At 51.8% G+C, this 57,671-nt stretch carries 53 protein-coding genes and 4 tRNA genes (1 of these 57 running past the window's edge); 15 read left to right on the top strand and 42 right to left on the bottom strand.

Annotated elements, in window-relative coordinates; genetic code table 11:
* Positions 1 to 372 precede the first annotated feature (372 nt).
* Positions 373 to 3,912, top strand: a complete 3,540-nt coding sequence (locus tag INT33_RS11595; protein WP_193091959.1) for a PAS domain S-box protein — start codon at positions 373 to 375, stop codon at positions 3,910 to 3,912.
* Positions 3,913 to 3,922: 10 nt separating this feature from the next.
* Positions 3,923 to 4,849: a diguanylate cyclase gene (locus INT33_RS11600; RefSeq protein ID WP_319643927.1), complete on the top strand. Its 927-nt coding sequence runs from the start codon at positions 3,923 to 3,925 to the stop codon at positions 4,847 to 4,849.
* 436 nt (positions 4,850 to 5,285) lie between these two features.
* On the opposite strand, the gene INT33_RS11605 is transcribed toward INT33_RS11600, so the two are convergent.
* The 4 genes from INT33_RS11605 to gorA all read right to left on the bottom strand — a co-directional run bounded on the left by INT33_RS11605 (position 5,286) and on the right by gorA (position 9,325).
* Positions 5,286 to 5,681, bottom strand: coding sequence for an ectoine synthase (locus INT33_RS11605; RefSeq protein WP_192539014.1), 396 nt, complete (start codon positions 5,679 to 5,681; stop codon positions 5,286 to 5,288).
* A gap of 78 nt (positions 5,682 to 5,759) precedes the next feature.
* The gene (ectB, locus tag INT33_RS11610) at positions 5,760 to 7,028 is read right to left on the bottom strand and encodes a diaminobutyrate--2-oxoglutarate transaminase (protein ID WP_193091960.1); all 1,269 of its coding nucleotides are present in this window, start codon (positions 7,026 to 7,028) and stop codon (positions 5,760 to 5,762) included.
* Positions 7,029 to 7,093: 65 nt separating this feature from the next.
* The gene (gene ectA / locus INT33_RS11615) at positions 7,094 to 7,672 is read right to left on the bottom strand and encodes a diaminobutyrate acetyltransferase (protein ID WP_192539012.1); all 579 of its coding nucleotides are present in this window, start codon (positions 7,670 to 7,672) and stop codon (positions 7,094 to 7,096) included.
* A gap of 270 nt (positions 7,673 to 7,942) precedes the next feature.
* The gene (gene gorA / locus INT33_RS11620) at positions 7,943 to 9,325 is read right to left on the bottom strand and encodes a glutathione-disulfide reductase (protein WP_192539011.1); all 1,383 of its coding nucleotides are present in this window, start codon (positions 9,323 to 9,325) and stop codon (positions 7,943 to 7,945) included.
* Positions 9,326 to 9,465: 140 nt separating this feature from the next.
* Between gorA and can the strand changes: the two genes are divergently transcribed.
* Positions 9,466 to 10,113, top strand: coding sequence for a carbonate dehydratase (gene can / locus INT33_RS11625; RefSeq protein WP_192539010.1), 648 nt, complete (start codon positions 9,466 to 9,468; stop codon positions 10,111 to 10,113).
* Between the two features lie 108 nt (positions 10,114 to 10,221).
* Here can and msrA read toward each other — a convergent pair whose 3' ends face one another.
* Genes msrA through INT33_RS11650 form a run of 5 tightly spaced genes read right to left on the bottom strand, consistent with a single transcriptional unit; the run spans position 10,222 to position 18,918 of the window.
* Complete coding sequence (msrA, locus tag INT33_RS11630; protein ID WP_193091961.1) at positions 10,222 to 10,845, bottom strand: peptide-methionine (S)-S-oxide reductase MsrA; 624 nt, start codon at positions 10,843 to 10,845, stop codon at positions 10,222 to 10,224.
* A gap of 10 nt (positions 10,846 to 10,855) precedes the next feature.
* On the bottom strand, positions 10,856 to 14,872 hold the full coding sequence (gene tamB, locus INT33_RS11635; protein WP_193091962.1) for an autotransporter assembly complex protein TamB: 4,017 nt from the start codon (positions 14,870 to 14,872) through the stop codon (positions 10,856 to 10,858).
* Positions 14,873 to 14,881: 9 nt separating this feature from the next.
* Positions 14,882 to 16,732 carry an autotransporter assembly complex protein TamA gene (tamA, locus tag INT33_RS11640; protein ID WP_193091963.1) on the bottom strand — a complete coding sequence of 617 codons (1,851 nt, stop codon included), beginning with the start codon at positions 16,730 to 16,732 and terminating at the stop codon, positions 14,882 to 14,884.
* A gap of 53 nt (positions 16,733 to 16,785) precedes the next feature.
* Positions 16,786 to 17,616 carry a coiled-coil domain-containing protein gene (locus INT33_RS11645; RefSeq protein WP_193091964.1) on the bottom strand — a complete coding sequence of 277 codons (831 nt, stop codon included), beginning with the start codon at positions 17,614 to 17,616 and terminating at the stop codon, positions 16,786 to 16,788.
* Positions 17,617 to 17,625: 9 nt separating this feature from the next.
* Positions 17,626 to 18,918: a nucleotide sugar dehydrogenase gene (locus INT33_RS11650; RefSeq protein WP_193091965.1), complete on the bottom strand. Its 1,293-nt coding sequence runs from the start codon at positions 18,916 to 18,918 to the stop codon at positions 17,626 to 17,628.
* Between the two features lie 208 nt (positions 18,919 to 19,126).
* Between INT33_RS11650 and ubiG the strand changes: the two genes are divergently transcribed.
* Positions 19,127 to 19,870 (top strand): bifunctional 2-polyprenyl-6-hydroxyphenol methylase/3-demethylubiquinol 3-O-methyltransferase UbiG, encoded by a 744-nt coding sequence (gene ubiG, locus INT33_RS11655; RefSeq protein ID WP_192539005.1) that lies wholly within the window; start codon positions 19,127 to 19,129, stop codon positions 19,868 to 19,870.
* A complete protein-coding gene (locus INT33_RS11660; RefSeq protein WP_192539004.1) occupies positions 19,871 to 20,545 on the top strand; it encodes an HAD family hydrolase in 675 nt (224 codons plus the stop codon).
* A gap of 52 nt (positions 20,546 to 20,597) precedes the next feature.
* Here the strand turns inward: INT33_RS11660 and INT33_RS11665 are convergent, their stop codons facing one another.
* From INT33_RS11665 to INT33_RS11725, 13 genes are all read right to left on the bottom strand, one after another.
* Complete coding sequence (locus tag INT33_RS11665) at positions 20,598 to 21,359, bottom strand: YciK family oxidoreductase (RefSeq protein ID WP_192539003.1); 762 nt, start codon at positions 21,357 to 21,359, stop codon at positions 20,598 to 20,600.
* A 30-nt stretch (positions 21,360 to 21,389) separates the two neighbouring features.
* Positions 21,390 to 22,184, bottom strand: coding sequence for a tol-pal system protein YbgF (ybgF, locus tag INT33_RS11670; protein ID WP_192539002.1), 795 nt, complete (start codon positions 22,182 to 22,184; stop codon positions 21,390 to 21,392).
* Positions 22,185 to 22,232: 48 nt separating this feature from the next.
* The gene (pal, locus tag INT33_RS11675; RefSeq protein ID WP_018916118.1) at positions 22,233 to 22,778 is read right to left on the bottom strand and encodes a peptidoglycan-associated lipoprotein Pal; all 546 of its coding nucleotides are present in this window, start codon (positions 22,776 to 22,778) and stop codon (positions 22,233 to 22,235) included.
* Between the two features lie 41 nt (positions 22,779 to 22,819).
* A complete protein-coding gene (gene tolB / locus INT33_RS11680) occupies positions 22,820 to 24,112 on the bottom strand; it encodes a Tol-Pal system beta propeller repeat protein TolB (protein ID WP_193091966.1) in 1,293 nt (430 codons plus the stop codon).
* Positions 24,112 to 25,338: a cell envelope integrity protein TolA gene (gene tolA / locus INT33_RS11685; protein ID WP_193091967.1), complete on the bottom strand. Its 1,227-nt coding sequence runs from the start codon at positions 25,336 to 25,338 to the stop codon at positions 24,112 to 24,114. The genes tolB and tolA overlap by 1 nt, the downstream gene beginning before the upstream one ends.
* Complete coding sequence (tolR, locus tag INT33_RS11690) at positions 25,331 to 25,765, bottom strand: protein TolR (protein ID WP_018916115.1); 435 nt, start codon at positions 25,763 to 25,765, stop codon at positions 25,331 to 25,333. The genes tolA and tolR overlap by 8 nt, the downstream gene beginning before the upstream one ends.
* 11 nt (positions 25,766 to 25,776) lie before the next feature.
* The gene (gene tolQ, locus INT33_RS11695) at positions 25,777 to 26,472 is read right to left on the bottom strand and encodes a protein TolQ (RefSeq protein ID WP_026285595.1); all 696 of its coding nucleotides are present in this window, start codon (positions 26,470 to 26,472) and stop codon (positions 25,777 to 25,779) included.
* Positions 26,473 to 26,529: 57 nt separating this feature from the next.
* Positions 26,530 to 26,943: a tol-pal system-associated acyl-CoA thioesterase gene (gene ybgC / locus INT33_RS11700; protein WP_192538665.1), complete on the bottom strand. Its 414-nt coding sequence runs from the start codon at positions 26,941 to 26,943 to the stop codon at positions 26,530 to 26,532.
* Positions 26,940 to 27,977, bottom strand: a complete 1,038-nt coding sequence (gene ruvB, locus INT33_RS11705) for a Holliday junction branch migration DNA helicase RuvB (protein ID WP_018916112.1) — start codon at positions 27,975 to 27,977, stop codon at positions 26,940 to 26,942. Before ruvB ends, ybgC begins: the two co-directional genes overlap by 4 nt.
* A gap of 76 nt (positions 27,978 to 28,053) precedes the next feature.
* Positions 28,054 to 28,659, bottom strand: coding sequence for a Holliday junction branch migration protein RuvA (gene ruvA / locus INT33_RS11710; RefSeq protein ID WP_018916111.1), 606 nt, complete (start codon positions 28,657 to 28,659; stop codon positions 28,054 to 28,056).
* 68 nt (positions 28,660 to 28,727) lie between these two features.
* Positions 28,728 to 29,279, bottom strand: coding sequence for a crossover junction endodeoxyribonuclease RuvC (gene ruvC / locus INT33_RS11715; protein WP_193091968.1), 552 nt, complete (start codon positions 29,277 to 29,279; stop codon positions 28,728 to 28,730).
* Positions 29,280 to 29,433: 154 nt separating this feature from the next.
* A complete protein-coding gene (gene aspS, locus INT33_RS11720) occupies positions 29,434 to 31,215 on the bottom strand; it encodes an aspartate--tRNA ligase (RefSeq protein WP_193091969.1) in 1,782 nt (593 codons plus the stop codon).
* Positions 31,216 to 31,281: 66 nt separating this feature from the next.
* A complete protein-coding gene (locus INT33_RS11725; RefSeq protein WP_192538710.1) occupies positions 31,282 to 31,560 on the bottom strand; it encodes an FmdB family zinc ribbon protein in 279 nt (92 codons plus the stop codon).
* 186 nt (positions 31,561 to 31,746) lie between these two features.
* On the opposite strand from INT33_RS11725, the gene INT33_RS11730 reads away from it, so the two are divergent.
* Complete coding sequence (locus INT33_RS11730; protein WP_193091970.1) at positions 31,747 to 32,688, top strand: D-2-hydroxyacid dehydrogenase; 942 nt, start codon at positions 31,747 to 31,749, stop codon at positions 32,686 to 32,688.
* A gap of 15 nt (positions 32,689 to 32,703) precedes the next feature.
* Here the strand turns inward: INT33_RS11730 and yccX are convergent, their stop codons facing one another.
* Entirely contained in the window at positions 32,704 to 32,979 is a 276-nt protein-coding gene (gene yccX, locus INT33_RS11735; RefSeq protein ID WP_192538670.1) for an acylphosphatase, read from the bottom strand.
* Entirely contained in the window at positions 32,979 to 33,989 is a 1,011-nt protein-coding gene (locus INT33_RS11740; RefSeq protein WP_193091971.1) for a YihY/virulence factor BrkB family protein, read from the bottom strand. The genes yccX and INT33_RS11740 overlap by 1 nt, the downstream gene beginning before the upstream one ends.
* A gap of 154 nt (positions 33,990 to 34,143) precedes the next feature.
* Between INT33_RS11740 and INT33_RS11745 the strand changes: the two genes are divergently transcribed.
* Positions 34,144 to 35,241 carry a bifunctional nicotinamide-nucleotide adenylyltransferase/Nudix hydroxylase gene (locus INT33_RS11745; RefSeq protein WP_193091972.1) on the top strand — a complete coding sequence of 366 codons (1,098 nt, stop codon included), beginning with the start codon at positions 34,144 to 34,146 and terminating at the stop codon, positions 35,239 to 35,241.
* Positions 35,242 to 35,256: 15 nt separating this feature from the next.
* Here the strand turns inward: INT33_RS11745 and INT33_RS11750 are convergent, their stop codons facing one another.
* From INT33_RS11750 to INT33_RS11780, 7 genes are all read right to left on the bottom strand, one after another.
* On the bottom strand, positions 35,257 to 36,174 hold the full coding sequence (locus INT33_RS11750) for a LysR substrate-binding domain-containing protein (protein WP_192538673.1): 918 nt from the start codon (positions 36,172 to 36,174) through the stop codon (positions 35,257 to 35,259).
* 54 nt (positions 36,175 to 36,228) lie between these two features.
* Entirely contained in the window at positions 36,229 to 37,647 is a 1,419-nt protein-coding gene (cls, locus tag INT33_RS11755) for a cardiolipin synthase (protein ID WP_193091973.1), read from the bottom strand.
* A 126-nt stretch (positions 37,648 to 37,773) separates the two neighbouring features.
* Positions 37,774 to 39,279, bottom strand: coding sequence for a fumarate hydratase (locus INT33_RS11760; protein WP_193091974.1), 1,506 nt, complete (start codon positions 39,277 to 39,279; stop codon positions 37,774 to 37,776).
* A gap of 187 nt (positions 39,280 to 39,466) precedes the next feature.
* Entirely contained in the window at positions 39,467 to 40,294 is an 828-nt protein-coding gene (gene nei / locus INT33_RS11765; RefSeq protein WP_193091975.1) for an endonuclease VIII, read from the bottom strand.
* 3 nt (positions 40,295 to 40,297) lie between these two features.
* The gene (gene uvrB, locus INT33_RS11770) at positions 40,298 to 42,322 is read right to left on the bottom strand and encodes an excinuclease ABC subunit UvrB (protein ID WP_192538676.1); all 2,025 of its coding nucleotides are present in this window, start codon (positions 42,320 to 42,322) and stop codon (positions 40,298 to 40,300) included.
* A 20-nt stretch (positions 42,323 to 42,342) separates the two neighbouring features.
* Positions 42,343 to 42,750 carry an OsmC family protein gene (locus INT33_RS11775; RefSeq protein ID WP_018916098.1) on the bottom strand — a complete coding sequence of 136 codons (408 nt, stop codon included), beginning with the start codon at positions 42,748 to 42,750 and terminating at the stop codon, positions 42,343 to 42,345.
* A complete protein-coding gene (locus INT33_RS11780; protein ID WP_018916097.1) occupies positions 42,750 to 42,947 on the bottom strand; it encodes a hypothetical protein in 198 nt (65 codons plus the stop codon). The genes INT33_RS11775 and INT33_RS11780 overlap by 1 nt, the downstream gene beginning before the upstream one ends.
* A gap of 161 nt (positions 42,948 to 43,108) precedes the next feature.
* Between INT33_RS11780 and ygfZ the strand changes: the two genes are divergently transcribed.
* Positions 43,109 to 44,071 (top strand): CAF17-like 4Fe-4S cluster assembly/insertion protein YgfZ, encoded by a 963-nt coding sequence (ygfZ, locus tag INT33_RS11785; protein ID WP_193091976.1) that lies wholly within the window; start codon positions 43,109 to 43,111, stop codon positions 44,069 to 44,071.
* A 7-nt stretch (positions 44,072 to 44,078) separates the two neighbouring features.
* On the opposite strand, the gene INT33_RS11790 is transcribed toward ygfZ, so the two are convergent.
* The 9 genes from INT33_RS11790 to INT33_RS11830 all read right to left on the bottom strand — a co-directional run bounded on the left by INT33_RS11790 (position 44,079) and on the right by INT33_RS11830 (position 49,982).
* A complete protein-coding gene (locus INT33_RS11790; RefSeq protein WP_193091977.1) occupies positions 44,079 to 44,849 on the bottom strand; it encodes a TatD family hydrolase in 771 nt (256 codons plus the stop codon).
* A gap of 123 nt (positions 44,850 to 44,972) precedes the next feature.
* Entirely contained in the window at positions 44,973 to 46,562 is a 1,590-nt protein-coding gene (locus tag INT33_RS11795; RefSeq protein WP_192538678.1) for a peptide chain release factor 3, read from the bottom strand.
* Between the two features lie 199 nt (positions 46,563 to 46,761).
* Complete coding sequence (locus INT33_RS11800; RefSeq protein WP_193091978.1) at positions 46,762 to 47,286, bottom strand: hypothetical protein; 525 nt, start codon at positions 47,284 to 47,286, stop codon at positions 46,762 to 46,764.
* Between the two features lie 286 nt (positions 47,287 to 47,572).
* Positions 47,573 to 47,782 carry a putative motility protein gene (locus INT33_RS11805; protein ID WP_193091979.1) on the bottom strand — a complete coding sequence of 70 codons (210 nt, stop codon included), beginning with the start codon at positions 47,780 to 47,782 and terminating at the stop codon, positions 47,573 to 47,575.
* A 99-nt stretch (positions 47,783 to 47,881) separates the two neighbouring features.
* Positions 47,882 to 49,129, bottom strand: a complete 1,248-nt coding sequence (locus INT33_RS11810) for an NAD(P)/FAD-dependent oxidoreductase (RefSeq protein WP_193091980.1) — start codon at positions 49,127 to 49,129, stop codon at positions 47,882 to 47,884.
* Positions 49,130 to 49,492: 363 nt separating this feature from the next.
* Positions 49,493 to 49,567 (bottom strand) — tRNA-His (locus INT33_RS11815).
* A gap of 35 nt (positions 49,568 to 49,602) precedes the next feature.
* Positions 49,603 to 49,677 (bottom strand) — tRNA-His (locus INT33_RS11820).
* A gap of 61 nt (positions 49,678 to 49,738) precedes the next feature.
* A tRNA-Arg gene (locus tag INT33_RS11825) sits at positions 49,739 to 49,815 on the bottom strand.
* A 90-nt stretch (positions 49,816 to 49,905) separates the two neighbouring features.
* Positions 49,906 to 49,982 (bottom strand) — tRNA-Pro (locus INT33_RS11830).
* A gap of 206 nt (positions 49,983 to 50,188) precedes the next feature.
* Here INT33_RS11830 and folD point away from each other — a divergent pair.
* On the top strand, positions 50,189 to 51,049 hold the full coding sequence (gene folD / locus INT33_RS11835; RefSeq protein WP_192538682.1) for a bifunctional methylenetetrahydrofolate dehydrogenase/methenyltetrahydrofolate cyclohydrolase FolD: 861 nt from the start codon (positions 50,189 to 50,191) through the stop codon (positions 51,047 to 51,049).
* Between the two features lie 104 nt (positions 51,050 to 51,153).
* Positions 51,154 to 51,867 (top strand): 5'-methylthioadenosine/S-adenosylhomocysteine nucleosidase, encoded by a 714-nt coding sequence (mtnN, locus tag INT33_RS11840; RefSeq protein WP_192538683.1) that lies wholly within the window; start codon positions 51,154 to 51,156, stop codon positions 51,865 to 51,867.
* A gap of 66 nt (positions 51,868 to 51,933) precedes the next feature.
* Here mtnN and pyrC read toward each other — a convergent pair whose 3' ends face one another.
* Positions 51,934 to 52,971 carry a dihydroorotase gene (pyrC, locus tag INT33_RS11845; RefSeq protein WP_193091981.1) on the bottom strand — a complete coding sequence of 346 codons (1,038 nt, stop codon included), beginning with the start codon at positions 52,969 to 52,971 and terminating at the stop codon, positions 51,934 to 51,936.
* 145 nt (positions 52,972 to 53,116) lie between these two features.
* Here pyrC and INT33_RS11850 point away from each other — a divergent pair, with 145 nt between their 5' ends.
* From INT33_RS11850 to INT33_RS11860, 3 genes are all read left to right on the top strand, one after another.
* Positions 53,117 to 53,533, top strand: coding sequence for a hypothetical protein (locus INT33_RS11850; protein ID WP_192538685.1), 417 nt, complete (start codon positions 53,117 to 53,119; stop codon positions 53,531 to 53,533).
* A gap of 7 nt (positions 53,534 to 53,540) precedes the next feature.
* Positions 53,541 to 54,812: an ATP-binding protein gene (locus INT33_RS11855; protein WP_192538686.1), complete on the top strand. Its 1,272-nt coding sequence runs from the start codon at positions 53,541 to 53,543 to the stop codon at positions 54,810 to 54,812.
* A gap of 73 nt (positions 54,813 to 54,885) precedes the next feature.
* Positions 54,886 to 55,425, top strand: a complete 540-nt coding sequence (locus tag INT33_RS11860) for a response regulator transcription factor (RefSeq protein WP_018916085.1) — start codon at positions 54,886 to 54,888, stop codon at positions 55,423 to 55,425.
* A gap of 54 nt (positions 55,426 to 55,479) precedes the next feature.
* On the opposite strand, the gene INT33_RS11865 is transcribed toward INT33_RS11860, so the two are convergent.
* Positions 55,480 to 56,253, bottom strand: a complete 774-nt coding sequence (locus INT33_RS11865; RefSeq protein ID WP_193091982.1) for a 3-hydroxybutyrate dehydrogenase — start codon at positions 56,251 to 56,253, stop codon at positions 55,480 to 55,482.
* Positions 56,254 to 56,480: 227 nt separating this feature from the next.
* Between INT33_RS11865 and INT33_RS11870 the strand changes: the two genes are divergently transcribed.
* Complete coding sequence (locus INT33_RS11870) at positions 56,481 to 56,744, top strand: GrxA family glutaredoxin (RefSeq protein ID WP_018916083.1); 264 nt, start codon at positions 56,481 to 56,483, stop codon at positions 56,742 to 56,744.
* Between the two features lie 181 nt (positions 56,745 to 56,925).
* Positions 56,926 to 57,671, top strand: partial view of a VOC family protein gene (locus INT33_RS11875; RefSeq protein ID WP_193091983.1) — the 5' portion only. 22 nt of this gene lie beyond the right edge of the window; 746 of the gene's 768 nt are visible here — the first part of the coding sequence; it begins with the start codon at positions 56,926 to 56,928; its stop codon lies off the right edge, out of view.

Raw genomic sequence — 57,671 nt, forward strand, 5'->3', positions numbered from 1 at the left:
GCAAGCTGCAGGAAGTTGAGCGTAATAAACAGGCTGCTTAGAGGCAGCCATTTGGACAACTGGGTTGAAAATCACCGCTATGCAGCGCTGAGCATTGATGCCGTACTCAACGGGCTGCGGCCACCCGAGCAAGCTATTAGCCTTAAATTGCAAGATGTTACCGATCCTGAAAAGAGCGTTGAGTTTTATTCCAGTGGCGATGAAAACCCTAACGATATCGTGCTTTCACGTACGGTCGAACGAGATGTGTATGGACGAAGATGGCAGCTTCGGTTCGAAGCCCATCCACCGTTTATCCGTGAGCTTAATCAGCTCTCTCCGCTTCTGGTATTAAGTATCGGGGTGTTGTTTTCCATGCTTATGGCGGCCCTGATGGGCGCCCTCAACATCAGTCGTAAACGACGACGCAGCATTATCGCTGAACAGGCAAAACTTGCGGCAATTGTCGAGAGTTCGGCCGACGGCATCATTGGAATGGACCGTAATGGCAAAGTCACCAGCTGGAATAAAGGGGCTGAAGAATTATTTGGCTACAGCACCAAAGAGACTTTGGGACAGCGTATTGGCCATCTGATTATGCCTGAACAAAAATTAGCTGAGGAGGAAAACGTACTTGCTTGCATTCAGGCTGGAAAGTCGACATCAGCCTTTGAAACACAGCGACAGCACAAAAACGGAACGCTCATTTCAGTTTCAGTCACCATGTCACCTATTTTCAATTCAGAAGGTCGTGTTATCGGAGGGGCAAAAACTGTTAGAGATATTTCAGAAAGAGTCGCCGCTGATGCACAGATTCATAAGCTGAATAGCAGCCTAGAGGCCCAGGTAGCACAACGTACATCTGAACTGCTTCAGCTCAACGTGCTATTAGGCAGCGTACTGAGCTCAGCTTCAGAGGTGGCAATTATTGCCACGGACTTGCTTGGTGTCATTAAAGTTTTTAATACCGGTGCTGAGCGCATATTAGGCTACGAAGCAGCTGATGTGATTGATCAGCACAATTTGATTGATTTCCATACAGAGGCAGAAATGGCACTTCGTGCCAATGAATTGGCATCCCAGTATGGATGCACGGTGAACGGATTTTGCGTATTAGTACATGAGGCTGAACGGCACGGCGCCGACACGCGCGAATGGACTTACTGTTGTAAAGGCGGCGTTCCTTTACCGGTTTCGGTCTCTATTACCGCTATGTATGACGATCATGGAGACATCAACGGTTATCTCAGCATCGCTGTAGATTTGACGACACAAAAAGCGTCCGAAAGTGCAGTCTCATCGGCGCGTGACCAACTGCTTATGGCCGCCGATGCGGCGGAATTGGGGATTTGGTCTTGGGACATGGCCGATAATTCACTCAGCTGGAATGCACGTATGTTCCAACTCTATGGGCTATCGTCGAACGAGGTACCTTCAGACTTAAGCTATCAACACTGGCATGAGCGCATCCATCCAGACGATATGGATATGGCCGACAGCAAGCTACAGAGCCTGCTAGAAAAAGGGGAGGCGTATAATCCTGTTTTTCGGGTGATACGCCCTGATGGCACCCTGTGCACGGTGCAGGCAGGTGCACAGGTCGAGCGCGATGAGCACGGTACACCAATAAGAGTGACAGGTATCAACCGTGATATAACTGCCCAGCTTGAGTTGCAAACACGCCTGCAGCATGCGAAGGAACAAGCGGATGCCGCTAGCGCAGCCAAATCATCATTTGTAGCGAATATGAGCCATGAAATTCGCACCCCTATGAATGCAGTGTTGGGAATGCTTCAGCTTGTTCAGAACACCGAGCTGAATACCCGCCAGCTTGACTACATCAGCAAAGCCGAGTCGGCGGCAAAGTCGCTACTGGGATTACTCAACGATATTCTCGACTACTCAAAGATCGACGCTGGAAAGCTGCAGCTGGATATACATGTTGTTGATCTTGAAAACCTGATGCGTGACTTAGCCATTATTCTTGCGGGTAATCTTTCAGGAAAAGACGTTGAGGTCATGTTCGATATCGACCCTCAATTGCCCAGCGCATTATATGGTGATGGACTGCGCTTACAGCAAGTGTTAGTCAACCTAGCGGGCAATGCGCTGAAGTTTACGCAACACGGTCATGTAGTTGTCAAGGTCGGACAACGGCACCGGCAGTCAGAGGAGGTGCGCTTACGCGTTGAAGTGATTGACAGCGGAATTGGCATTAGCCCTGAACATCTCAAGCGTATCTTCGATGGCTTTACCCAAGCTGAGGCGTCTATCAGCAGACGTTTTGGCGGCACGGGGTTGGGCCTGGTGATATCGCAGCGGCTTATCGAATTAATGGGAGGAGAGCTACAGGTCAGCAGCCAAGTCGGGATAGGCAGTTGCTTTTGGTTTGATATCAATATGCGCATTGCTCAAGAACCGCCGTTAGGCACCTTGCTACCGGGAGCAGACCACGCTAAGCATCTGCTGGTTGTTGATGATAATGAAGTGGCCGGTGAGCTGTTAGTACGCATGACTCAGTCTATGGGGTGGCAGGTGGATCTTGTCCGCGATGGCCGACAAGCCGTGGATCGCGTTCAGCAAATGCAGCGTGGCGGCAATGACTATGACATCATACTGATGGATTGGCGTATGCCTGAACTGGATGGCTTAAGCGCAGCACGCAAAATACATCAGCAAAGTCTGCAAAAAAAACCGCCCATCATTATGATCACTGCTTGCGGCCAGGAAGTACTATCTGATTCACAGCAGTTGGGTGATGCTCCCTTTGTCGACGTTCTTAGCAAGCCTGTCACCCCCCAACAATTGATTAATTCGATCAACAATGCGCTTATATCGCCAAGTATGCCGCAGCCCACTGCCTCCAACATGCGGTCATTGCTTCCAAAGCGCTTAGAAGGACTGCGCTTTTTGGTTGTTGAGGACAATATGTTAAATCGCGAGGTCGCCTTTGAGCTATTAACCCAAGAAGGTGCTGAAGTAACTCTCGCAGAGGGAGGGCTTGAGGGTGTGACGTTAGCCACCAAGTCTGCCCCCGCTTTTGATGCGGTATTAATGGATATCCAAATGCCTGATATTGACGGATTGGAAGCTACCCGTCTAATTCGCGCTGACGGCGACCAAGGTGGTGTAAAGATCATTGCCATGACGGCCAATGCGTCGGAGCAAGACAAGCAAGCATGTTACGCTGCGGGTATGGATGATCATCTCAGCAAGCCGGTTGACCTCGAGCGACTGATTGCCACGCTATTAAGCCATACAACACAGGAAGTGGCCGGTGCAGAAGTACCGCCACCTCCAACCGAATCGATTAATACTATTGTCGAGCCGGAATCTTCGATCAGTCGTCGCTTTGGCGGTAACTACAAGCTGATTCGTACTATGTTGGGAAAATTCGCGGACGAGCAAACCAAGCAGCTTGGGCGCCTGAAAGAAGCCTTTGAGCAGGGCGATAGGGTAGGCGCTATCAGCTTATTGCATGCTATCAAGGGCAGTTCCGCAACGATGGGCGCCACGGCGTTTGCAGATCGCGTAGGAGCCCTGGAGCAAGATTTACGAAATACCGAGTCCAGCAAACAATCGCAAGGACTGAACCAGAATGATGTCGATACTGATCATCTATTTACGCTGTTACAGGCCAGTGACGGTATGTTGAGGGCGATGTTTGACCTTCCGGTAATGGCATCCACGGCATTTGTACCAGTGAATGAAGACAGTGCAGACTTATCCATTGAGCAGTGGCATGAAGCACTGCGAGCTATATTGCAGCTTTTAGAGGTAGGCAGCCTGCAAGCGATCGAAAAGAGTGAATCGCTTCAGGGACTCACTCCACAGGCTATGCGGAGTGAGTACGATGCTTTTCTTGATCTGGTAAGATCTCTGGATTTTGCGGCAGCGCTACTCGCAGGTCATGACCTGCTGCATTCAAACTGAGGGACGATTAGTGCAACAGTGGCAAGCCGTTTCAAAAAACAAGCCTAAATTACTGCTGGTCGATGACCAGCGCATTAATATTATGGTGTTGTATGAGCTGTTTCGTGAGGAGTGTGAGGTATTCATGGCCACGGATGGGGCTCAAGCCCTAGATATGTGCCAAACGATAGCACCGGATTTGATTCTGCTTGACGTTTATATGGACGGCCTGGATGGCCATGAGGTCTGTCGTAGACTCAAAGCCGACCCTGGAACACGCGATATCGCCATTATTTTTGTAACGGCTCTAGGCGCGGTAGAGGATGAAGTGTTGGGTCTCGAACTTGGAGCGGTTGATTTTATCGTCAAGCCGATCAACCCCGTTATTGTCAAAGCACGGGTCAATACGCACCTAACGCTCAAGCGGCAAAGTGACATCTTGCGCTCGTTTGCATTGATCGATGGCTTAACAGGTGTCGCTAACAGGCGCATGTTTGACGAACAGCTAAATCGAGATTGGCGCCAGTGCCTGAGGGAGCAATATACGCTGTCGGTGATCATGATTGATGTCGACTATTTTAAGCGTTACAACGATCTTTATGGACACTTGAAGGGCGATAATTGCTTGCAGCAGGTAGCTGAAGCTCTAATCGGTGTATCCTTCCGGCCGTATGATTTGATAGCGCGTTATGGTGGTGAAGAGTTTGCGTGCCTGTTGCCTAAAACAGATTTGGCGGGGGCTTTACATGTTGCAGAGCGTATTGAGGCAAGCGTGCAAGCATTAAAGCTTGAACATATGGGCTCGGAGGTAGCGCAGCATGTGACTGTGGCATCGGTTATCCCAGACAGCAGCATGGAGCAACAAGCGCTGTTGGCGGAAGCGGATAAGCAATTGTACAAAGCGAAGCAGGCTGGTCGAGCTCGTGTCAGTTATGGCGCATTAGCAAGCTCGTCATAATGGTTATAAAAGACCCGCCAGAGAATAGTGATCCGACACTAATAGAGTAAAAGTATATTGCGTGATAATGAACACCATATTTAACATAATATATATTATGCGAACACCTGAAAGATCTTTGTGAAGCGCACAGAACCCGCAGCCTACTTGAGACTCACTGGTTTAAGCAAGCAACGTCTCTAATTCAATATAATCAGCAAGATAATAGATTTTATCAGGTGTAGCGCTTAATCAATTTTTATCCATGCTATGAAACATCTACGCTCTAAGCTATATGTTTTAAGCAGCTATTAAGCGTCCATCCTCAGTATCTAGGTTGAAGGCCGCCTCTAACCCCTGAATTGGGTCAGGTACATAGACATTAAAAAGCAGCCTGCTTGAGCAAGGCTGCTTTCCAAGGACATATGTCCAAGCACTAAAGGCTGTGTATCAGTGCTTATTCATCAGCTGGTGCGTAGGAGCCGTCTTCGCGGTGCACTTCTTTACCTGACAGCGCGGGAGTAAATACGCAGGCAACGGTCATGCCTTTTTCTTTACCGCGCAGTAGGTGCTCGTCATGCTGATCCAGCAGGTAGATATCGCCTGCTTTAATGGGCCAAATTTTGCCATCGGCCAGGGTTTCTACTTCACCTTCGCCTTCATAGCAAAAAACCGCTTCATAGTGATGTTTGTACTGAATATGGGTTTCAGTACCTGGAAAAATGCGCGTGATGTGAAAAGAAAAACCCGCGTTGTCTTCAGCAAGTACTAGACGCGTGCTGTCCCAGTTGCCGTTTTCAGCGGTTACCAGACGATCAGTTTTGCGCGCTTCTTCTAGATTACGAACAATCATAATTTACTCCATCCCTGAACGGCTGGCAGTACCAGCCGCTGAGTTTTTCGTTAGGGTGATACGTAAGACTGCGTCAAATTACCTATTAATAACCGTTTTGACAGCCGCTTCCAGGATATCCAGCGCTTCAAGCAGGTCTTCATCGGTAATGGTTAACGGGCAAAGACATTTAACGACTTCGCCGCCCTGGCCACTCGTTTCAATAATCAAGCCGTTTTCAAACGCTTCGCTGGTGATTTTATCGGCAAGATCACCTGAGACAACGTCGATACCGCGCATCAAGCCGCGTCCGCGCTCGGTAGCTGGCATACCGTTTTCCGATAACAGAGTTGCCAGCTTCTGGAAACGCTCTTCTACAATACGCGCTTTGCGCTGAATATCGCGCTCAAACGTATCGTTAGACCAATATTTTTTAAGCGCTGCGGTCGCCGTTACCATGGCAAGGTTAAAGCCACGGAAGGTGCCGTTATATTGACCCGGTTTCCACATATCGAGCTCTGGGCGTATCAATACATGGGCAAATGGCAAACCAAACCCTGAGAGAGACTTAGAATTAGTCACGATGTCAGGCTTGATACCCGCATGTTCAAAACTGAAAAACTTCCCAGTACGGCCACAGCCGGCCTGGATATCATCCACGATCAATAGGATATCGTGTTCGCGGCAAATGCTTTCAAGGCGTTTCAACCAGTCCAGACCTGCCACGTTAATACCGCCCTCGCCTTGCACGGTTTCAACAATGACGCCTGCCGGGATATCCAGTCCACCTGATTGGTCACAGAGTAATTTTTCAAAATAATCAAGCGTATCGGCATGCTCACCCATGTAACCATCGAAAGGTAAAAAGCTTGCGCCCTGAGTAGGAATACCGCCGGTTGCTTCACGGAATTTACGGTTACCTGTCGTTGCCAATGCACCCATGGTCACACCGTGGAAACCATTGGTGAAAGTCACAATATTGTGACGGCCTTTGGCAACACGTGCCAGACGAATAGCTGCTTCAACGGCGTTCGTGCCCGTTGGGCCTGGCAGATGAACTTTATAATCCAGCCCGCGCGGTTTAAAAATGAGTTCTTCTAATGTTTCGAGATATTCCCGTTTTGCTGCCGTCCACATATCCAGGCCATGAACAATGCCGTCGCTGGATAGGTAATCAATCATGGCTTGCTTGAGATGCGGGTTGTTATGGCCGTAATTAAGCGTTCCGGCACCCGCCAAAAAGTCGATATATTCACGACCGTTTTCGTCGGTTAAACGAGCATTTTGCGCTTTGGTAAACACAACAGGAAATGAACGTGAATAGGTACGAACATTAGATTCCATACGTTCAAGTGTTTGAGTCTTCATTAGCGACCTCCTTGTGATCATTAAGCTGGCAAGAGTGTGACGAGATAATGCAGCGATAGTGCAGATTAGATGTGATCAGCCTGAAATGGGCCGATGCGAACCAGGTTCTCCGGATCATGTTCTCCACCCAGCTGTTCGGTAGAGAAATATTCTCTGCTATTAAGCGGCGCATGCCAGCGAGCTGCTAAGCGGCGAAACAAGCCCCAGGATGCCAGGTTGTCAGGCGTAATCGTGGTTTCAAGATGATGAACGTTAGTGAGTTCAGGGCGTGACAGGATGGCTTCAACCAAGCGGCGAGCAAGTCCGGTGCCGCGGGCCTTTTCACCTACTGCCACCTGCCACAGAAAATAAGTGTCTGGGGCGTTATCTTTTACGTAACCAGAAACAAACCCGACAATTTCGCCCTCTTCGTTAGTGGCAACGGCGCATGTATCACGGAATTGCGTCGCAAGTAATAAGTAAGCGTAAGCAGAATTGACGTCCAGAGGAGGACACGCTTTCACTAATTCATATACTCCCCAACCATCTTCGGCATTCGGCTTACGGATAAACAGCGGTGTTTCAGAAAAACCAACCACTGCATCGGCTACCGTGGGGCGTGCAAGCTCAGATGACGATGTAAAAGGCTGTATTGGCGTATTCATAGTTATGCTTCGCTGTAGCGAATTTGATGCCCATTATAACAACTGATTATTAACAATTCAAAAATCATATTATCCACCGCCCTATTTTCCATAATTTTTGATTATAGTTGGCTCATTTAAGCCGCTCTTGGTGCCCTAAGTGGTGGTCTGCGTAATGAGACAATATGAGTTTAGTCTGACTTTGCAAAAGGTGAGGCATAAAAAAAGCGAGCCTGATGCTGGCTCGCTTTTTTAAACACTTCTTTTTGAAAAGTTAGAAAAAAAGGGGGGTCAATGTCGAGTCACTGTTCTCATGGTGACAAATTCTTCGGCCCCGGTCGGGTGGATGCCAATAGTTAAGTCAAAGTCACGCTTGGTAAGACCTGCTCTAACAGCAATGGCAATACCCTGCATAATTTCCCCCGCTTCATCTCCTACCATATGGACACCGACGACTCGATCGGTCTCATCATCCACAATGAGTTTCATAAGCGTGCGTTCCTGACTTCCCGAGAGGGTATGTTTCAGCGCTCGAAACTCAGTGGAATAAACCCGAATCTTGGCCAGTTTTTGCCGTGCTCCCTCTTCACTGAGCCCTACTGTGCCGATATTAGGATGACAAAAGACAGCAGTAGGTACCGTAGCGTAATCAAGAGGAGTTGGCTGCTTATCTTTAAAATGGTAATCAACCAGTTGCATGGCTTCAGCAAGAGCGACAGGCGTTAATTCAGGGCCGGCAGTTAAGTCGCCTAGCGCTAAAATAGATGGCACTAACGTTTCATAGCGCTCATTGACGGGAATTTTTCCGTCTCCATCCAAACAAATTCCCAGCTCTTCCGTGCCCAGCCCTTGAACGTTGGCTACACGCCCCGTGGCTGCCAGTACCGCATCCACCTCTAACACTTCACCGGTGGTCAGGTGGACGTTATAGCTGGATCCCGTGGCCTCGATACGCTCGATATTGGCATTAAAATGAAGGTTGACCCCCTTTTTGTCCATTTCGTTACGGGTGAACTCGCGCACCTCGTGGTCAAACTGCTTTAAAAATAGATCACCACGATAGATTAGATGGGTTTCGCTACCTAAGCCGTTAAAGATACTTGCAAATTCAACCGCGATATACCCACCGCCCAACACCAGGAAACGTTTTGGAAATTTTTCTAAATCAAACACCTGGTTTGAGTCCAGCGCATGCTCGTTACCTGGAAAATCGGGCACCCATGGCCAACCGCCTGTCGCCAGCAAAATTTTATTCGCCGTGATATGAGTAACGCCATTTTCATCTTTCAATGCCGCCGTATGGCCGTCAACCAGCTGTGCGCGGGCATTGAAAAGTGTGACGTCTGCTCCTTCAAGCATGCGCTGATAAATTCCGTTTAAGCGCTTAATTTCACTAGTTTTATTATCTCTTAACGTGGCCCAGTCAAACGTAGCAGGTTCTGAAAGGCTCCAGCCAAATCCTGCGGCGTCGTCGAAGCTGTCGTGAAAATGGGCCGCATAGGCATAAAGCTTCTTGGGGACACAGCCTACATTGACGCAGGTGCCGCCTAGATAGCGGTCTTCTACGATAGCGACCTTAGCGCCTGTCGCAGCTGCGGTACGGGCAGCACGCACGCCGCCTGATCCTGCACCGATCACTAGCAGGTCATACTCATATTCAGAATCGGCTACCATTATCTGCTCCTAATAAGTTTTTATACGCATTAAACGCTTAGCTGCGCCCGCTTATTGACCTTCGTCGCAGGGAAGGTTAAAACCTTCTCCACTTACTTGCATTTCGCCTTAACCTGACGATGTAATGAAACGGAGATTCAATGTCTGATTCTATTTCGACGCTTCTCGACAATAATCGTGCCTGGGCTGAACGCATGTGCGAAGAGGATCCCGAGTATTTTAAGCGCCTTTCAGATCAGCAAAATCCTGATTATTTGTGGATAGGCTGCTCTGATAGCCGGGTTCCCGCTAATCAGATTATTGCACTCCCCCCCGGTGAAGTCTTCGTTCACCGTAATGTTGCCAACCTTTTGCATCATACTGATATGAACGCGCTTTCTGTCGTTCAGTATGCCGTTGATGTACTCAAAGTAAGTCATATTATGATTGTCGGTCACTACGGCTGCGGCGGAATTAGAGCGGCAGTAACAGGCGGCGAGTGCGGTGTGGTTGATTACTGGCTACATTCGGTGCGTGAGCAATACAACCAGCATCGAAACACACTTGGACATCTTCCCCTGGATGATCAAATAGACCGTATGTGCGAACTCAACGTTAAAGCACAGGTTAACAGCTTATGCCGTACTAAAATTTTGCAGCGGGCCTGGCAGCGTGGCCAGTCCATTTCCGTGCACGGCTGGGTCTATGGTTTAAGCGATGGTCGTGTAAAAGACCTTAAATGTACGGTCACTGGCTTAGATCAGGTAGAAACGCTTTACCGTATCGATCGCATACAGTCTGGCGATTAAGCACCAGGCGACTATGGCTAAGCAGCACTTATAGCTAAGTAGTACTGTATTTAAGTAAGTACTATGGCTCAGCAGCATAGTCGCCTTTATTTGACTGTATTTGAGCGGTTACCCACCAATAGGGCAAACCACCCCAGTGCCCTTCAAACCACAATAGCCGTTCGGATTTTTATCGAGATATTGCTGATGGTACGTTTCTGCAAAATAAAACGTATCCAGCGGTTCGATGTCCGTGGTGATTGCTCCCCGGCCTACTTTACTCAAAGCACTTTGATAAGCTTCTGCGCTCTGCATCGCTGCGGTTAGCTGCTCATCGGTGGTCGTATAAATCACCGAGCGATACTGTGAGCCAATATCATTGCCCTGACGATTTCCCTGAGTGGGATCGTGCTGCTCCCAAAACACCTGAAGCAAGGTTTCAATGGCCACTTTGCTTGGGTCATAGATCACGCGGACAACCTCAGCATGCCCAGTTCGCCCGGAACAAACTTCCTGGTAAGTGGGATGCTGGATAGTACCGCCCGCATAGCCTGCAGCTGTAACGTAAACACCGGGCTGCTTCCAGAAAAGACGCTCAACACCCCAGAAACACCCCATCCCCAGTACGATTTCTTCATGGTTTTCAGGATAAGGCGCATGTAGTGAGTGACCATTGATAGTATGGTGCTCACTGGTTTCGACGGGCGTTGTACGTTCTGTTTCTGCGCCTTTACCATCGTTTAATTGCGTCATGTCAGTCTCTCTATTGCTGCTTATAAATTACAGGGTTGCCTTGGCGGGAGAAGGTGTAAATCAAATCCACCGCCTGATTAGCACCTGACACAGCCTGTACATATAGATTACGCCATAGCGTATAACGTAACGTTAGTTCGGCAATCGGTGAGAAAATTCCCACCCCATAGCTAATACGCAGATCATCGGATAGTTGACCACTCAAGGCTACCTGACTGTCATCCCCTACACCGGTCGTATCCAGTGCCAGGTCATCGATACCAAACGCTTCACCAATGGAGCCAACAGCTCCACCCGTGCGGCCCAGTGACATGCCAATCAAGGCTGTGGTCAGGGCACTGTCCATACCGCCGCTGGAATCTGATGCTCGACCTCTTAATAGATACGAGAGGGCCTGGTTTTCAGGCATTGAAGGCTCCGAGAAAATCGTCACGTTGGGTTCTTCAGCGCTACCCGTTACGCGTAGTCCTGCAATGACATCGTCTGCGGTCACGTCCGGATTACGGATAGCTTCGAAATCAAGAGATGGCAGCGACGGCGGGCCGCTAAACAGTAGCTGGCCGCGTCGGATCAATAGGTCCTGGCCAAAGGCCTGGAAACGGCCATCAACGAGATTTACATCGCCAAACAGCTGAAGCCCGCCGCTGTCTTGGCGGATTTCCAGCGTGCCACCCAAGCCTGATTCAAGCCCATAGGCCGAAATTAGCATGTCTCTGCCCAGCGTCAAGGTGATCAGAACATCTAGCTCCATACCCGCTTGAGCTAACTCATCGGCGGCACTTGGCCCGCCATTTTCAGCCACGCGCCGCGCTTCTTCTTCAGCTTCGCGATCCTCGCGCTCGGTAATAATGATTTCATCCGAGCTGGGTTCAATCGCAGAGGAGGACTTTGAGCCAATCTCGAGCCGCGCCCAGGGTAAGTCGACATTACCCCGCACCTGGAGTAGTTCTGGCGTAATGCGTACTCGAATATCCGGTGCGGCCTCTAATCGGCCAAACTGGGGCAATACCAACAGTAACGGCTCTTGCGTGGCGTTCAAGTCGATCCCAATCCGCCAGTCGTCCGCGCCGGGCCAATAGGCGTCCCCGGTAATGTTCAGTCGGCCACGCTCGGCCGCCACGAAGCCATTAATATCCCCTTGCTCACCATCAAACGAGAGGGCTAACTCGCCATCGCGTACATCAACAGGAATATCGGGGCCGTGAACGCGCAACCCACGTAGTGCCAACGTGCCCTGCAAATCCGGCTGGCTGGTGGTGCCGCCAATCTGCACTCGGCCGTTTAGTTCACCCTCAAGACTATCCATGCTCACGACCATAGGACGATAAGGGGCAAGAGAGAGATTGTTGGCTAGCAGCTCGCCATCTAACGTGCCTCGTCCAAGCGGGTCATTGAGCGACAGGTTAAGCCTTAAATCGCCCGCTTCAGAGAACGATAGGACTATGTTGGTATCCGCCTGTGCCTGGTTCGCCTGAAGGTTTGCATCCAGATTAATAACCGGCAGTTGAACAGGCTGCCCATAATCGTTGATCGCGGTAATCGCAAGCTCACTAAGCACTTGAACATCGGCCTGCCAGCGTGCGCCTCCTTGGCGCCAATCAACGACCATGTCCGCCGTTGTATCCCCCTCGAACGACCACTCTTCAGGTAAGAAAGGTTCGAGCATCTCCATAGGCACTTCGCGTACGGTTAATACCGCACGCCCCTGGTCGGGGGAAGCATTGATCGGTTCCTGAGAGCAGACCAGACCGCCCTCTTCACGCCGTAAGCAGAAAGGCGACAGGCGTGCCTGCCCATTAGCCAGGTTGTAACTCAAATCAAGCGGCGCCTCCAGACGAATATTGCCCGCTTCTGAGTCAATTTCCAGAGGAGTTAGCCGGCCTTGATACTGCTGACCCTGTTGATTGAATCGCCCGTCCAGCGCTAATAGGGCTCGGCTAAGGGGGCTATCAGGCTGTCCCTGCACATTCACTTCCAGACGGTGTTGAGACAGCCGCCCTGTCAAATTCAGGTCGGCAGAGGATAGCCGTTGGCCGCCTGCAAGAATTTCCTGCAGGCCAAGCTGAATATCTAGCCTTGGGTCTTCAAGCCCCTGCACATTGGCATTCATCGATAGCCGTTCTACGCGGTTATCCGCAAAGCGCAGGTCGCGCCCCGATAGATCGGCAAGCAGCGCTGGCTGCTCGAAGCTACCGCTTGCCTGTAGATTGCCGGTTAAAGTACCCGCCAAGTCAGGCGATAAGGTACTTAACTCCCGCAGGTCTATGTCGGCATTTAATGACATTGTCTGCTCGCTAAGCTGCCCTGACGCTTGAAGGCGGTTATTCCCCTGAGTGAATAACAGCTCGTGGATATCCACTTCTAAATTGCTGTTAGCGTCAAGCGCTGCCTGCAGCGTTAATGGGTAATCGCGCAGCTCACCTTCAATGTCGATATCCGCAATGCTAACGGACCACAGATCACCTAGCTGGCGCACGTTCAGATCAATATCGCCGGTTAAATTGCCGTCCATCTGATCAACAAAGTGGGCCGGATCAAATCGATCAAGGCGTATGCGGGTATCAATGGTTAGAGGAGCCAGCCAATCGATGCGCCCTTCACTACGCAGCGTGCTTTCCTCGACTTGTAGCGCTAAAGGGGCCCAGCGGAAATGGCTAAAGTCGCCATCGCCGTTAAGCGTTATCTGGGTAGGCGGCAACTGTGGCCCTTGTGCCTGAAGGCTGACCTCGGCACGGTAGGCTTCCAGGCTACCCGCAACCGTCAGGTCAACCGCTTCCACCACGTAGGGTTCATTGGTGTTTTCGCCCTCCGTCTGTGGCTCCTCCGTTAGCGGCCATTGTAAGCGCTCGCTTTGTAAGCGAACCTGAAAGGGTAAATCCGGTGCCAAGGCATCTATTTGCGCATTAAGAGAGGCAGCTACCACGCCTGCAGCATTCAGCTCAGCCTGCAGGTTATTGAGTGGCCCGGAGAGGTCGAGCACAAGCGTTTCGCCACTTAACGCGGGGAATAACTCGGGCAAAAACAGCTCAGCATTTAACTGCGCTTCTAACGGATAATTGCCCGTCAGGTTAGCGTTACCCACAAGCGTTGCCTGAACATCGTCAGTCACTACTTCGAAGGTGTCGATTGCCACTTGGCTTTCCTGGGTGCTGCCCGCTAGCTGTAGCCGCTCAATAGAGTATTCGAAGGCACCTTCAAAATTTACATCGGTGACGGTCAGGTCGCTAACCTCTACATCAACCGGCAGTACTATCTCAGGTAAGGTAATCGGCTCGCGCGCGGCTAAACGCTCGTTGACAGGAACTGCTTGTGACGCATCTTCTTGGGGCTGGGTAATGGAAATAGCACCATCAATCCCTTCAGCGGTTAACGGCGTCTGCGTATCCTGAGTGAGCTGTACGCCAGGCGATGGCGGTAAATAAACGCTTAGCTGATCGAGGCGAGTCGGTGCTAACGCCACCTGACTTTGTTCAGCGGTGGCCGAGGATTCAAACGATACCCAGTTGATATGCGTTCCATCCGCAAGCTGAACATCGACATTGTCTAGACGGACAGAACGCAGCTCAATGGGAAAAGGCAAATGCAGCCTGAAGGGATCACCCGAATCCTGGGGCGGCTCTTCAGGTGTATCGCTGGCGCTTAAACGAATGTCTGCCCCATCAACCTGCAGGGTATCCAGACACAGTCGCCCTGAAAGCACGCAGTCATCGGCCCAGGCAAGCTCCAGGTCATCAATGACTACCCTGATATTGCCTAGCTCAAGGTGAAAGCCTTGTAGCGTGAATTGATCGAGAAGCGCGCCATCCTGATGTTCAAATGAAAAATAGCCGCGCTGTTCCCCCTGAGAAAACAGTACCCCTGTTCCCCAGGGAGATAACGCTGTACCCAGCAGTACTGCGATTAAACCAAACAGCCAGAGTGGCAGCACGATAACCAGACGTACCAAGCTCCATATCAATAGCCACACACGATGGCGTGGTGAGTATTGATGGCGCGGCGTGGCGGTAGAAGATTCAACCTGAGACAAAGCGTGCTCCTAGAATTCCGGGCCGATGGAGAAATGCAGACGAAACGCATCTTCATGATCGAAGGGATGTGCTACGTCCAGGCGAATAGGCCCCACGGGCGATATCCAGCGGACGCCTACCCCGGCTCCGGTTTTTAAATCATTCGGCCCCCAGTTATCGAAAGCATCGCCGGTATCGATAAATGTAGCTCCCCACCAGTTTTCTCTAACACGGCGCTGGTACTCAAGGCTTGAGGTAATCATCTGTTGGCCGCCGCGTAGCCGACCATCGGCATTACGTGGAGAAAGGCTTTCATAAGAGTAGCCGCGCACGCTGCGATCACCGCCTGCAAAGAAACGCAGTGACGGTGGCAGTTTGGAAAAATCGTCGGTTTCAATCGCACCAATACTCAAGCGGGCAGAAAAGCGGTTGTCGTTGTTGATGGTGCGTATCCACTCCGTATCGCCTGTTACACGCGTAAACTTGGCGTCCGAGCCCCAGATTCTGTCCGAATATTCGACTGAAAGCTGCTGACGGTCGCCCCAGAGAGGAAACCGCTGCGGGCGGGTACGCGTACGCGACCATTGAATACCTGGGTAAAAGAGCCACACCTCATCGGCCTCACCGCCTTGGGTAAAGTCTTCATAGGTAGTCCGGAAATACAGCGTTTGTACCCAATCGTTTTCAAATTGCCAACGGCGAGCCACTTCAACAGAGCCTTCCAGCGACTGAGTGTCGCTATCGTCGATATTACGGATCCCGTACTGCAACCGGTAACTATCGCGCAGTGGATCTTCAAGCGGAATGTTGTATACCCCAGTGAAACGTTGCTCGGGCGCGGAGAGATAAAGGTCGTGATCAAGGCTGTGGCCTAAGCTGTTAATCCACGGCTGATGCCAGCTAAAACGCAAGCGTGGACCTACATCGGTTGCATAGCCGATACCCACTTCAAACTGATGGCGATCGGCAGGCTCAACGCTTACATCAATGGGTAGCGTAGTATTGTCACGCTTATTGATGTTCAGTACGCTTAACAAAGCTGCGCTGCTGATCAGTGGCCGCTGAGGTTGAGAGGCAGTGGCCTCGCTAAACCAGGGATCACCGCCCCCTGGAGGGGTAATAGTAAGTTCTTGGGCCGTTTCCAAGCGTGGGCGTACGGTAACGGACTTAAACCAACCGGTTTCTCCAAGGCGCTGATTATAAGTGGCCAATGATTCTGCCAGGTAGGGATCATTTTCTTCAAAGGTTTGCATCTGCTGCAAACGGTCGGGATCGATATGGCTACCGGTAATATTTACCCTGCCAAACCGGTAACGGGTTCCGCTATCGAAATCCATATAAAGTCGGGCACTTTGCAGATAAGGGCGCACTTCCATACGTCGATCTGTAAAGCCCCAGTCAAAATAACCGCGCTCAATGGCAAGCCCTGCAAATTGGGTCCGTAAACGATCCCAGGGGGCATGACGCAACGGATCACCCTCGCTTAAGGGAAAATTATCCAAGGCTTCTTGAAAAGGCGGGTCGTCTTGAGCATCGCCTTCGATATTGATCGATAGCACTTCAATTTCAACACGCGGGCCAGGCTCAATCGTTAGCCTGATAGGTGGCGTAAGTTCAATGGTAATATCCGGCTCATAGTAACCAAAGACACGCAGGGCTTCTTGCGTGCGGCTACGTATCTCGGCTTCCAGGCGCACATCGGTATATTGCTCAGCGTCAATATTCTCCAGATATGCACTCACGTTTGCCTCAACATCGCCATCGATGCCACTGATGTCGGCAGTGAGCGCCCATGCGGGCATCACACTCGCCGCGCATAGCGGTAATATGATAAAACAAGCCACCTGAGTGGCGGAACGCCATCGCCGTTGTCTTCCCATACATAAAATCCCTAATAAATCAGCGACTCAGAGCTGTTTTGTTACGTAACCTATTACCGAAGCATTTCTATTTGAGCACTAAACGCTAATTGAGCTTGGCGAATCTGGCGTATATCGCTTTCAAGAGCCGCTAAACGTTGACTCCACTGTTGTTCAAATGCTGCCATCTCTTCATTATTAGCCGAGGCTGACTCTAACTGTAGCGTATTTAGCTCAGTTTCTAGCATATTAAAGCGCTCATTCATGGCCTCATTCTGGGCATCCAGCCGCTCGTCTAACGTTTGGCTCAACTGGTTGGACTGCTCTTCAATTGAGGTTAGCTGTTGCGTTGTGATCTGCTCCAGATAATTGACTTCTTCAACAAGATTCTGTCGCCCCGTCGTGCCCGCCTGCTCAAGCGCATCTAGCGAGCTACTCAGCGCCGCTAATTGACTGTCGCGTAAGGCAGCCTGCTCCTGATATTGACTAAGGCGCTGTGAAAAGGTTGCCATAGTTTCACTGGAAGCTTGATCCTCATTATCAGTAAGCACGCCGTAAAGCTCTTCTCGAGTATTCGTCAAGGCTATAGAAAGCTGCTCTTGCTCTTGAAAAAGTGTCGACATCTGAGCTTGTACAAAGGTTATCGTATCTTGTACGTCAGTGTCACCCGACTCCAGCCGAGCATGAACATTAGATACCTCACCACTCACCCGATGAAGCTCGGATTGAAGACGCTCACGTTCTAACCACAGCCCAACCGAGGCGGCGGCGAGTAAAGCAAACAGCAGGAATATCCCAAGCCATAATGGCCACACAGCCGGGCCTTTACGGTGGCGTAAATGCTGGACCGTTAAGCTTTGGTCCACATCGGGAACAATTCGCTGAGAAGGCGTCGAATTGGGCATGGCGTTTCCTCAAAAAGACGTAGGGTCGGCGCGACGACCAATACCACGGTACTTTAACCCGCAGCTGGCAACAAATGTAGGGTCGTAAATATTTCGCCCGTCTAACACTAACTTAGCACTAAGTAACGCGGCCAACCGATGCCAGTCTGGGTTCCAGTAGGGCTTCCACTCGGTCACAAGCATTAATGCATCGGCGCCTTCGCAGGCTTCATAAGGGTCCTGGTCGAACGTATGCAGGTCTTCCCGATAGCCGACTTCCTGATGCAGGGCCGCCGTCGCCGCTGGGTCATGTAGCCTTACCTTAACGCCCTGTGCCCAGAGTGCTTCCAGAAGTGTCAATACGGGGGCGTGATCAATACGTGCCGTTCCGGGTTTAAATGCCGCCCCCCAAATAGCCACCGTTTTACCCTCAAGCTGGCCCTCAAAGTGGCTCCAAAGCTTGCGAAACAGGGTCTCTTTTTTCTGCTCGTTGATATCCATGACTTGTTCAAGCAGAGCAGAATAACGTCCGCTTTTGGATTGGACGTCTGCCAAGCGCATTAAATCGCGAGAGAAGTTAGGGCCGCCAAAGCCACAACCGGGGTATAAATATTCAAAACCAATGCGCGTATCGGCGCCCATGCCCTGACGTACATGTTCGACATCAACGCCTAACGTGTCTGCCAAACCGGCGATTTCATTCATATAGCTAATACGCGTGGCCAGCATGCCATTAATGGCCAGCTTAGTAAGTTCGGCTGCCCGGCGCGGCATAGGTTGAAACACTTCTTGGCGTCGATTAAAAGCACGCAAAAGCTCGCGTATTACATGTTCGCCCTGTGCGTCATCGCAACCCAGTAGCCAACGCGTTGGCCGAGTAAAGGAAGCCCAGGCGCGACCTTCTTCTAGCGTGTCAGGTAAGGCAACGCTGCTATGCTGGTCTTGCATTAAATCGTGTAAACGCTCCGTTTCACCCACCGGGAACGTTGAGTTATTGACTAGAACGGCGCCTTGCTGAACGTTGAGGTCTGGCTGCTGAAGTAGCGTGCTGGCCGCATTACGCTGGCTTGGGGAAAGTGCAAGCCAGATAACATCGGCGGGAGACGCCTGCGCTATATTATCAATAAGTTCCAGCGTACCATCGGTCAGGCCTTGCTCAATATGCGGCATTAATTCAGGTTCACGACGAAGCCAGTCAACTTGAGAAAGCACCGTCCAAGGGGCGCTTTCGTGGGGTAGCCACTGAACCTGATGGCCTACCCAGGCTAACGCAGCAGCAGCGGTCACAGCACTTAACTCGCTGCCATAAAGTAATACTCGCATTTACCAGACTCCTTGCGCGACGGAAAAGCGAGAAAGTATCGCCATGAAATTCATACAATGGTCCTTTTCATGCGTTCTGACCCAGGAGTGGTTAGAATGCCCATAATACTGAACGATTGAGTGGATACCACTCACCACTTGACGTCAACACCCAGGCTGGATGGAAAAAGTAATCATCCATTGCTGATTGAATATGGGAGCCAAACACATGCAAGCGACACCTCAGGATAGCACTGCTGGCCACTATCAAGGCAACGTCGATGCAGCGGAAGTTGCTAAATTTGAAGCACTTGCTAGCCGCTGGTGGGATCCTAAAAGCGAATTTAAACCGCTGCATGATATTAATCCACTGCGCCTGAACTTCATTGACGCTCGCGCGGGCCTTGCGGGCAAAAAGATACTGGATGTTGGCTGTGGCGGCGGCATCTTAAGTGAGTCCATGGCGCATCGCGGTGCCGATGTAACGGGTATCGACCTTGGCGAAGCACCGCTTGGCGTGGCCAGACTGCATGCTGAAGAGAGCGGCGTCTCTGTGGACTATCAACATATTAGCGTTGAAGCATTAGCGGCCCAGAAGCCGGGCCATTTTGATGTAGTGACCTGTATGGAAATGCTGGAGCACGTGCCCGACCCTGCCTCGGTTATCCGTGCGTGCTGTGCCTTGGTGCGCCCGGGTGGCTATGTATTTTTCTCCACGCTAAACCGTACGCCCAAGTCTTACGCCTTTGCGATTTTAGGCGCGGAATATGTTTTGAAGCTGCTGCCGCGTGGAACCCATGACTATGCCAAATTTATTCGCCCCTCAGAAATGGCCGCCTGGTCGCGTCAGGTTGGGTTAGAAGTGCGTGAGCAAACGGGATTGACTTATAACCCTCTCACTCGCCGCTACCGCTTGGTGTCTGATGACGTCTCGGTTAACTATATGATGTATTGCCGCAAAGTGAGCCAATAGATGTCGACCACTGCACCACTAGCCATTCTGTTTGATCTTGATGGCACGTTAGTCGATACCGCGCCCGACTTGGCACAGGCAACCAACGTATTGCGCGAGCATCACGGGCTGGCGCCGCTGCCCTATGAACAGATTCGCAGACAGGTTTCTAACGGAGGAAGCGCGCTGGTGACGCTGGCGCTGGGGCTTAAACTTGGGGCTCCTGAACACGATACGGCGCGTCAGTTTCTGCTGGATACCTATGAGCAAGCCGTGGCGGTACAGAGCCAGGTATTTGATCCGCTGAATCAATGGTTGATTGAATGGCATGGCAACCAGCGGCTATGGGGCATTGTTACCAACAAACCACGCCGCTATACCGAGCCGCTATTAGCCGCCTTGGCACTAGAGCCGGGTGCACTGCTGTGCGCGGATGATCTAAGTGTCAAAAAACCTGATCCTGAACCCTTATGGGAGGCAGCACGCCGTTTGGGAGTTGCACCTAATCAGTGCTGGTATGTCGGCGATCATGTGCGGGATATGCAGGCCGCAAAAGCCGCCGGCATGACGGCCGTTGCGGTGGGCTACGGATACATTAGCGAAGAAGATGACTATCGTCAGTGGCCAGCGGATCTTTGGTTTGAAAAGTGCTCAACGCTAGTCGAAGCATTAAACGCATTCAACATCACGTCCTAAGAAGGCAAACGTAAGAAGGCCAACATCTGTTTAACCGCTGGGCTCATAAGATTTATGCGCGTGGCGGTTGAGCATCAAATTTCTGCCCGCTAATACCAGTACTCGCCGGCCCCATTAGCCATAAATAGGTAGGCATGATGTCTTCAGGGGTACGTAAGGTGTCGGGGTCTTCACCTGGATAGGCGCTTTGGCGCATTTGCGTACGTGTGGCTCCAGGGTTCAGCGTGTTGATACGTATATTAGCCTGACTTTCGAACTCATCGGCTATCACTTCCACAAACCCTTCTGTCGCAAACTTAGAAACCGAGTAGGCTCCCCAGTAGGCACGCCCTTTTCGCCCTACGCTTGATGATGTGAAAATAACCGAGGCATCCTGTGACTGCTGAAGCAGGGGTAACAGTGCCTGGGTCATCCAGATTGGTCCGTTAATGTTGACCTGCATGACCTGCTCCCATAACTCTGGGTCATACTGTTCAAACGGTGTAATACGACCTAGGAGCCCCGCGTTATGCAGCAGCCCATCCAAACGGCCAAATTCCTTATCGAGCGTGCTTGCCATATCGTGAAAGTCATCAAGCGTAGCACCTTCGAAATTAAGCGGAAAAATAGCCGGCTGTGGCCCCCCCGCCGCTTCTATTTCGTCATAAACCCGCTCTAACTTTTCGATGGTGCGACCCAGTAAAATCACGGTTGCCCCATGGCGTGCATAGCTTAACGCTGCCGTACGGCCAATCCCATCACCGGCCCCGGTTACCAGTATGATGCGGTTCTCAAGCAAATCAGGCGATGCTTGATAGTCGATTTTGCAGCTCATGATACGTCCTAACCAACTTAAAATGCGTTGTTACCCAGCCGACTGACGAAGAAAATCACTCGCCAATCCTGCTGCACTACTTTGCGGGTAATCATCACGCACTTGCTCTAACAGCTCGCGACTACGTTCTGCCTCGCCCTGACGCGCTTTTACCAAGCCAAGTTTATACAGTGCATCAGGCACTTTGCTACTGCTACTGAAGTCTGAGATGACACGGCTAAAGGACGCATCAGCGTCGCTTAGCTGGCCTTCGGCGGCATAGAGCTCACCCAGCCAATAATAGCCGTTAGACGCCAGACTGCTGTCAGCATGAGTGGTGACGAAGCCTTCAAAGGCTTTAATTGCTTCGTCAAAGCGACGTGCCTGAACGTGAGCAAACGCCGCCTGATAGTCCGATTGGGCATCTTCGCTGACGTTACGCGCAGAAGGCGCATTGACCACTTCCTGCGCCGCTTCCGGCTCTACCTGAGGAGTCGCCTGCTCAATTTGAGTCGGGCCGCTGTTCATCAGGCGATCTTCGATATCCAGATACTGCTGCTGGGATTGACGCTTCAATTGCTCAAGCTGGTGACGCAGCTCTTCAATCTGCCCACGCAGCTGCTGGATTTCCTGCTGGTGCTCTTCTACTTGATTAAACAGTACAAGATTACCGCCGGCAGATTCCTGACGCTGGGTCTGCTGATAGAAGCCGCTTGAGCTACCGGAAGAAAGATCTTGAACGAGCGGCTGTTGGGCAACCGCCGCGAGTGGCAATACGGACAGCGGGAGCACTAAGGCTCCCGCACCGCACAGCCTCTCAAAATAGCGTTTGAGACTGTGATTCATGACAACTCCGTAGATAACATCGGCGTGCCCTAAGGCACGCCAACGGAATCAGTAATTAAATACAACGCGACGGTTCTGGGAGTAAGCGCTTTCGCTTTGGCCGCTAGCTGCAGGACGCTCTTCACCATAGCTCACAACGCTCATTTGCGAGTTGGAAACGCCCTGAATGTTCAGGAAACGCTGAACGGCACGGGCACGACGCTCACCTAGCGCCATGTTGTATTCACGGGTACCGCGCTCATCGGTATGACCATGTAATACAACTTGTGCATTCGGGTTGGCACGCAGATAACGCGCATGGGCCATTACGGCAGACTCGTATTCGCTTTTGATAGTGTCGCGGTCGTAATCGAAGTAAATGGTACGTACTTCAGGGATACGAGAATCAGCTTGCTGACCAGCACCTGAGCCAGAACCCGTAGTAGAACCATACTGACCACCTGTACCAGCGCCCGAGGTGCCTGCACCCATGCTGCTGCCATCTTGGCTTCCGTAAGAATCACCATCTTGGGTTCCGCCGGTGCTGGAACAGCCAGCGATAACTACGATAGATAACGCGACTGCCAATGAGCGAACCAACGGTTTAAGTTGCATAATCAGACTCCTTGCCTGAAAGAAATTAACACTATCAATCATTAGTTTAAAAACGGCGACCATGCAGGATCCCGCACATCGCCTTGTGCTGCAGGAAGCCGGAATGACGACCGCCCATCGGCAGAAACGGCACTCAGCACCCCGTTGTTACCCTGTTGGGTAGCGAAGATTACCATGGTCCCGTTCGGCGCAACACTAGGAGATTCATCTCTTGTTGAATCACTTAGTACCACAAGCCGTCCGCCGTCTAAATCCTGACGAGCCACCTGATATCCACGGCTGGAACGGTGGACCAAAAAGATTTGATCGCCATCGGGAGAATAGCGTGCTCGAGCGTTGTAGTTGCCGGTAAACGTTAGGCGTTTTGTCTCACCGCTGCCTAGTGAATACTGGTAAATCTGCGGGCCACCACTGCGATCAGAGGTGAACAGCAGGCTACGACCATCGGGCGACCAAGCGGGCTCGGTATCGATGCTGTTGCTGTTGGTAAGACGTTCCACTGAGCGATTGCCAATATCCATGATGTAAATCTCAGGCTGGCCATCTTTGGATAAGGACATCGCAATACGACGGCCATCCGGCGACCACGTCGGCGCGCCGTTGATACCATCAAACGATGTTGCCATTACACGCTGGCCGGTGGCGACATCCTGAATATAAATCGCTGGACGCTCAGTTTCAAAGGAAACATAGGCAAGTTTGCGGCCGTCCGGCGACCAGGAAGGTGACATGATAGGCTGATCAGAGGTTAATACCTGCTGGCTATTACGCCCGTCTGCATCGGCTACGTAGAGCCCGAACTGCATATTGTCGCCGAGCCCTTGAGCCGTCACGTAAGCAATGCTGGTAGAGAAGGCGCCGCGAATATCGGTAATCGCTTCAAATATCTGATCGCTGATGTAGTGAGCCGCACCGCGCAGGTCATTGGCATTTGCCGTAACGGTTTCACCAATCATACGGCGCTGGCCGCTGATATCCATCAGGTCAAACTGAAGCTGATAGCCACTGCCTGCCTGCTCCGCACGACCTACCACTAAATAGCGCACATCAAGCGAACGCCAGGTACCGAATTCAACGTCATCGGCTTGGCTGGGCTTTTCAAACATGGCGCTACGCTCTAGCGGTTCAAACAGACCGCTACGCTCCAAATCGTCCTGAATAATCTGAGCGATATCTTCGGACATCCCCTCATTGCCGGCAAAAGGCACCACGCCAATAGGCAAGGCCTGATCGCTGCCTCGCGTAATTTCAATGGTTAAGTTTGCGTTTGCATTTGCGATACTGCTAATTAACAGCAGTGCGCAGAATAACCACACTTTGCTCAGTATTTGCATCAGCGAACATCTCCCGGGGTAAATCGCAGATTAATTTGACGTAAGTTTCGTTGCTGATCCGCAGGTAAATCTCTCAACTCACCAAACGGTGCAGCCTGTTCAACCGCTTGTATAGCAGACCGATCAAAAGCACTGTCACCACTCGATGTCGCAATCGACGCTGCAAGCAGCTCCCCTGATGGGCCCAAACGTATTTGCAGCGTAGCACTCAATGAATCGCTTGCTCCAGGCGGAATCAGCCATGCCTGTTCGACAGCGCGGCGTACAATATTGATGAAGCTATTGGCAGCCTGTTGTGCTTGTTGCGCATTTGCCGCGGCCTCCGCTTCACCGGCTAGCTGACGCTGCATGGCGGCTTCTGCCGCTTCCGCTGCCTGGCGCTGACGTTCAGCTTCTTCACGTGCACGCCTCTCTTCGGCTTCCCGCTCGCGTTGAGCTTCCGCCTCACGTTCGCGCTGTGCTTCAGCTTCGCGTTGACGCGCGGCTTCTGCTTCAGCGGCGGCTTTGGCCTCTGCTTCAGCGGCGGCTTTGGCCTCTGCTTCAGCGGCGGCTTTGGCCTCTGCTTCAGCAGCGGCTTTGGCCTCTGCTTCAGCAGCGGCTTTGGCTTCTGCTTCGGCAGCGGCTTGTGCTTCTGCTTCGGCAGCGGCTTGTGCTTCTGCTTCGGCAGCGGCTTGTGCTTCTGCCTCGGCAGCGGCTTGTGCTTCTGCCTCGGCCTCTGCCTGTTCACGAGCCTGCTGGGCTTCAGCTTCGCGGGCCTGCGCTTGTGCCGCCTGCTCCTGAGCTAGGCGTTCGGCTTCCTCAGCGCGTCGCTGAGCTTCAGCTTCGGCAGCCTCTTGCGCTTGCTCTAATGCTTGCGCCTGCGCTTCGGCTTCACGACGAGCGGCTTCTTCAGCCGCTTGCTGTTCGGCCGCCTGGTTATCCGGCTCCGGCTCAGCTGCCTCGGGCTCGCTTACGCCAGGCTCGGCCGTTGGCTCCGTTGCGCTATTCATCGCGGCTTGCTGCTCGGTTGCTTGCTGAGCCTGGTCGGTAAACGTTTCTGTACTGACCAGCGTTGCTTGCACGATGGAGGAAGAGTCCGGTTCTGCCGTTGAACTGGGCCAATTAATGAAACTAAAAACAATAATAGCCAAATGCACGCCCACTGCGAGTACGGCTGGTAACGTATAGCCAACATCCTGCGGGTCGCGCGGCGTATCAGCGGTCACTTGCGTCTTGCCCTTACCCATCTTGCGGCGGCTCTGAAAGCAATCCTACATTTTCAACGCCGGAACGCTGTAGCGTGCTCATTAGCAAAACGATCTGGCCATACTGCACGTTACGGTCACCACGCACCATGACAGGCGTGCCCGGGCGACGTTGTAGAATCGCCCCGACGCGTTCCGACATCTGCTCAAGTGAAACTGAGGTTGAGTCTTCACCCAGGGTAATGAAATACCCGCCTTCGCGATCAACCGAGATAATGATGGGATCACTATCCTGGGTATCAATCGGCTGCGATGAGACCTGCGGCAGATCGACCTGAACGCCTTGAGTCAGCATAGGGGCGGTAATCATAAAAATGACCAGCAGCACCAACATAACGTCGATAAAGGGGACAACGTTAATCTCCCCCATCGGTTTATTCTTGCCGCTACGGTTGAAAGGACCTTGCATGGCGAACTCCCTTAACTGGCGCTAGGCTTGCCGTCACGGCCTTGCAGGTTACGATGCAAGATGGCGTGAAATTCTTCGGCGAAGTCTTCATATTTACCGAGTAAGCGAGACGCATTGTTGGAAAGACGGTTATAGAAAATAACCGCAGGAATCGCGGCGAAAAGCCCCATGGCAGTGGCAATCAAGGCCTCGGCAATCCAGGGCGCAACAGTTGCCAGGGTTGCTTGCTGCGTCATGGAAAGGGATTGGAAAGAACCCATGATGCCCCATACGGTGCCGAAGAGGCCGATATAGGGGCTTGCTGATGCGACCGTGGCGAGAAATACCAGGTGCTGCGTTAAGCGATCCTCTTCACGAGACCACGCCACGCGCATACTACGCTGTACGCCTTCAAGCACCGTATCGGCGTTGCGGGTTTTAGGCATCAGGCGATTGAATTCACGAAAACCCGCCTGAAAGATATGCTCAGCGCCGTGGCGCGGATCATCAGCAGGAATTTCCCGGTATAGCTCATTCAAGTCGACACCTGACCAGAACGATTCTTCGAACTGGTTATACTCCTGCTTAGCTCGGCGCAAGGCGATACTGCGCTGAAAGATGACTACCCAAGACAGGATTGACCCCACCACCAGTAGTAGCATCACCAGCTGTACAACAACGCTGGCATTCATTATAAGGTGCGGGATGGACATGGTGTTATCGTTCACAGGTGCCCTCATCAATCAATTAAGCCGGTAATACCCGACAAAGTAGTGGTTTCCAGGTTACGAAACCGTGGTTGCTGTTTGTAGACCTGTTTTAAATGCAGCGGGCCACGCTTTGGGCCGCATGCGTTCTGCACTTAGGCAGGCTATCTCGACTGTCGCACTGCAAAGGAGTTCCTCTCCCCGCATTACACGTTGCTCAAACGTTACCCGGCAGCGGCCTATTTCGGTGATATGTGCTGTGACGTCTACCACGTCATCGAGACGCGCCGGTTTCGCATAGTGACAGGCTAAGCGATATACCACTAGCTGCGTACCTTCGTCTAGTAACGTTTGCTGATCAAGGCCTTGCTCACGTAGCCATTCGCTGCGCGCGCGCTCCATAAACTTCAGATAGTTAACGTAGTAGACAATGCCACCGGCGTCAGTATCTTCCATATAAACACGTACGGGCAGCGAGCGCGAAATACTCATGGACGACGCTCCCCTTCCATATCCACAGAATGCTCGTTGGGAACGCGGTTAAAATGCAGCCAAGCCTGACGAGTGACGGTACGCCCGCGGGGCGTGCGCATCATTAGGCCTTGCTGGATAAGGTAGGGCTCGATAACGTCTTCGATGGTATTACGTTCCTCACCTATGGCCGCGGAGAGTGAGTCAACACCTACTGGACCGCCCTCGAACTTATCAATCATCGCAAGCAACAGGCGCCTGTCCATGTGATCCAGGCCATAGTGATCCACATTGAGCATATTCAGCGCAGCATCTGCCAAGGAAACATCCACCGTGCCGTTACCTTTCATTTCTGCATAGTCGCGCACCCGGCGCAGCAAGCGGTTGGCGATACGCGGCGTGCCCCGAGAGCGGCGGGCAATTTCGATAGCTCCCTCAGCGCTGGTTTCCACCCCCAGCAAGCGCGCTGAGCGGGTGACGATTTCGGTCAGCTCTTCGAGATTATAAAATTCCAGCCGTTGAACAATGCCAAATCGATCGCGTAACGGTGATGTCAAAAGCCCTGCCCGGGTTGTTGCACCCACCAGCGTGAAGCGAGGCAAGTCCAGTTTGATCGACCGAGCCGCCGGGCCTTCGCCAATCATGATATCGAGCTGAAAATCCTCCATGGCCGGATAGAGCACTTCTTCAATCGCAGGAGATAGGCGGTGGATCTCATCAATAAACAGCACGTCACCGGGCTCAAGGTTGGTCAGCATGGCTGCCAAATCTCCTGCCCGCTCGAGCACGGGCCCTGAGGTTGACTTGAGTCCGACGCCCATTTCGGTAGCGATAATATTAGCAAGCGTCGTTTTACCCAGCCCTGGCGGGCCAAATACCAGGGTATGGTCGAGACTCTCTTCGCGAAGCCGGGCCGCGCCAATAAATATTTCAAGCTGCTCGCGAACCCTCGGCTGGCCGATATAGTCATCAAGTCGCTTGGGACGAATGGCATAATCAATTCGCCCTTCTCCCTGCTCTGGTTCAGCCGCTATCAACCGGTCATGTTCTAACATAGATGCTCTTCTTGAATACTGTCTTAAATACCTGGCAATCTGCTTGCTCTGGGTTACTGCAAAACGACGGGGTAGCTCAGCCGTTCATTCGCTGTGTTAATGCCGCCTTGATCAAGGCTTCTGTCGATTGCTTGGGGTCAAGGTCTGCCAGCATTTTGCTGGCTTCGGTTAGCTTGTAACCTAGGCTTACGAGTGCGGACTCAGCGTCGGCCAAGCTATTGCGGGTAGGTCGCCCGTTGGTAGCTTCGAGGGGAAGTGGCGAATCAGAGCCATGCTCCCACTCGGGGAAACGATCGCGCATTTCAATAATAAGCCGTTCGGCCGTTTTCTTACCGACACCAGGCAGCTTGGTCAGCGCCTTGCTGTCATCATCTCGAACACAGCGCATAAACGCGTCTTCATCCATGCCGGATAAAATCGCCAAGGCCAGTTTAGGGCCAACGCCGTTAACCTTGATGAGGGCTCGAAACAGCGCCCGCTCATGCTCACGCGCAAACCCGTAAAGCAGATGGGCATCGTCACGAATAGTTAAGTGGGTATAAAGCGATGTTTTCTCACCTAAACCCGGTAGCGAGACGAGCGTATTCATTGAGGTCTCAAGCTCGTACCCCACGCCCTGGACATCAATTACGATCCAAGGCGGTTGTTTTTCCAGCAGATAGCCACTCAGACGTCCGATCATAAATACGCTCGCGATAGTAAAAACAGGCGTTTACTATAATGCTACTCTGTACAAGTGACCAGTAGTGGTTAAAGCCGCCAACGCCCGGTTGAGGCACGCCGGCTTCGCCCACTAGAAACGCTGGGAAGCCCATTACCCGTATAGGAGTGGGTTAACGCAATAGCTAATGCATCAGCAGCATCGGCTTGCGGCGTGGCGGAAAGTTTTAATAGTGCAGTAACCATATGTTGCACCTGCAGTTTATCCGCACCGCCATGTCCCGTTACGGCTTCTTTAATGCGCCGCGCCGCATATTCCGCCACGCTCAACCCGTGGTTTGCCATACACACCAAGGCAGCGCCCCGGGCCTGGCCAAGCTTAAGCGCCGAATCAACATTTTTAGCCAAGAATACGCGTTCAATGGCGGTGTCCGTCGGTTTGTATAAACCCACCACTTCGCTTAGCCCCGCATATATTTGCGCCAAACGCTGCTCCAGCGGCCCGTCTGATGTGCGAATGCATCCGCTGGCCACATAGGTGGGCTTCACCCCGACCAGATCAATGACACCGTAACCGGTAATTCGGGAACCAGGATCGATACCCAGAATGCGCACCGGTAACGAAGTGCGTGTTTCGTCCATATACGTTTACTCGTGCGATGCAGCAAAGCCCTAGGCGACAAAAGTGCTGATGCAAAAACACCGACGCCAGAGCGTCGGTGTTTTTGTCAGCTTGCGATCGAAAGCCTGTCTCTCAAAGAGCTCTGTTTCAAGAACTATCTCAAGGGCTATCGATTTACTCGCCAGCCGCTTCAGGCTTGGCTTTTTGACGTAAGCGGATATTGAGATCTTTTAGCTGATCAGGGCTAACCTCACCCGGCGCGTCGGTCATCAAGCAGGCCGCGCTTTGCGTTTTCGGGAAAGCGATAACTTCACGGATAGTCTTGGCACCAACCATCAGCATGACCAGGCGATCCAAACCGAATGCCAGACCGCCATGGGGCGGCGCGCCGTACTGAAGCGCGTCCAGCAGGAAGCCAAACTTCTCTTGTGCTTCCTCTTCACCGATGCCCAGAATTTCAAACACGGTGCTCTGCATGGTTTGATTATGGATACGAATAGAACCACCGCCAAGCTCGGTACCGTTCAACACCATATCGTAAGCCCGCGATAGCGCTTTAGCCGGGTCGGCCTTGAGCTCTTCCGGCGAGCAGGAAGGCGCAGTGAACGGATGGTGTAACGGGCTTAAACGACCGTTATCATCGGCTTCGAACATCGGGAAGTCGACCACCCAAAGCGGTGCCCAAGCCTGGGTGTAGAGATCCAGGTCCGCACCCAATTTGACGCGCAGCGCGCCAATGGCTTCGTTGACGATGCGCGTTTTGTCGGCACCGAAGAAGATGATATCGCCATCTTCTGCGCCAAGACGGTCAAGCAGCTCCTCAACGATATTTTCCATGAACTTGACGATAGGCGACTGAAGCCCTTCAAGCCCTTTAGCACGCTCGTTGACCTTGATCCAGGCAAGCCCTTTCGCGCCGTAGATACCCACGAACTTGGTATATTCGTCGATTTCCTTACGCGAAAGCTTGGCGCCGCCCGGTACTTTAAGCGCGGCCACTCGGCCATCTTCAGCACTGGCGGGGCCTGAGAATACCTTGAAGTCGACCTGTTTCATCAGATCGTCAACGTCGGTTAGCTCAAGGGGGATACGTAGATCCGGCTTGTCTGAACCAAAGCGGTCCATGGCTTCTTGCCAGGTCATGCGCGGAAATTCGGGAAGCTCAACGCTCAGCACTTCCTGGAAGAGCTGACGAATCATGGCTTCGGTAATGCCCATGATGTCATCTTCTTCGACAAACGACGCTTCGATATCAATCTGAGTGAATTCAGGCTGACGGTCGGCGCGCAGGTCTTCGTCACGGAAGCACTTGGCAATTTGATAGTAACGGTCAAAACCCGCCACCATTAATAGCTGCTTGAAAAGCTGCGGTGACTGAGGCAGTGCAAAGAAGCTGCCCGCATGGGTACGGCTAGGTACCAGGTAGTCACGGGCGCCTTCGGGCGTTGCGCGCGTAAGGATTGGCGTTTCGATATCCAAAAAGCCCTGGTTTTCCAGGAACGCACGAACGTTATGCGAAATACGCGAACGCAGACGCAGTTTCTCGATCATGTCTGGGCGACGCAGATCGATATAGCGATGCTTTAGGCGAACTTCTTCACCTACCTTGCCATGCTCGTCAAGCTGGAACGGAGGCGTGGCAGCGGTGTTCAGTACTTCAACATCTTTGGCCAGCACCTCAATCATGCCGGTAGGCATGTTGGGGTTCTGGGTGCCTTCCGGGCGCAGTCTGACACGACCCGTAATACGCAGCACATATTCGCCGCGGGCACGATCGGCAGTTGCAAACGCTTCGGCAGTATCCGGGTCTACCACAAACTGAGCGATACCATCGCGGTCACGCATATCGAGGAAAATAACCCCACCGTGGTCGCGACGACGATGTACCCATCCGCAAACGGTGACCGTTTGATCTACCAATGTCTCGTTTAGCTGGCCGCAATAATGGCTGCGCATGTCAAATCCTGTTCTGTTTCGTGGCAAATAAAGTGTCGCGGGCCAGGCTGGCCCAGGCAACCGCAGTTAGGCCGCAGTGCCTGTAGACTTGGAAGTAGTGTCGCTTTTAGCGCTGTCTTTACCCGCCGTGCCTTTGGCATCGGCGACTAAGTTCTTTTTACTTCCCGTTTTAAAATCGGTTTCATACCAACCACCGCCCGCCAGGCGGAAACCTGCTGCGGATACGAGCCGCTCAAGGTCATTACGATTGCACGCAGGACACTCTTTTAACGGGTCCGCGCTGATTTTCTGTAATTTTTCCATGCGATGGCCGCAGGCCTTGCACTCATATTCATAGATAGGCATGTTGATGACTCCTGAAAAGCTCAACGACGACAGGATATTGGCGAATATAAACACAGCCAGCTGCGAATATTTGGCCTGCCGAGATAAAATCCAAGGCTGCGGTTGATAAAGCGACAATATTATACCCTTTTGTGCCCCCTGCCGAGCAAGGTTAACTAGCCCTCGACACTCACTGGAGAGAATAAAATGCCTAACGCAGTAATGTTAGATGCGCAAAGTCTTGGACCCCAGATCGATTTAAGCGCTATCCGTGGCGCGGTTACGCATCTTGAAGTATTTGATCAAAGCACCACTCAGCAGGCAAAAGAGCGCCTGGCCAATGCTGAAATCGCGCTGGTAAATAAGGTAGTGCTAGATGCTGAAACCTTAAAACAGCTGCCGTCACTGCGCTTGATTTGTGTGATGGCCACTGGGCTTAACAATATCGACCTTGACGCGGCTAAAGCACAAAATATCAGCGTTAAGAATGTAACGGCATATGGCACGGCCAGTGTGTCCCAGCATACGCTAATGTTAATGCTGGCCCTGGCTAACCGGCTTCCAAAATATCAGCAGGAGGTAGCAAATGGCGGCTGGCAGCGCAGCGACTTTTTCTGCCTTCAGGACCACCCCACTCTGCAGCTGGCAGGCAAACGCCTGGTGATGATTGGCCAGGGCGAACTGGGTACGGAAGTCGCACGGTTGGCAGAAGCGTTTGGCATGCAGGTAAGCTTTGCAGCACGCCCTGGCAATGAGGCAAATGATTCCCGCCCTTCACTGGATGATTTACTGCCCGAGGCGGATATTATCAGCCTACACTGCCCACTAAATGCCGATACGCAGCACCTGATTGATCAAAAGCGCTTAGCAGCCGCGAAGCCGTCACTGTTACTGGTTAACTGCGCTCGTGGCGGTATTATCGATGAAGTGGCCGCCCTTGAAGCGTTACGCCAAGGCAGCATTGGAGGATTAGCCGTGGATGTGCTGCCCGCAGAGCCGCCAAAAGAGGGGCATCCACTACTGGACGCGCTAGAAGAGCCTCTTAACCTGATTGTGACGCCGCATAACGCATGGATAACGCCGGAAGCGCGACAAAATATTATCGCGCTTACGGCGGTGAACATTACTCATTGGAAGCGTGGCGAGTAATCGTGAAATGGTTAATTAATGCATTGAGAAGTGCTCAGGCACTGAACTAGCGTCCACTGCCTCGCATTCAATATGGGTTACCCGCGCTTGCGCGGGCCCCTTCCAAAGCCACTCACTAAGCGCTTTAACCTTTTCGCTATCGCCACACATGAGCACCTCAACCCGACCGTCGGCCAGGTTTTTGGCATGGCCGGTTATCTTGGACTGCAACGCCTGTTCCTGGGTGGCGTAGCGATAGCCAACACCTTGTACTTTTCCTGAAACAAACGCGCGCAGGCAACAGGCTTTCATCACCGTTCACCGGTATCTTGTACGTGGTCTTTGTGGACATGGTCTTTGTGGACATGGTCTTTGTGAACATGGTCTTTGTGAACGTGGTCTTTAGGCTCTAGCGGCTCAACACCCAGCAGCTCGTGCTTAACCAGCACCGCACTATTGCGCGGAATCAGCTTTCTGCCCCGACGCAGTAAAAGAGAACGCGTAAACGCAGCACCGAATAATAAAATAAGCGACGAGTAATAAACCCATAGCAATACCATTACGACTGAGCCGGCGGCTCCATAGGTCGACGCCGTCGCGGTATACGCTAGATAAATCGCGATTAGCGTGCGGCCAATGGTAAATAAAACGGCAGTAACCACGGCGCCAATAAATACATCCTGCCATCCCAAGACCACATCAGGTAACACTTTGAAAATGGTCGCAAAGAGTAACGTCACTACCGCTAAAGAGATCAGTGATTCCACAATAGTGGTCAGATAACCGGCTAGTGGAAAAATATCGTTTGCGGCTTGCAGCATACCGCGTACCACAACGCCTAGAACCAACGAAACCAGCAAAATAAAACCGATTGAAAGAACCACAGTGAGCGATAGAAGCCTGGTTTTGACGAATATAAACATGCTATTGCTGGTAGGTTTCGCCGTCACCCCCCAGATAGTGTTTAGCGAAAACTGCATTTGTGCAAACACCGTGGTAGCACCGACTAAAAGCGCACCAAACCCCAATAGCGTTGGCAGTAAACCCGATTCTTCAATCCGCGACTGGGCTACGGCACCCTCAATTGCTGACGCTACATCCGTTCCTAAAGAGCCTTGCAACTGGGCGACAATTTGCCCTTGAGCAGCATCTTCACCCAACACTATGCCGATGACCGTCACGGCAATAATAATCGTAGGGGCCAAAGAAAAAAGTGTATAAAAAGCCAATGAACCTGCGTAGCTAAACGCATTACGCTCAAGCCATAGGGCTACAGCATCCTGTACTACCTTCCACCAAAAGATGAGGGTGCTTTTAATCATATTCATTCCCTTGAGCAATTTAATAGTTACTTTATGCGTAATAGTTTATCAGCATAGCGAATGCTGGCGCAGTGCGCAGTATTGATCACATTGCACGCTATAATCTTGCCCTCCATAATGGTCTTCTTATCAACCAAACGTTCAAGGAAGCAACATGGCCCCTGCCGCAACAAGCTTTAAGCCTGCTTACGCCTTCGATTGTTTGGTATTTATTGGTCGTTTTCAGCCTCCCCATCTGGGCCATTTAGCGATTATTCGCGAAGCATTAAAGCAGGCACGTCAGGTTATTGTACTGGTTGGCTCTGCTTGGCAGGCGCGTTCGCTGCGTAATCCATGGAGCTTTGATGAGCGTCAAACAATGATCCGTTCAGGATTTGATGACGCCGATAATCAGCGCTTGGAAATAAGCCCCTTGCTTGATGCGCTGTATAACGACGATGTATGGGTAAGGGATGTTCAGAGAAAAGTACGTGACCTAGCGGCTCCGGCCAATGCACGGCTGCCGCGAATCGGCTTGATTGGGGCAAGCCGCGGTCAATCAAGCTATTACCTTTCGCTCTTTCCCCAGTGGGAATCGGTGAGTGTACCGCTGGTTGAAGGCATTTCCGCAAGCCAAATCCGTGAACGGCTGTTCCGATCGCCCGGCTCCACTGGCGATTACCTAACCACGGGGGCTTACCACGACCTGCCGCCTGGAGTAGTGAATAGCGTCAGTGAGTTTTGCCAGGGAGAGGCTTACTATCAGCTACTAGAAGAGCAGCAATTGCTCGATCAGTATCGCCAAGCCTGGGCGCAAGCCCCCTATCCGCCTATTTTCGTCACTGTTAATGCCGTTGTGGTGCAATCAGGCCATGTGCTTTTAGTGCGCCGCACAGCGGCACCCGGCAAAGGTCTTCTCGCCTTACCTGGAGGGTTTATCAATCCCCATGAGCGGTTGCTGGATGCCTGTATGCGTGAACTTAGGGAACGGCTGCGCCTTAAAGTCCCCGAGCCCGTGCTGAAAGGTTCGCTGCGCGGGCAGCGTCTGTTTGACGAGCCACACCGCAGCTGGCGTGGCCGCACGCTGGCTGAAGCCTTTTACTTTGCGCTACGCCCAGACCAACAGCTGCCCCGCTTAAAACCTGTTAAAGGCGGCGACCATGCGCGCTGGGTCGCCTTGGCGGATTTAGAACCGGATAGCCTGTTTGAAGATCACTTCTTTATTATTCAGAATTTTCTTGGCCTGCCTGCGGATTTTAGCGCTCGGCCCTAATTCAGGCCCTAGCCATTACGCCTGTAGAAAATCACGCGGTAGCTTCATCATCTGTCGCCAGAGCTTTTCGACGCCGGGCTTGTGAACAAGTGAGCAGCGATAAAGTCGGATCTCAAGCGGAATATCCCAGCTTTCATCGCCCGCTCTTACTAAACGGCCGCTCTTGAGCTCTTCACGTATACAGAAATCAGGAATCCAGGCAGCGCCAATGCCTTGAAGTACCATGCCCTTTAGCCCTTCTGCCATGGCTGTTTCATAAACTGTGCGCAATCTCATACGCAGCGGATCATTTTTCAGCAACATGCGCACACTTCGCCCCAAAAAAGCCCCTTGGGTATAAGCCAGATAGGGAATGGACGCATCACTGTGTAGCGAAAAGCAGGGCTTGCCCGTTTCATCCGGCAGTGAAACAGGCAGCATATTGACCTTGCCTATCGAAAATGACGGAAAAACTTCCGCATCCAGCTGCATGGTGGCAAAGGGGTCGTAATACGCCAGCATCAGGTCGCAGTTGCCTTCACGCAGCACATGAATAGCCTCCCCGACGTTCATGGCGACCAAGCGGGTGGGAAGCTCGCCCAGGCCTTTTTGAAGACGCGAGATCCAGGGAGGAAAAAAGCTGAGTGCCAATGAATGGGCCGCTACGATATCAAGCGCCTCATTGGCGATGGATAACCCCCGCAGATGGCTCAGAGACTCATTAAGTTGCTCAACTAGATTACGTGCGGTAACTAGGAATAACTGCCCTTCAGACGTGAGTCCTACCGGCGTAGTAGAACGATCAACAAGAGTAACGCCAATAGCCTGTTCCAACGCACGAATACGTCGGCTAAAGGCAGGTTGAGTGACATGCCGCTGACGTGCAGAAGCAGAAAAACTGCGTGTATTGGCCAGCGCGACAAAATCTTCTAACCATTTTGTTTCAAGATTCACCCAACACTCCTTTGCCCATCAAACATTTTGTAATTTGACCATTTACAGCGCCAACTACTGAACGGGTGACATTAGATAAGCCGCTCTTGAAACCACTTTTTTCCATAACGGACGCTGCTGTACTTCATCTATTGTGACACGCCGGCACTGGGCTAAATCCTGCTCCAGCATGGTGTGTACTTTCTCAGCAAATTCCGGGTTAGGAATAAAAGCAGTAATTTCGAAATTTAACCGAAACGAGCGGTTATCTAAGTTTACTGTACCCACGGTTGCTGCATCATTGTCGATAAGAATTACTTTTTGGTGTAAAAAACCTGGAAGATAACGGTATATTTTAACGCCTGCTTTTAACATATCCGGTAAAAATGCAAAGGCTGAGAGAAACACAAGTAGATGGTCTGGGCGCTCGGGAATCATAACGCGTACATCTATACCGCGCATGGCCGCAAGGCGTAGCGCATCCTGTACGCCCTGGTCAGGGACAAAATAGGGGCTGGTAACCCACAGCCGATGCGTGGCGCTATGAATTAACTGCTGAATTAACAGGCTTGCTGTGTCTTGCCTGTCTGCAGGCCCTGAAGGAACAATAACTACGTGCTGATCATGATCAGGGTGGCTTTCCGCCTGCCAGTTTAAACTGGCTACCTCGCCTGTTGCCCAGTGCCAATCTTCCCAGAAAGCTTCCTGCAAGCCTAATACACTGGGCCCTTCCAGCATTAAATGTGTATCGCGCCATGGCCCATGGCGTGGATGCTGGCCAAGGTACTCTATGCCGACATTGAACCCACCTAACCATCCACGCTTACCGTCTACAACGGCAACCTTACGGTGATTGCGGAAATTTAGCTGAAAGCGATGCTTAAAGCCTCTGGATGAACGAAAAGCGCTGACCTCTACTCCCTCAACGGATAAATCCTTAAGGTAACCTTCGCTCAGCTTACGGCTACCGATTTCATCGTAAAGAAAATACACCCGCACACCGCGGCGAGCAGCGTCAACAAGATGCTTCTGCAGGCGACGTCCCAGCGCATCGTCGCGGACAATAAAAAACTGCAGCAATAAGTAGTGCTCTGCCCTGTCGATCCCTTCAAACAGGCTGTCAAAGGTAGCATCACCATCAATCAGCAATGTGGCGTTATTGCCCCGTGTTAGCGGCATCATTGCTAACTGCTCAACGGCTTGAGTATCCGAGTTGGTAGGCGGCGCTAAAAAAGGTAACGCGCTTTCTTGATAGCGGGCCAATACACGCCTAAGAACGGTATCGCGTTCGCCACGGGCCATGACATAGCCATAAAAACGCGGACGCCCAAAAAACCAGTACGCCGGCAGCGCTACATAGGGAAAGGTAAGCAGAGAGATAATCCAGGCTACAGCGCCTTGCGATGTCCGACTCGACATTAACGCCATCACGGCCGATACAATCCCTAACAGGTGTATCAGCATAATGCCTGTCCCTAGCAGCCAAGAGGCCATACCCACTACTCCCTAAACGTAACGGTATATCTATCAAACGCGTTTTGGTTATTTGAGGTTTATGTACAAAAGCCCCGTATGAACGGGGCTCCTGTGAATTAATAACCAATCACAGCACAGACTGCGTTATGCGGTTTGAGCAATAATCTCCTTCCACTTGGCAGGCCCGGTCTGATGAACGGAGGTACCCAGGCTGTCTACAGCAACCGTTACGGGCATATCTTCGACTTCAAACTCGTAGATAGCTTCCATGCCTAAATCTTCAAATCCCACCACGCGGGATTTCTTGATAGCTTGGGCCACTAAGTACGCCGAACCACCTACTGCCATTAGATAAACCGCTTCGTTATCACGAATAGCGTTGATCGCTTCCAGGCCACGTTCAGCCTTACCTACCATGCCTAAAAGCCCTGTCTCTTCGAGCATGGTACGGGTGAACTTATCCATCCGGGTTGCCGTGGTCGGGCCAGCAGGACCCACAACTTCGTCACCAATCGGATCAACCGGGCCAACGTAGTAAATAAACCGACCTTTCATATCGACGGGCAGCGGCTCACCTTTAGCGATCATATCGACCATGCGCTTATGGGCAGCATCACGTCCTGTCAGCAGCTTGCCGTTAAGCAGAAGCGTGTCGCCCGGCTGCCAGGTTTTAACCTCTTCAGGCGTGACGGTATCCAGATTCACGCGCTTGACGTTAGCCCCCGCTTCACGGGTGATTTCCGGCCAATCTTCCAATTTAGGTGGCGTTAATGCTGCCGGGCCTGAACCGTCAAGCGTAAAATGCGCATGGCGAGTGGCGGCACAGTTGGGAATGATCGCGACCGGTTTATTCGCGGCGTGGGTGGGATAATCTTTTACCTTGATATCCAATACCGTGGTAAGCCCGCCCAAGCCCTGTGCACCAATGCCGCTTTTGTTGACCTTATCAAACAGCTCAAGACGCAGCTCTTCTGCCCGATTGCTCGGACCACGTGCCTGTAGATCCAGGATATCGATAGGATCCAGCAGCGCCTCTTTGGCGAGTAGCATGGCTTTCTCAGCCGTGCCGCCAATACCAATACCCAACATACCCGGCGGGCACCAGCCTGCGCCCATTTTGGGAAGCTGCTCCATGACCCAGTCAACGACGCTATCGGAGGGATTCAGCATGGCGAATTTGGACTTCGCCTCACTGCCACCGCCTTTTGCCGCGACGTGAATATCAACCTTATCACCAGGCACCAGCGTGTGGTGGATAATAGCGGGCGTATTATCTTTAGTGTTCTGACGCTTGCCGTCAGGATCCGCCAGTACAGACGCGCGCAGCACGTTATCCGGCAATAGGTAAGCCCGGCGAACGCCTTCATTGACCATGTCGTCCAGGCTCATATCCGCGTCCCAGGTAACGTTCATACCCACATGAACGAACACAGTCACGATTCCCGTGTCCTGGCAGATAGGCCGATGGCCGGTGGCGCACATTCTCGAATTAATCAAAATCTGCGCGATAGCATCTTTTGCGGCCGGGTTTTGTTCCCGTTTATAAGCCGCATCCATCGCGTCAATGAAATCTTTAGGATGATAGTAAGAGATATACTGAAGAGCATCGGCAACGCTTTGAATAACGTCGTCCTGGCGAATCACGGTCATGGAGTAACAGCTCCTTGGTTTTCGTCTTTTCTACGGCTTTTTTTAACATGCATGGGAATAGCCGCTTAAGCGTGCAAGGAGTATACCGTATTGACCCGCAAGCGGCAGCCTCTACCGTGCGTAATGACAGCTGCAATATATGTTTTGGTGAGATGTAAGCAGCCCTACAAGATAACGGTATAATTATTTATTTAACGTATGGCTGGCAGCTGGGGCAACGATACAAGCGCCGAGAACCGACCATCGTACGTTCAATAACATCGACACAGCGATGGCAAGAGAGCCCAGCACGATCAAATACCGCAAACCGCCACTGGCGGCGCGACTCACCTGAAGCAACGGCCTGCTCAATCCACGCCTGAGTATTAGTCACTCCGGCTAGCTGGTAAGCCTGGCGAGTAATATCCACGATCAACTCTGCCAGCTGCATTTGCTGGGCGCTGGTTAAATCGGCTGGCCGGTGTTTGGGGTGAAGTTGCGCGAAAAACAAAATTTCCGAGCGCAGATAGTTACCCAACCCAGCCACGAGACCTTGATCTAACAGCAGCGACCCTAGGCCACGCTTGTAGAATTGCTTCATGGTTAAACGCGCCAGCACATGTTCGGGCGTTACCTGCTGGCTTAACAGGTCAGGCCCTAAACGTGCCAGGAAAGGATGTGTTTCCAGCTCGCTTTCCTGCCATAGGGAAATATCCGATGCACTATACAGGCTGGCCACCCTGCCCTCGGTTTCCAGGCGTGCTCTTAAAGAACGCTTGGTGGTAGGTGGCTCATCGACGCGATGAAGTTTCCATACTCCGTACAGCTGATTATGGGAATACAGCACCTGCTGATTAGCAAAGCGGATCAGCATGGCTTTGCCCCGTGTATCCACGGCAGTCACTTGAGTACCTCTCAACAAATCAACCCGCTTGGCAAGTTCGGGAAAGGCAAACCAGGCATCATCAATCATCCGGCCGCCAATCTGCTTTTCAATCCGGTCGGCTGCCCGACGTATTTCCGGTCCTTCCGGCATAACCTACCCTAGAGCCAGCTGTTTTTCTTTCATTTGATGCACCTGGTCGCGCAGGCGCGCCGCCTCTTCGAACTCCAGGTTCTGGGCAGCTTCGAACATGGCATCCTCCAGCTTGCTGATAGCGGCTAGCAAATCATGCGGGCCCATATTGGCGATATCATACTGGCCTTCGCCCTCGGCCACCTTGCGCTCAGCGCCACGCTTACGGCTGTTCTTTTTACCTGGCGTTTGCGCAGCTTCAAGTATATCCGCTACGGAGCGGGTAACGGTTGTTGGCGTAATACCGTGCTTTTCATTATGCGCTTTCTGTTTAGCCCGACGACTCTCGGTCACATCAATGGCTTTACGCATTGAATCGGTAATACGATCCCCGTATAAAATAGCCTTGCCGTGAGCATTACGCGCAGCCCGACCGATAGTCTGAATCAGTGAGCGTTCAGCACGCAAAAAGCCTTCTTTATCCGCATCAAGAATGGCAACCAGCGACACCTCGGGGATATCAAGCCCCTCACGAAGCAGGTTAATCCCCACCAGTACATCGAATTTGCCTAAGCGGAGATCACGAATGATTTCCACCCGCTCAACCGTATCGATATCGGAGTGCAAATAACGGACACGCACACCATGCTCGTCAAAATATTCGGTTAAATCCTCGGCCATGCGCTTGGTCAGCGTGGTCACCAGTACGCGCTCGCCTACTGCGGTACGCAACCCAATCTCGGAGAGTAGATCATCCACCTGGGTGCTGGCGGGGCGTACTTCGATTTCAGGGTCCAGAAGCCCCGTCGGGCGTACTACCTGCTCGACAACCTGGCTTGCATGTTCAGCCTCATATTTACCCGGTGTCGCCGAGACAAAGATTGCCTGAGGTACAATCGACTCCCACTCTTCAAACTTCATGGGTCGGTTATCCAGCGCCGAGGGCAACCGAAAACCGTACTCCACCAGCGTCTCTTTACGCGAACGGTCGCCTTTATACATACCGCCTACTTGCGGCACGCTGACGTGAGACTCATCAATAAACAGCAGCGCATCGTCAGGCAGGTAGTCAAAAAACGTGGGCGGCGGCTCACCTGGCGCCCGGCCTGATAAATAGCGCGAGTAGTTCTCGATCCCGTTACAGTAACCCAGTTCAAGCATCATTTCGATATCGTAGAGCGTACGCTGCTCGAGGCGCTGCGCTTCTACCAGACGCTCGTGCTTGCGCATCCAGTCAAGGCGCTCTTTCAATTCAGCCTTGATCGAGTCGATTGCCCCCATAATGGTCTCGCGGGGGGTAACATAGTGCGATTTAGGATAAATCGTCATACGCGGCACCTGACCCCGTATATCCCCGGTTAACGGATCGAACAGGCGAATAGTGTCGATCTCGTTATCAAACAGCTCAACACGCACCGCTTCTTCATCAGAATCGGCCGGAAAGATATCAATTACATCGCCACGTACACGGTAGGTACCGCGCCGAAAATCCATATCGTTGCGGGTATATTGAAGCTCCGCCAAGCGGCGCAGAAAGGCTCGCTGATCGATTAACTCGCCCCGGGTAAAGTGCAGTCGCATCTTTAAATACTGGTCGGGATCACCCAACCCGTAAATTGCCGAAACGGATACCACAATGAGCGCGTCACGACGCTCAAGCAGCGCTTTAGTGGCCGAAAGGCGCATCTGCTCAATGTGATCATTGATAGAGGCATCTTTTTCGATAAACGTATCGGATGACGGCACATAGGCCTCAGGCTGATAGTAATCGTAATAAGATACGAAATACTCAACGGCGTTATCGGGAAAGAAGGCCTTGAACTCCCCATAAAGCTGCGCCGCTAGCGTTTTATTGGGCGCCATCACGATAGTCGGGCGCTGAAGTTGTTGCACTATGTTCGCCATAGTGAACGTTTTGCCCGACCCGGTTACCCCCAGTAGCGTTTGATGGGCAAGACCTGACTCCAGGCCGCCGACCAACTCTTTAATGGCGTTTGGCTGATCACCGGCAGGCTTAAATTTCGACTGCAACCGAAACTCTTTGCTCATCGTCGCTCCTAACTGGGAAATTAAACCGTTTGCGTGGTGATATCGATTGTTGACTGAGTCATCAGCCGCTGAATAGGACAGCGATGGCTGATATCCTCGAGCCTGGCCCGCTGCTCCGGGTCAGTAATACCATGCAGCGTTAGCACCACATTCAATTTGTACGTGCCTTTGGCTTCCTGGCTATCATCCCGCTGAACCGTTACGGTAATCGCTGTAAGCGGCCACTGCTTACGCTTGGCATACATTTGCACCGTAATCGCCTTACAGGTGCCCAGGGCGATATCAAAATAGTCGTGCGGGTCTGGCGCGCTGCCTTCACCACCGACCACTTCGGGAACATCGGCATATAAGGCTTCCAGGCTATCGACTTCAACTCGTTGCCGAAACGCGTGGTTACGCTGACTGATTACCGTAATAGGCGGATGCATCAGGATACTTTCACTCCTAGTTTCAACTTCTCGACGGCGTTGATTAGCGCCTCACGTTTAACGCGGCCATCCACGTCTGCCCCATGGCGACCGACTTCTGCACTATCGACACCATCCAGCATCATCAACGCCGTGGTAATCTTGTTGACCTGTTCGGCATCTTTTACGCCTTGAAATGTTAGTGATTGCTGTGCCATGACGTTATCTTCCTCATTTATTCCTATGCAAAACTGATACAGAAGAAAGAGTCTAGCACGCTAATGACACCTTGCAATTAGCGTCTTTTGCCCACAGATTGAGAGGCTTAGCGTCCTTACCACCCTTTTAACTATCAGCTACCTTCAAACCAGGAGTTTATATGGCAACGGTTATCCCCTCCACTACGATCACCGACAACGTGCGCCTGAGCCACCTGGCAGCACTGGATGTAAAAGGGGCAGATGCTGAAAAATTCCTACAGGGCCAAACAAGCGCTCAGGTGAGTTTAGCCGATGGCGAGTTTGCGCCACTTACCTGCTTTTGCACACCTAAAGGCAGAATGCTGGCTAATGGGCAGCTTCTTCGCCTCAATGCCGAGCACTTCAGATTGATACTCAGCACGTCGCTGGTCGCCTCGCTGGCGGCCCATTTAAACAAGTTCGCCGCGTTCTACCGCGCCGAACTGGTACATGACACTGAGGTTACATTTATTGGCGCCAGCGACAATGCAAGCTCGTTAGCAACTTCTCTGAATGTAACGCTTCCCGAGAAACCCTTCGCTCAGAGTGTAAGCAACCTTACAAGCGTTATCCGTGTGCCTGGGGAAATGCCCCGCTGGCTATTTTGTGTATCAGATGCGTCTTCTCTAAGCGTGGTCGACGATGAACCGCAAAAGGCGGCTTGGCAACTTGAAGATATCCGCAGCGGCATCGCCTGGCTGACAGAAGCTCAACAGGATCACTTTTTACCCCAGATGCTTAACTGGGAGGCACTAGGCGGGGTGAGTTTTAAGAAAGGCTGTTATACCGGTCAAGAAGTAGTTGCCCGAGCGCACTTTCGTGGACAAGTTAAAAAGCGCTTGGTTCACGCTGAGCTCAAGGCAAATACATTGCCGGACGTCGGCGCCAGCATTACCAACGAAGTAGATAAAGCCTTGGGCGAAGTTGTGACAAGCGTTAGAAAAGATAATGACAGCGTGGAATTACTCGCCGTCATGAGTACCAAAGCAGTGGAAGAAGCGATGTCGCTTTATTGGGAAGGTAGTACAGTTACCCTGCTGCCGTTACCTTACCCTCTTGAACGGCTTGACCCTGAACAGCAAGCGGCGGCAATCAAGAGCTGAACCAATATCAGTCGATGGCGAGTTTAAACAAGCGAGCGGCATTCGCAGTACTGCATGCCGCTATTTGCTGCTCAGTCTGACCACGCAGATCTGCCACAATGCGACACACCTGAGCCACGCGCTTGGGTTCATTACGCGCGCCCTGGTGGCCGCTTAACGGCATATCGGGGCTATCTGTTTCTAACACAAAACCATCGTCGGGCAGCGCAGCAACCATTCGCTGTAACCGCTGGGCGCGCTCATAGGTAACCGCACCGCCCAGGCCTAACACAAACCCCAGGTCTAAAAACTTGCGGGCCTGCTCAATAGAACCCGAAAAGGCGTGGATGAGCCCTGCCTGGGGAAGCGCCAGCTGGCGCAGACGCTTGCTAACCTTATCATTCGCCTGTACGCAGTGAACGACTACGGGAAGCTTATGCTGCTTGGCCAGATGCAGCTGATCATCAAACAGATCCCACTGTTTATCCCAGGTATCTTTAAAACGCGCATCAATACCGCATTCTCCGATCGCCGATACCCACGGGTTCGCACTTAGCATTCGCTCCAACGCATGAATATCGTCTTCTCGTCGATGCTGGTCCATACAATAGGGATGTAAGCCCAGGCATACGCTGACATCGCTGCGCGTGCCAAGGGCCAACACCTGCGACCAGCATTGCCGCGTGGTCCCGGGAACCACAAAGTGCTCGACCCCAGAAGCATGGGCAGCCGCAAAAACCGCGTCACGATCTTGATCAAAGACGCTGAAATCCATATGGCAGTGGGCATCAATAAGCATTGTCGGCGACTCCTTCTTTTGTAGAGATGGAGAGCGTGTAGAGATGGAGAGCGAGTTGCAGATAAGCGTGCGCAAGCCCTTCCCTGGGCTCACCGATATCAGATTTCATTGAGAGCCGCGGAATTAATGCTCGCGAGTAGGCTGGAAACGAATATCCGGCCAGCGCTCTTGGGTCATCTGTAAATTAACCCGCGTAGGTGCAATGTAGGTTAAGTAGCCACCGCCATCAATGGCAAGGTTGGCGCTGGCCTTACGCTTAAACTCTTCCAGCATTTTGGCATCTTCGCAGTATATCCACCGCGCCGTTTGCACATTAACCCCTTCGTACAAACAGTCGACCTTGTACTCTTCCTTCAGCCGGTGGGCAACCACATCAAACTGCAGTGTACCCACTGCGCCAAGAATCAGGTCATTGTTGTCCATGGGCATGAACACCTGCGTGGCGCCCTCTTCCGAGAGCTGCTGCAGACCTTTCTGAAGAGCCTTCATCTTCAAAGGATCTTTTAGGCGTACACGCTTGAAGAGCTCGGGGGCAAAGTGAGGAATACCGGTAAAGCGCATATCCTCACCGACCGTAAAGGTATCGCCGATCTGAATCGTGCCATGGTTATGCAAACCAATGATATCGCCGGGCCAGGCTTCCTCAACATGCGAGCGGTCAGATGCCATAAACGTCAGCGCATCGGCAATCTTGACGTCCTTGCCGATCCGCACGTGGCGCATCTTCATGTTTTTCTCGTACTTGCCGGAGCACACACGCAAAAAGGCGATGCGATCACGGTGATTAGGGTCCATGTTGGCCTGTATTTTAAATACAAACCCGGTAAAGCGTTCGTCCTGCGCAGTTACTTCACGTACGTCGGTGTCATGCGGCTGGGGAGCAGGTGCATACTCTACAAAGCCGTCCAACATTTCACGTACGCCAAAGTTACCCATGGCGGTACCGAAGTAAACCGGTGTGAGTTCGCCCCGACGGTAGGCTTCAAGGTCAAATTCATGCGAAGCACCGCGCACCAGCTCTACCTCCATACGCAGCTCTTCTGCCTGCTCTTCACCGAGTACAGCATCGACTTCTGGGCTATCCAGTCCTTCAATCCGCTTATCTTCGGGAATGCGGCTACCCTGGCCTTGCGTATAGAGGTGAATCACATCGTTATACAGGTGATATACGCCTTTAAAATGGCGCCCCATGCCCACCGGCCATGTCATCGGTGCACATTGAATATTAAGAACAGTCTCGACCTCATCCATGACTTCGATAGGATCACGAATATCACGGTCCATTTTATTGATAAAAGTGAGGATAGGCGTGGTACGAAGACGACATACTTCCATCAACTTAACGGTTCGATCCTCTACGCCCTTGGCGCCGTCAATCACCATCAAGGCGGAGTCAACGGCCGTTAAAGTACGATAGGTATCTTCAGAGAAGTCTTCGTGTCCTGGGGTATCAAGCAAGTTAACGATACGCCCGCCGTAGGGGAACTGCATAACGGAGGTCGTTACCGAGATCCCCCGCTCCTGCTCCATCTTCATCCAGTCAGAAGTCGCGTGGCGGTCGTTACGTTTACTCTTTACCGAGCCGGCCAGCTGGATGGCATTACCAAATAGCAGCATTTTTTCGGTAATCGTCGTCTTACCCGCATCCGGGTGCGAAATGATTGCAAAGGTGCGTCTAAGCCCCGCCTCGTAGGCTAACTGGGTATCTTTCATCTTGCCTCTATAGAAATTTGTACTCAGCTGCGTACTTACGCTTCGTAAGGAAGCCTTAAGCAACTCAAACTGAGGTTTGCATAATTGGGCGAGATTGTACCGTTAGGAGGGAGCAGGTGCCATGTTCATCACAAGGAAGTGTTAACGCAGGAACTAATAGTGCAGTTATACCCCGCCTAAGCGGGGCATAATAGATCGATTACTCGACAACGGGGCCTTCTTCCTCACCACCGCCTTCTTCCCACTCTTCAGTATTACCTGTAGGAGCGGCTGTACCCCGCGGCTCGCTATTGATTGTTTCCTGGCCGGCTGCATGACTATGAGCCTGGTTTTGGTTACCGGTTTCAACAACCGGGCCTTCGTCCTCACCACCGCCCTCTTGCCACTCTTCTTTATTGCCGGTAGAAGCGGCTAAACCACGCGGCTCACTATTGATCGCTTCATGGCCGGTTGCATGACTGCGCTCATGATCTTCAATATCAACGACCGGGCCTTCTTCTTCGCCACCGCCACTTTCCCACTCTTCTTTATTTCCAGTAGGAGCAGCTGCGCCCCGAGGCTGATTTTCCAATACTCCCTCGTGACCTGCTCCCTGGACAGTGCTAGTACTTGTAGTAGTACCTGTATCAGTGCTCGTGTCAGTCTGAGCAAACACCAGAGGGCTTGCGGTCAAACCTAACGCCACGCCTAAGATACTAATTTTTTTCAACGTTTCCTTGTTCATAGCGATTCCTTTTTTGGCTACATGTGCCTGGATAGCAAACAATTATTTAAAACCCACCCTACATATGTAGCAGTCGCATCACTTTTTGTAAAAGTTTTGTAAGACTTAGTTTTTAATCATTCGTTGCTCACAAGCAAAAAATAATGGGGGTGGGAGCGATTAGATTTAGCGTTCACCCAGCTGCCTCGGCTGGAAAACGATCCAGAAAAAACTATAAAAAAACGCCGAACAAGTCGGCGTTTGGCGTTTCAAAATAATCGTAAGCACTTAATAAGCGCTTATCCAATTAAGCATATGTGTTGATCATGGTGCCAATATTGCCATCTTTAGCCAGGCCAGGTTCAGAGCCCATATTAGCGGAAGCCATAATTTCAGTGACTTGCTGAGCTTGCATATCCAAAGCCTGTTTAAACAACTGCATTTGGGCCTGTTCTGCGGTTTGCGCTTGGTTCATATAAAGCGCTGTACTCACCGTATTGCTTATAGAAACATCCATAAACCTTACCCTTAAAAAACCAAACGTTGTCTTAGACTAGCAAAGATACAGGTTAGCCACAAAAAAACGATCGCTACCGCTACGCCTCATTATATCTAATCAAGATCCAAAACGATCTGCTCGAAATGGTGCCATATCAATTTCTGTAGGCTTGTCTTCCATCATATCAGCCAATAGCTGCCCTGTGGCCGGACCAAGGGTAAAACCTTGATGGCCATGACCAAACGCTAGCCATAACCCAGGGTGACGCGGTGCGGGACCAATGACAGGCTTCATATCCGGCAGGCAAGGCCGTGCGCCCTTCCAGGCAACCGTGTCGCGCCGCTCATCCAATGGAAAAATGCTCCGGGCTACTTTTTCTGCAGCGCCCAACTGCTGTTCATCGGCGGGCGATTCCATACGGTCTAATTCAGCGCCCGTGGTCAGGCGAACCCCTGCATTCATTGGCGCTAACAAATAACCAACTTCAGCATCCATCAACCAGTTATTTAATTTGGCGGGTGGCTTAGTGGCATAGTGCATATGGTAGCCACGCTTCACAAAAGTGGGGAAATGATAGCCAAGCCCTTTCATCCAATCGCCAGCCCAAGGCCCCAATGCTACTACCACCTCATCAGCTTCCAGCGTTTGCGCCTGGGTAACCACCCGCCAACGCTCGCCGACCTGCTCAATTTTTTGAATATCCGCCTGAAGAATTTCTCCACCATGTTTAGTCACATCGTCAGCGTAAGCGGCCACCAATGCGCCAGGATCCGACACGGTCCACGGATCTAGCCAGTGAATAGCACCTATAATATCGCTTCCCAGATTAGGCTCTTTACGCTCTATACCCGTGCGATCAAGTACATCAAACTGAACGCCGTAAAGCGCACGCGCCTCTTCAGCCTCTTCAATACGCTTGTCCAAGCGCGCTTGAGTACGGTAAATCTCCAGCCAGCCTTCTCGGCGCACTAAATGCTCAGCACCTGCCGCTTCAATCATTGGCCCGTGTGCTTTTAGGCATAGCTGAATTAGAGAAGCCCATTGCGGAACGATTTTTTTATACTGCCGGAATGATGAGTTATGCCAATAACTTAATAGCGGAGAGGCAGCATTCAACATACCGGCTGCACGATAACGGATATCCACGCGCCGATTAGGCAACACGCTTAAGATTGTTTTCATGTCACGTGGGAATGCGTAGGGGCGAACCGCCTCACGCTGAATAATACCTGCGTTACCAAACGAGGTTTCACGGCCAGGCTGACGGCGGTCTACCAGCGTTACCTGATGTCCGCGCTGCTGCAGATGCCATGCGATACTGACACCTACCATGCCTGCACCTAACACCACCGTTTGTCGCGTCATTTTATGCCCCTCGAAGTAGAATCCGTATTTACTATAAACAAAAACTAGAATTAATAAGCATTTGAAAAATATCACTAAACATCAGCCTTTTATATAGTCAAAAAATCTCTTTTAACTATCAAATACAGCAATTAAACCTGCTAAAGATTTTATAACAGATGAGTTCACTACCAGGCGCTGATACTGCAGGATAAAAGAAGATAGACAGGTCTCAGAAACTCATACGGGAGGGTCGAATGCAGGTATGCAGAGTAAAAAAAATGATGTATAGAAAAAAATTAGAAACGCAAAAAACCACAATTAAGTGGATAGAAGATAAAAAAACAAGGAGATCGACACAAGATATATAAGGAGAGAGGTTAATGGGGTGGATGATGGGGATCGAACCCACGACCACCGGAGCCACAATCCGGGGCTCTACCACTGAGCTACATCCACCACAACCTAAAACTGGGGGCCTTGCTTCTATCAACTGGGGTGGATGATGGGGATCGAACCCACGACCACCGGAGCCACAATCCGGGGCTCTACCACTGAGCTACATCCACCATTGATAGCACTACTTACAAGATCACCTAACCGGCTTTGACCATTTAAACGCTTTATTAATGGCACGCCCAGCAGGACTTGAACCCGCAACCTACGGCTTAGAAGGCCGTTGCTCTATCCGGTTGAGCTATGGGCGCACGTAAAGCATTCGAAACAAGCTGAATACCGATGAGCACTTGACCACAACCACGCTCGGAAAAGCAATGTACCACCTTTCACGTTAAGTGTGGTCGGGATGGAGGGATTCGAACCCCCGACATCCTGCTCCCAAAGCAGGCGCGCTACCAGACTGCGCTACATCCCGATTTATCACTCTTGACGCTTACCGCGCTGCCCGTCTCAAGCGAGGCATATATTACTATTTCTAGATTTAAAGTCAACACTTAATGCGATTGATTATGTAGATGCTTTGCCTTACCGCCCTGGCATGCGAAAATTACCTCTAGGCAAATGCTCAAGCAAAATCTGCTTTAGCGCTAAGTGTTTCAACCTCCACAGGGATCCTTGTCAATGACCGCCCAACTTATCGATGGAAAAGCCATCGCTGCTCATGTCCGCCAACGCGTTGCCGAGAAGATAGCAGCACGCAAGCTTGCTGGCGCTCGTGCACCAGGACTAGCCGTTGTTGTGGTCGGGGAAGACCCCGCGTCTCATGTCTATGTGAATACCAAGCATCGAGCCTGCAAGCAGGCTGGAATCCTATCGTTCCAGCACGCATTGCCAGCAGATACCACTCAGCAGGCATTGGAAAACCTTATCGACCAGCTTAATGCGGATCCACGTATTGATGGCATTCTGGTACAGCTTCCACTCCCAGCTCATCTGGATGCCGGGCCTATTTTAGAGCGTATTCTTCCAGGCAAAGATATTGATGGTTTCCATCCCTACAACTTGGGCAGGCTTGCCCAGCGGCTACCGGCCCTACGCCCTTGTACACCCAAAGGGATAATGACTCTGCTCGCGCAAAGCAATCTTAGCGTACGCGGGCTCAATGCCACGATTGTTGGGGCCTCGAATATTGTAGGTCGCCCCATGGCCCTTGAGCTTATATTGGCAGGTTGTACTACGACCATCTGCCATCGTTTTACGCGTGATTTAAAAGCGCATGTCAGCCGAGCGGATCTAGTCATCGTCGCGGTCGGTAAGCCCAGCATCGTAAAAGGCGAATGGATCAAAGAAGGCGCCATCGTGATTGATGTTGGCATTAATCGCCAGGAAGATGGCTCCCTGGTCGGTGATGTTGATTTTGCTGTAGCGGCCGAGCGGGCAAGCTTTATCACCCCCGTACCTGGCGGTGTTGGACCGATGACCGTTGCCACATTATTGGAAAACACCCTTGAAGCGGCTGAACGTCACGACGCTGAAGCCTAGGCTCACGATGTTTTAAATCCTCGATCGTTAATATCCGGCCGTTAATACTAGGTCTTTACTGCTGAATCTTTAATTTTTAACGTATGGACGATGGAGTCTACTCTATGAAGCGTATTGGTATTATTGGCGCGATGGCGCAGGAAATTAACGTTCTTGTCGAACAGCTCGACAACGCCGAACGCTATGAACACGCTGGATTTGTATTCCATACGGGTACACGCCACGGGCTGGAAATCGTGATTTTGCTATCGGGTATTGGCAAGGTAAATGCGGCAGTAGGTACGGCTATTTTACTAGAGCGCCATCAGCCGGATGCCATTATCAATACCGGCTCAGCGGGCGGCTTTGCAAGCGATCTCAAGATTGGCGATGTGATTATTTCAGATGAGGTACGCCACCACGATGTAGACGCCGTAGTGTTTGGCTATGAAATTGGCCAGGTACCCGGCATGCCAGCGGCTTACCTGGCAGATAAGCTATTACGCGATATCGCCCGACAAGCCATTGCTACGGTTGGTGAAGTTAACGTTCGTGAAGGGCTGATTGCAACAGGCGATGCCTTTATGGCGGACCCTGCCCGCGTCGCAGCGACCCGAGCGCAATTTCCTTCTATGCTAGCCGTGGAAATGGAAGCCGCCGCCATTGCGCAGACCTGTCATCTCTACCAATGCCCGTTTGTAGTCATCCGCGCGCTATCCGATATTCCAGGTAACGACGATAACCACCTATCCTTCGAGGAGTTCCTGGACGTGGCGGCCGCACACTCATCGCGCATGGTGGAAGAGATGCTTTTAGGGCTGGCAAGCGCCAATCAATAAAGCACTCTGCCCTACCACAAACAAACGGAGCCCACTGGCTCCGTTTGTTTTTTATACAGCGAAAGGTTACGCCTTGATTGACCACTCAAGCGACTCACCCGCCAGTAGCGGAATAATCTTTTTGTCTCCAGCATAGGGATAGCTTTCCGGCATATTCCAGGCTTTACGCTCCAGAGTAATCTTAGCGGCGTTAGGCGCCAAGCCATAAAAGCGCGGACCATTGAGGCTGGCAAACGCTTCGAGCTTATCCAGTGCATTCATTTCATCAAACGCCCTGGCATATAATTCGATGGCCGCAGGTGCCGTATAAGCGCCAGCACAGCCACAGCTGGACTCTTTATCGCCCTGCGCATGGGGAGCACTGTCGGTGCCCAAAAAGAACTTGGGGCTACCGCTGGTAGCGGCCTTCAATAGTGCCTGACGGTGCTGTTCACGCTTAAGAATGGGCAGGCAGTAATAGTGTGGGCGAATTCCTCCGACCAGCATTTTATTGCGGTTAAACAGCAAATGATGAACGGTAATCGTCGCGGCTACATTATCCGGCGCTGAGGCAACAAACTCCGCCGCCTGCTGGGTGGTGATATGTTCAAAAACCACCTTAAGCGACGGATGCCGCTCCAGCAGGGGTTTCATTACCCGTTCAATAAATACCGCTTCCCGATCAAAGATATCGATATCGGCGGTGGTTACTTCGCCATGTACTAGCAGCGGCATGCCCACCTTGGCGAGCATTGCGATGGTTTCATCGCAATGGGCCAGATCCGTAACGCCAGAATCCGAATTGGTGGTGGCGCCTGCAGGATAGAGCTTGACGGCCTTGATAACACCGCTTTGTGCTGCGCGCTCAATTTCTTCTGGAGGCGTAGTATCCGTCAAATAGAGCGTCATCAACGGCTCGAACGCACTTCCTTCAGGCAGTGCGGACAAAATACGCTCGCGGTATTCAAGTGCCTGTGCCGTGGTCGTTACCGGTGGGGTTAAGTTAGGCATAATGATCGCGCGCCCCATCTGGGCGGCGGTATGCCCCACCACGGCGCTTAACGCTTCGCCATCGCGTAAATGAAGATGCCAATCATCGGGGCGGGTCAGGGTAATAACGTCCACGGCAAGTCCTAAGCAGGTAAAAGAAAAAAACGCCAATACAGTATACGCGATAAGGCTGGCAGAGAAATCTGCTCATCGTTGCCACAGCGCGTGCCAAGTATCGTATTATAACGGCACTTTTAGAGGTTCTAAGGTCCAATTGTTTATGCAAAACGTGCGACGCTATGCGGACATCATTGCCAGCATAGAAGGTTTGGTGTGGCTAGGCTTGGCCTGGTCAATCTCCATTTCGGTCCATAACGGGAGTACCGAGCCAACTTTGGCAGCTCTATTCATTGCTGGCGCACTAATTTTATTTAGCTGGGCGCATCGCCCTATGCGCTTTTTATTGCGTCGTTACCATATTCGCAAGCGGCGTACGGATATGTGGATCCATATCCTGGCTCTCCCGCTGTTATTAGCAATGTTTTTTCATATCATGGTAGAAGCAACATTCGGCGATACATGGCTGCCACCTAAAATGTTGCTATTTAATCTTTTAGCCTCAGCGGGTTGGCTTACATACGTTATGACCCTGATCATCAAATCTATTATCCACAATATTAAAACGTCCAAGAAATAGGTGGCCCATGCAACCCGCTCTGCCGCTTCCTCTCTCTACGCCTAACCGAAATCTTGTTCGCCTAACGATTGTACGCGGCATCACCTGGACAGGTTTTTTACTTGCAATCATCGTGGGCGTTGAGCTTTTAGGATTCAATTTACCGGTTACCGCCGTCGTAAGTGTCGTTATCGCGATGGGGGCTTTGAATATCGTCACTTGGTGGCGCCTGGGTCGTCCACGCGCGGTTGAGCATATTGAGTATCTGCTGCATCTATTAGCGGACATTACCGGACTAACGCTTTTATTCTATTTTTCTGGTGGTTCAACCAACCCGTTCATCACTTACTATCTGGTGCCGGTCACCATTGCCGCGGCAACGCTACCGTGGCGCCACGCCTGGGCTTGTGCTGGCAGTGCCATGGCCGGCTACAGTTTTTTAATGTTCTATTACCACCCAATCCCTCAACTAGGCCATATCAATAGCGATGTGATGCTTAACCTACATGTTCTGGGAATGTGGCTAAACTTTGGCCTCTCTGCGGGCTTGGTAACTTTCTTTATTTACAAAATGGCCTATGCATTACGCAGCCGTGATAAAGCCCTTTCGCGCACCCGAGAAGCGGCACTGCGTAACGAGCAGGTGCTGGCCGTGGCGACCCAGGCCGCCGGCACAGCCCATGAACTAGGCACTCCGCTCTCAACCATGGCCATTTTATTAAAAGAGATGCAGGAAGAAACTCCTGAAGATGGGACCCTGCATCAGGATATTCGCCTGCTTCGCCAGCAGGTCGATATTTGCAAATCGCGCTTACAGCACTTGGTTACCAGCTCTGATCGCCAACGCATGGCTGAGCCAGAAATATTGGATGCGCAGGATTGGCTGACCGGAGTGGTGCAGCGCTGGCTGGTATTACGCCCAGATGTCAGTCATCAGTTTGATATTACCGAAAAGCGCGGCAGGCCTTGGCTTGCGGTAGATACCACGCTGGATCAGGCGCTCATGAACCTGTTGAATAACGCCGCAGATGCCAACCCCGAGCATATCGCCGTTCGCCTGGACTGGCAGGAAGAGAGCGTGGTCATCGATATTCGCGATCACGGACCGGGGATTGCCATGTCCATTGCTGACCAGCTTGGCGACACGTTTATTTCCACCAAGAGCAAAGGCATGGGAATTGGTTTGTTTTTAACCCATGCCACGATCAACCGCTTTGGTGGCGGTGTCAGCCTGTATAATCACCCCGAAGGCGGCACCCTGACAGAAGTGACGCTGCCGCGAAGTTCAGCCCCCAATTAAAGCGCAGACCTGCCTAAGCAATTGTATTTAAAACGCGCTTTAATCAGTTTCAAGTAACCATGTTGAGGACATCATGCAAACGACAGATCAACGCCTATTAATTATTGATGATGATGAAATGTTCTGTCATGTCCTGAGCCGTGCCTTTACTCGCCGCGGTTTTGAAGTAATGACAGCGCACGATGCCGACCAGGCGCTCGCGGTCGCGACCCAGTTCCAACCCACGATGGCAACGCTGGATCTAAAGCTTGAAAACAGCTCAGGACTAAAACTACTGCCTGAAATGCTAACCGCTGTTCCGAGCTGCCGCATTGTGGTTTTGACCGGCTATTCCAGCATTGCCACTGCGGTGGAAGCGATGAAACTGGGGGCCGTTAACTACCTATGCAAACCAGCGGATGCGGACGACATTATTGCCTCGTTTGAGCATCAGGAGGGTGATCCAAATATCGAACTTGCCGACAACCCGCCCTCGATTAACCGCATCACTTGGGAGCATATTCAAAAGGTGCTGCAAGAGCATGATGGTAATATTTCCGCTACGGCCCGTGCGCTAGGCATGCATCGCCGTACGCTGCAGCGTAAACTGCAGAAACGTCCCGTACGGCGCTAAAGCCACATAAATCCTCAGATATTCCAGACAATTAACTGAACACGACGGAAAGCGTTACTGGGCTGTCCAGCCTAAATCAATACTCCAACTTGCCCCGGTTACCGCACCAGCACCATCGGATGCCAAGTACGCCACCATCTGGGCGACTTCGTGAGGTTCGATCAAGCGCTTGACCGCCGCATTTTTGAGCATGATTTTTTCAATAACTTCCTGCTCATCCATATTATTAAGCTTGGCCTGATCGGCAATCTGATTGTCCACCAGCGGAGTTTTTACATAGGCCGGGCATATCGCATTGGCGGTAATTCCTTGAGGGCCGCCCTCCAGCGCTGCCGTTTTGGTAAAGCCGATCAACCCGTGCTTTGCACTTACGTAAGCAGCTTTACCCGGTGAGGCTACCTGTGCGTGCATTGAGGCAATATTAATAATGCGCCCCCATTCGGCCTTGCGCATATAAGGCCAAGCGGCCTGTGCCAGCAGGAAAGGTGCCGTTAACATCAGATCAATAATTTGACGCCACTTCTCCTCGGGAAAATCCTCAATTGCTGACACATGCTGAATACCGGCGTTATTGACGAGCACATCCACGCTGCCAAAGCGCCTTACAGCATCGTTGACCGCTTCACGGCAAGCTGCAGGATCGGTTAAATCCGCTTGAAAAAAAGCCGCGCCAGCCGCATCAGCCACATCTTTGCCAGCCGGATTAAAGTCGACCGCCAGCACTTGATAGCCTAACTCGCAAAAATGTTTGACGACAGCCGCACCAATGCCGCTGCTAGTACCTGTTACCAGGGCGACACGAGGCGTTGTACCTGATTGAGACGTCATTCAGCTTTCCTTTTCCAGTAAGTAAAAGACTGCTTAGCGAGAAACACCATGAGTATAGAAGTCACGTCGGCGTGCTGCATACTTCTTACGCGCTGTTAAGCCTGAGTTTTCCAGGTTAAAACCCTACTAATCGCCGCGATTACCTGCACCTATTGGCGAAATGGGCGCGGCTACGCCACAATATGCGCCACTATACCCATTACTATCCTGACCATTGGAGCGTTTACATGTTTGTAGTTATTTTTGGCAGAATGTCCTGCCCTTTTTGCGTACGTGCTAAGTATCTTGCTGAACAGCTGGAATCAGCGGGCAAAATAGAGGGCTATCGCTATGTCGATATGCCTTCTGAAGGAGTGACCAAGGAAGACATCGCTAAAACAGCGGGTAAGCCTATTCATACGGTTCCTCAGGTATTTGTCGATCAAACCCATGTGGGCGGCTTTACCGAATTTGACCAGTTCGTGCGTGATAAGCAGCTACTTACGTCCTAGGCCCGTCATCAGCACTCTTTCACGTTGCGGCTCTTGATGAAGCCCCCGCCGGGCTAAGCTAACTTTTGCGTTAAATATACCCCTTCTCCGCGTTGAAAACGGGGCTTAGCCGTTTGCCTATACTGAAGGGAACAAGTCATTTACTTCTAATAGAGCTTGTTTAGGCGGAGAGGACACCATCATGCAACGTGATGAATTCATACAACAGCTGTGGCTTGATTACATTCACATGCATCCTGATATTGGTGCCTTGAGACTCTGGCCACTGTCCACTATGCCGGAGTACTTAACCCTCGTTACGCTTAACCATGGCGCTTTTGCTGCTTCTGCCTTAAATAGCCGACTTGCGCATATGGGGTATCGCCATGTCGATCACTATGCCATGGCAGATAAAGGACTACTGATCCATCTACTCGCCCCCAATGATAACGGCAGTTGGCTTGTATTAGCCGAGCTGCAGCTTGCCACACTCCCCAAATCCCCGCGTGAGGCGCTGGGCGTACTGATCAATCAATCCCATCCTCAGGATTGCGTTGGGCATAATCTGCTGTGCCGTGGGCGTCCGTGGCCGATGCCTACTTGGCGACTTTACCAACAGATTCACCACGCCAGCCCATTGGCGGCTTGGATAGCCGTAATGGGGCCTCGTTTGCATCATGCAGGCTTTGATTGTGAAGCGCTAGGCAACTCGTTAACTGCGCTCAATGGCCAACTAGCGACGGCGGGCATGCCCTGCTTAAAAGAATCTCATAACGGCGTTTTCTCGCATTCATCGCTGATAGATCATTACTTTTACCCCACCATGCCGCAAAAGGTAACGTTTAGTGAAGGCGATGAGCACCGCCTGTGTCTGGGAGGACTAGCGCTGACTGAAAAGCACATAGAGGCAGGCCATGAAAGGATTGCCCAACTATTAATGCCGGCCCA

The sequence above is a fragment of the Halomonas colorata genome (assembly GCF_014897985.1).
In the GTDB taxonomy this organism is placed as follows: domain Bacteria; phylum Pseudomonadota; class Gammaproteobacteria; order Pseudomonadales; family Halomonadaceae; genus Vreelandella; species Vreelandella colorata.

Excerpts from the sequence above, each read along its gene's own strand:
- can (WP_192539010.1), top strand. The coding sequence starts at position 9,466 with ATGTCTGATTCTATTTCGACGCTTCTCGACAATAATCGTGCCTGGGCT.
- INT33_RS11775 (WP_018916098.1), bottom strand. The coding sequence starts at position 42,750 with ATGCATCCGCCTATTACGGTAATCAGTCAGCGTAACCACGCGTTTCGG.
- INT33_RS11860 (WP_018916085.1), top strand. The coding sequence starts at position 54,886 with ATGCAAACGACAGATCAACGCCTATTAATTATTGATGATGATGAAATG.
- ectA (WP_192539012.1), bottom strand. The coding sequence starts at position 7,672 with ATGAATACGCCAATACAGCCTTTTACATCGTCATCTGAGCTTGCACGC.
- INT33_RS11605 (WP_192539014.1), bottom strand. The coding sequence starts at position 5,681 with ATGATTGTTCGTAATCTAGAAGAAGCGCGCAAAACTGATCGTCTGGTA.
- ygfZ (WP_193091976.1), top strand. The coding sequence starts at position 43,109 with ATGGCAACGGTTATCCCCTCCACTACGATCACCGACAACGTGCGCCTG.
- ubiG (WP_192539005.1), top strand. The coding sequence starts at position 19,127 with ATGCAAGCGACACCTCAGGATAGCACTGCTGGCCACTATCAAGGCAAC.
- msrA (WP_193091961.1), bottom strand. The coding sequence starts at position 10,845 with ATGACGCAATTAAACGATGGTAAAGGCGCAGAAACAGAACGTACAACG.
- ybgF (WP_192539002.1), bottom strand. The coding sequence starts at position 22,184 with ATGAATCACAGTCTCAAACGCTATTTTGAGAGGCTGTGCGGTGCGGGA.
- tamA (WP_193091963.1), bottom strand. The coding sequence starts at position 16,732 with ATGGGAAGACAACGGCGATGGCGTTCCGCCACTCAGGTGGCTTGTTTT.
- INT33_RS11795 (WP_192538678.1), bottom strand. The coding sequence starts at position 46,562 with ATGAAAGATACCCAGTTAGCCTACGAGGCGGGGCTTAGACGCACCTTT.
- ruvA (WP_018916111.1), bottom strand. The coding sequence starts at position 28,659 with ATGATCGGACGTCTGAGTGGCTATCTGCTGGAAAAACAACCGCCTTGG.
- INT33_RS11760 (WP_193091974.1), bottom strand. The coding sequence starts at position 39,279 with ATGACCGTGATTCGCCAGGACGACGTTATTCAAAGCGTTGCCGATGCT.
- ectB (WP_193091960.1), bottom strand. The coding sequence starts at position 7,028 with ATGAAGACTCAAACACTTGAACGTATGGAATCTAATGTTCGTACCTAT.
- yccX (WP_192538670.1), bottom strand. The coding sequence starts at position 32,979 with ATGAAAGCCTGTTGCCTGCGCGCGTTTGTTTCAGGAAAAGTACAAGGT.
- aspS (WP_193091969.1), bottom strand. The coding sequence starts at position 31,215 with ATGCGCAGCCATTATTGCGGCCAGCTAAACGAGACATTGGTAGATCAA.
- INT33_RS11855 (WP_192538686.1), top strand. The coding sequence starts at position 53,541 with ATGCAACCCGCTCTGCCGCTTCCTCTCTCTACGCCTAACCGAAATCTT.
- INT33_RS11800 (WP_193091978.1), bottom strand. The coding sequence starts at position 47,286 with ATGAACAAGGAAACGTTGAAAAAAATTAGTATCTTAGGCGTGGCGTTA.
- folD (WP_192538682.1), top strand. The coding sequence starts at position 50,189 with ATGACCGCCCAACTTATCGATGGAAAAGCCATCGCTGCTCATGTCCGC.
- INT33_RS11650 (WP_193091965.1), bottom strand. The coding sequence starts at position 18,918 with ATGCGAGTATTACTTTATGGCAGCGAGTTAAGTGCTGTGACCGCTGCT.
- ruvC (WP_193091968.1), bottom strand. The coding sequence starts at position 29,279 with ATGGACGAAACACGCACTTCGTTACCGGTGCGCATTCTGGGTATCGAT.
- INT33_RS11645 (WP_193091964.1), bottom strand. The coding sequence starts at position 17,616 with ATGCCCAATTCGACGCCTTCTCAGCGAATTGTTCCCGATGTGGACCAA.
- gorA (WP_192539011.1), bottom strand. The coding sequence starts at position 9,325 with ATGGTAGCCGATTCTGAATATGAGTATGACCTGCTAGTGATCGGTGCA.
- INT33_RS11870 (WP_018916083.1), top strand. The coding sequence starts at position 56,481 with ATGTTTGTAGTTATTTTTGGCAGAATGTCCTGCCCTTTTTGCGTACGT.
- INT33_RS11780 (WP_018916097.1), bottom strand. The coding sequence starts at position 42,947 with ATGGCACAGCAATCACTAACATTTCAAGGCGTAAAAGATGCCGAACAG.
- ruvB (WP_018916112.1), bottom strand. The coding sequence starts at position 27,977 with ATGTTAGAACATGACCGGTTGATAGCGGCTGAACCAGAGCAGGGAGAA.
- INT33_RS11665 (WP_192539003.1), bottom strand. The coding sequence starts at position 21,359 with ATGAGCTGCAAAATCGACTATCAAGCATCGCCTGATTTGCTTGAGAAC.
- INT33_RS11810 (WP_193091980.1), bottom strand. The coding sequence starts at position 49,129 with ATGACGCGACAAACGGTGGTGTTAGGTGCAGGCATGGTAGGTGTCAGT.
- nei (WP_193091975.1), bottom strand. The coding sequence starts at position 40,294 with ATGCCGGAAGGACCGGAAATACGTCGGGCAGCCGACCGGATTGAAAAG.
- pal (WP_018916118.1), bottom strand. The coding sequence starts at position 22,778 with ATGCAACTTAAACCGTTGGTTCGCTCATTGGCAGTCGCGTTATCTATC.
- ybgC (WP_192538665.1), bottom strand. The coding sequence starts at position 26,943 with ATGAGTATTTCGCGCTCGCTGCCCGTACGTGTTTATATGGAAGATACT.
- INT33_RS11740 (WP_193091971.1), bottom strand. The coding sequence starts at position 33,989 with ATGATTAAAAGCACCCTCATCTTTTGGTGGAAGGTAGTACAGGATGCT.
- INT33_RS11725 (WP_192538710.1), bottom strand. The coding sequence starts at position 31,560 with ATGCCTATCTATGAATATGAGTGCAAGGCCTGCGGCCATCGCATGGAA.
- INT33_RS11745 (WP_193091972.1), top strand. The coding sequence starts at position 34,144 with ATGGCCCCTGCCGCAACAAGCTTTAAGCCTGCTTACGCCTTCGATTGT.
- mtnN (WP_192538683.1), top strand. The coding sequence starts at position 51,154 with ATGAAGCGTATTGGTATTATTGGCGCGATGGCGCAGGAAATTAACGTT.
- INT33_RS11865 (WP_193091982.1), bottom strand. The coding sequence starts at position 56,253 with ATGACGTCTCAATCAGGTACAACGCCTCGTGTCGCCCTGGTAACAGGT.
- cls (WP_193091973.1), bottom strand. The coding sequence starts at position 37,647 with ATGGCCTCTTGGCTGCTAGGGACAGGCATTATGCTGATACACCTGTTA.
- INT33_RS11805 (WP_193091979.1), bottom strand. The coding sequence starts at position 47,782 with ATGGATGTTTCTATAAGCAATACGGTGAGTACAGCGCTTTATATGAAC.
- INT33_RS11660 (WP_192539004.1), top strand. The coding sequence starts at position 19,871 with ATGTCGACCACTGCACCACTAGCCATTCTGTTTGATCTTGATGGCACG.
- INT33_RS11850 (WP_192538685.1), top strand. The coding sequence starts at position 53,117 with ATGCAAAACGTGCGACGCTATGCGGACATCATTGCCAGCATAGAAGGT.
- tolA (WP_193091967.1), bottom strand. The coding sequence starts at position 25,338 with ATGGGTAAGGGCAAGACGCAAGTGACCGCTGATACGCCGCGCGACCCG.
- tolB (WP_193091966.1), bottom strand. The coding sequence starts at position 24,112 with ATGCAAATACTGAGCAAAGTGTGGTTATTCTGCGCACTGCTGTTAATT.
- tolR (WP_018916115.1), bottom strand. The coding sequence starts at position 25,765 with ATGCAAGGTCCTTTCAACCGTAGCGGCAAGAATAAACCGATGGGGGAG.
- INT33_RS11595 (WP_193091959.1), top strand. The coding sequence starts at position 373 with ATGGGCGCCCTCAACATCAGTCGTAAACGACGACGCAGCATTATCGCT.
- uvrB (WP_192538676.1), bottom strand. The coding sequence starts at position 42,322 with ATGAGCAAAGAGTTTCGGTTGCAGTCGAAATTTAAGCCTGCCGGTGAT.
- INT33_RS11790 (WP_193091977.1), bottom strand. The coding sequence starts at position 44,849 with ATGCTTATTGATGCCCACTGCCATATGGATTTCAGCGTCTTTGATCAA.
- INT33_RS11730 (WP_193091970.1), top strand. The coding sequence starts at position 31,747 with ATGCCTAACGCAGTAATGTTAGATGCGCAAAGTCTTGGACCCCAGATC.